We start from the raw sequence: 54,713 nt of genomic DNA on the forward strand, positions 1-54,713 counted from the left end.
GCAGCAGTTCCAGGGCGTCGGTCAGGAGCCGGACCTCACCGCCGACGGGGGCGGCACGCAGGGGCCGCACGACCAGGCCACCGTCGACGCGCTGCGTCCCGGCACGGCGCTGCTGGTGGTCCTGCGTGGACCCAACACCGGCGCCCGCTTCCTCCTCGACGCCGAGGAGGTCAGCGCCGGTCGTCACCCCGACAGCGACATCTTCCTCGACGACGTGACCGTCTCCCGTCGGCACGCAGTCTTCGTGCGGATGGGCGACACCTTCGAGGTGCGGGACGTGGGGTCGCTCAACGGCACCTACGTCAACCGTGAGCGCACGGACGCCGGCCGCCTCCAGGCCGGTGACGAGGTGCAGATCGGCAAGTTCCGCCTCGTGTTCTACGCCCCGTCGTCCAGCTGATGCCGGTGAGCGACGGCTCCTCCTCCCGCAGCACCTTCACGATCGGCGCCGTCGTCGCGGCGCTGGTCGACGACTTCCCCGACCTGTCCATCAGCAAGGTCAGGTTCCTGGAGTCCAAGGGGCTCCTCACCCCGGAGCGTCGCCCGTCGGGCTATCGCGTCTTCTCCCAGGAGGACGTCGAACGGCTGCGCTACATCCTCACCGCGCAGCGCGACCGGTTCTGGCCGCTCGAGGTGATCCGTGACGCGCTGGACGCCATCGACCGCGGGCTCACCCCGTCGGGGCCGGGGGAGTCCACGCTCCCGACCGTCCCCGAGACGGTCGCCGCCGACGCGGTCGACTCGTTGCTCACGGCTCCCGCCTCCTCGCTGCGGCTCACCGAGCGCGAGGTGCGTCGCTCCGCCGGCATCGACGAGGCCACGCTCACCGGGCTGCTGACCTACGGCCTGTTGCGCCCCGACCGTCACGGCCACTTCGACGAGGACGACCTGGCGGTGGCCCGGGCGGCCGGCCAGCTCGCGTCCCACGGGATCGAGCCGCGGCACCTGCGGCCGTTCCGCACGGCGGCCGACCGTGAGCTGGCCCTCGTCGAGCAGGTGCGTGGGCCTGCGGCCCGACGCCGTGACGACGACCCCGCGGTCGACATACTGCGGTCCTGCCTGTCCCTGCACGCCGCCCTGGTCCGAGGCGGTCTCGGGGACTGAGCACCACGAGCGCCATCGGCGACGGGTCGCCGATCGCGAGGTACGGTGGCGAGGTGAGGTCACTAGAGGTGCTCGGGGTCCGGGTCGAGATGCCGACCAACAAGCCGATCGTGCTGCTCAAGGAGACGGACGGCAGTCGCTTCCTGCCGATCTGGGTCGGGGCCGCCGAGGCCACCGCGATCGCCTACGCGCAGCAGGGGGTCGAGCCGCCGCGGCCGCTCACCCACGACCTGATCGCCAGCCTGATCCCCGCGCTCGGCCACCGGCTCACCGAGATCCGGATCAGCTCGCTGCAGGACAGCTACTTCCGGGCCACGCTCGTCTTCGACGGCACGATCGAGGTGGACTCCCGCGCGTCGGACGCCATCGCGATCGCGCTGCGCACCGGCACCGGCCTCGTGACCACCGAGGCCATCCTCGACGAGGCGGGCGTGACGATCTCCGGGGAGGCCGGCGAGGACGGGGAGGTGGCCGCCGAGGACGAGGTCGAGCGCTTCCGCGAGTTCCTCGACCACGTCACGCCCGAGGACTTCGAGGGACGCCAGGACGAGGGCCCTCACGAGGCCTGACGACCAGGTGCCCCGTCTGCGCCGGCCCGCGCCCCGGGGTCCGACGAGCCGGTCAGCCGGTCAGCCGGGTCGCAGAGAAGGTGGGCGACCCGGTAGGCCGTTCGGGTAACCCCGAGGCGCGCCACCCCCGACGCAGCCCGACACACGTGCCGGGTGGGGGCTGATGTGATTGACGACCCCCAGGCCGGGACGTACCGTCGAACTCGAGCCCGGCACCACGTCACGCTACTGCGCGCGACGCCCGACAGCCGAGACGAGCAGCGTGAAGGGGGAGGGGCCGTGGGACCGGAGCACACCGACCGCCCGGTCGTGCCGACCGCCTCGCAGGGGTTGCTCTTCACCGACGACCTGCCCGACCTGTCCGAGGACATCGGCTACCGCGGACCCACCGCCTGCAAGGCCGCGGGCATCACCTACCGCCAGCTCGACTACTGGGCCCGCACCGGCCTGGTGGAGCCGTCCGTGCGTGGCGCGACGGGGTCGGGCACGCAGCGGCTCTACGGCTTCCGCGACATCCTCGTGCTCAAGGTCGTCAAGCGGCTGCTCGACACCGGCGTGTCCCTCCAGCAGATCCGCGTGGCCATCTCGACGCTGCGCGAGCGCGGCGTCGAGGACCTCGCGCAGATCACCCTCATGAGTGACGGCGCCTCCGTCTACGAGTGCACGTCCGCCGACGAGGTCATCGACCTCGTCCAGGGCGGGCAGGGCGTCTTCGGCATCGCGGTCGGACGCGTGTGGCGCGAGATCGAGGGCGAGCTGTCCTCGCTGCCGAGCGAGCGCTTCGAGGACGAGGAGCAGCCCGACTTCCCGGGCGACGAGCTCACCGCCCGGCGCCGCACCCGCTCCGCCGGCTGACCACCCCTCGCGCCAGGGTCGTGACGACCCGGGTCGCGCCGGCCGGGGCGGCACCCTGCTGCTAGGGTTTGCAGCGCTGATCACCTCACGCGGGAGAGATCCTGCGCGGCGAAGGCCGATGATGCTCCGTCGCGACGAGGCGACGGAGTGCCGCAGGTCGACGTCGGCGGGGCGCCGAAGGGGCAACTACCCCGGAACCTCTCAGGCACCCGGACCGCGTGGGCAGGCACCCTGGATGCGTCGCCCCGGCGTCGCAGACTGGAGGGGACGGACCCGCCGCAGCGGCGAGCCCGACCTACGCCCGCCTGCCACGAGGAGCCTGCCGTGAGCACAGACAGCACCACCACCGTGCCGGAGTTCGTCTCCCGCCACATCGGCCCGCGCGAGGACGACGTCACGCGCATGCTGGAGGTCATCGGCCAGCCCAGCGTCGAGGAGCTCATCGCCCGCACCGCACCGGCCGCCATCCTCGGGGGCCCGTCCCTCGCGCTCGAGGGAGCCCCCACCGAGCAGGCCGTCACCGACGAGCTGCGCGCGATCGCCGACCGCAACCAGGTCAAGACCTCGCTGATCGGCCTCGGCTACTACGGCACCGTGACGCCGCCCGTCGTGCGGCGCAACGTGCTCGAGAACCCCGCGTGGTACACCGCCTACACGCCCTACCAGCCCGAGATCAGCCAGGGCCGGCTCGAGGCCCTGCTCAACTTCCAGACCATGGTCAACGACCTGACCGGGCTCGACATCGCCAACTCGTCCCTGCTCGACGAGGGCACGGCGGCTGCGGAGGCCATGACCCTGATGCGGCGGTCCAGCAAGGCGGCCAAGGACGCCGTGCTGCTGGTCGACGAGCAAGTGCTGCCGCAGTCCTACGCCGTGATCGCATCGCGCGCCCTGCCGCTCGGCATCCAGGTGGAGCGGCTGGACCTGTCGTCCGTGACCACGGCCGAGGGGCTGCTCGAGGCCTCCGGCGGCGAGGGCGTCTTCGGCGTCCTCGTGCAGTACCCCGGGGCCGACGGCGAGGTGCGCGACTGGCGCGCCCTGGCGGAGGCCGCCCACGAGGCCAAGGCCCTCGTGACCGCCGCCACCGACCTGCTCGCCCTGACGCTGCTGACGCCGCCCGGCGAGTGGGGCGCCGACATCGCGGTGGGCAACAGCCAGCGGTTCGGGGTCCCCATGGGCTTCGGTGGTCCCCACGCCGGCTTCATGTCGGTCCGCAAGGGCCTCGAGCGGTCCATGCCCGGCCGCCTCGTGGGGGTGTCCGTCGACGAGGTGGGCGCTCCGGCATACCGGCTCGCCCTGCAGACGCGAGAGCAGCACATCAGGCGGGAGAAGGCCACCTCCAACATCTGCACCGCCCAGGTGCTGCTGGCCGTCATGGCCAGCATGTATGCCGTCTGGCACGGTCCCGAGGGGCTGCGGCGCATCGCCGAGCGCGTCCAGCGGCACACCGCCGCCGCGCGCCAGGCCCTCGTCGCCGCGTCCGTCGACGTGCGCACCCAGCACCAGTTCGACACCCTCACGGTCTCGGTGCCCGGCCGCGCCGACGCCGTCATGGCGGCTGCGCTCGAGCGGGACCTCAACCTGTGGCGCGTGGACGCCGACACGGTGCAGCTGTCCTTCGACGAGACGACGGACCGGGCGCAGGTCGCGGCGGTCGTCGAGTCCTTCGGCGCGAGCTTCTCGGGTGCGGTGCCCGGCGACCTGGCTCCGTCCTGGCCCGAGGCGCTGACCCGCACGAGCGACTACCTCACGCACCCGGTCTTCAGCGCGCACCACTCCGAGACGGCGATGATGCGCTACCTGCGCCGCCTCGCCGACAAGGACTACGCGCTCGACCGCGGCATGATCCCGCTGGGCTCGTGCACTATGAAGCTCAACGCCACCACCGAGCTCGAGCCCATCACCTGGCCCGAGTTCTCGTCCCTGCACCCCTTCGTGCCGACCGACCAGTCGGCGGGCTCGCGCCAGATCGTCTCGGACCTGCAGCAGTGGCTGGTCGAGATCACCGGCTACGACGCCGTGTCCATGCAGCCCAACTCCGGCGCCTCCGGCGAGCTGGCCGGCCTCATGGCGATCCGCGCCTACCACCGCGCGAACGGGCAGGAGGAGCGCAATGTCTGCCTCATCCCGTCCAGCGCCCACGGCACCAACGCGGCGTCCGCGGTGATGGCGGGCTTCAAGGTCGTCGTGGTCAAGTCCACGGCCGGCGGCTCGGTCGACATGGAGGACCTACGCGGCAAGGTCAAGGAGCACTGCGAGGTGCTCGCGGCGATCATGGTGACCTATCCCTCGACCCACGGCGTCTACGAGGACACCATCGTCGAGCTGTGCGAGCTGGTCCACGAGGCCGGCGGCCAGGTCTACGTCGACGGCGCCAACATGAACGCCCTGGTCGGTGTCGCGCGTCCGGGCAAGTTCGGGGCGGACGTCTCGCACCTCAACCTGCACAAGACCTTCTGCATCCCCCACGGTGGCGGCGGCCCGGGCGTCGGCCCCATCGGCGTGCGGTCCCACCTGGCGCCATACCTGCCCAACCACCCGCTCGCGCCCGAGGCCGGGCCGGAGACGGCGACCGGACCTGCGGCGTCCGCGCCGTACGGCTCGGCGTCGATCCTGCCGATCTCGTGGGCGTACATCCGGCTCATGGGCGGCGAGGGGCTGCGCCGCGCGACGCTCGCGGCCGTGCTCAACGCCAACTACGTGGCGGCGCGGCTGCGCGACCACTACCCGGTGCTCTACAGCCAGGACGGGCTCGTGGCGCACGAGTGCATCCTGGACCTGCGGGGCATCACCCACGACACGGGTGTCACGGTGGACGACGTGGCCAAGCGGCTCATCGACTACGGCTTCCACGCGCCCACGATGTCCTTCCCGGTCGCCGGGACGCTGATGGTCGAGCCGACGGAGTCCGAGGACCTCGTGGAGCTGGACCGGTTCTGCGACGCCATGATCGCGATCAAGACCGAGATCGACCAGGTCGGGTCGGGCGAGGTGGCGGCGGACGCGTCGGTGCTCCGGCACGCGCCCTACACCGCGGAGTCGCTGGCGGGGGACTGGGACTACGGGTTCGACCGCCGCACGGCGGCGTTCCCGGCCGGTGTGGACCCGCGGTCGAAGTACTGGCCGTCGGTGCGGCGCATCGACGGCGCGTACGGCGACCGCAACCTGATCTGCACGTGCCCGCCCCCCGAGGCGTTCGCCGACAACGACTGACGCGCAGCGCACGAACCCGCGGCCGGTAGTCGCACCGGCCTGGGAGGCCAGGGCCGGTGGGTGTGACTACCGGCGGTGAGTCCGGTCGGTCCGGTCGGTCCGGTCAGTCACGGATGGGACGTCCGGCGCGGTAGGCGCTGGGCGCGATCCCCACGAAGCGCGTGAACTCCCGCGCCAGATGGGCCTGGTCGAAGAACCCGAGCCGGGCGGCCAGGTCGGCCAGGGACTCGTCGGTGCTCGCGTCCAGGGCGGCCACCGCGTCGTGCAGGCGGTAGCGCGTGATGACCCGCTTGGGGGCGACGCCGACGTACCGCGCGAACTGCCGCTGGAGGGTGCGCTCGCTGCTCCCGGTCTCGGCGACGAGACGTGAGACGGTGGTCAGCCTGGGGTCCGCCGCGATGCGGAGGACGGCCTCGTGGACCTCGGCCCACGCCGGGTCGACCCGGTCCAGGAGCGTCGCCAGGGCCGGCTCGACCGGATGCCGGAAGGCCTCGGGGTCACCGGGATCGTCGGCACCGGCATACGCGTCGACGACCGCGCGGGGCAGCACGGCGTCGGCGAGGACGGTTCGGTCGGTGAGGGCACGGGCGGGGACGTCGATGACGGCGGCGAGGGCACCGGGGTGGAACTTCGTGCCCAGCACGTGACCGCGACCGACGAGGTCGACGTCGAACCGGCGCGTCGGGACGCCGGTGACCACGACGGCGTCATACGGGATCCCTGGCCGGCCCGAGCCCACCTCGTGGGTGAGGTTGTGGGAGAGCTGGGGGACGAGCGAGCCGGGGAAGTGCTGCTGCGCGGGCAGGTCCCAGGAGAGCAGCCAGTGGCGCTCGACGAGCGGCGCGAGCTCGGGGCCGGGCTCGATGCTCCGCGGGGGACCAGCCCGGGCCTGGGCGCGGGGGTGCAGCACCACGCCCGGCGGGGGCGGCGGCGCCGACGGGTTCGTCCAAGCCGGCACCGCTCGATCGTAGGAGCCTGTCGGCATGACGACCAACGACTCGACCACCGACACCTCGCAACCCCCGGTGGCGCGCCTGGCGATGGTGACCCTGGACTGCGCCGACCCGGGCCCGGTCTCGGACTTCTGGACCGCCGTGCTGGGGTGGGACCAGGCGTACAGCGACGAGAGCTACGCCATGCTGACCGGCCCGACGCACGCGCTGGGATTCGGCCGGGTGGAGGGCTACGAGCCGCCCGCGTGGCCCGACGCCGGGGGCCGCAAGCAGTTCCACCTCGACCTGGCCGTCGAGGACATCGACGCGGCCGAGCGGCGCTGCGTCGAGCTGGGCGCGACGGTGCCCGACGAGCAGCCGGCCGACGACGCCGACGACCAGGAGGGGACCTGGCGGGTGCTGCGCGACCCGGCGGGACACCCGTTCTGCCTGACCGACGCGAAGAGCTGGGCTGACGCCCCTGCATGCTCTGACCTCCCCCAGACCGTCGCGCGGGGGAAACCGGCGTGACGCCCCGGTGCGGACGTCGTTAGCGTGGAGCGCATGCCCTCTCCCTGGCCGCGACGCAGCGGCGCCCTCGCCCTGCGGGACGCGACACCCGTCGACGTCGATCAGCTGCTGACCTTCCGCAACGACCCCGCCGTCAACCGCTGGATGATGCGGACCTCCGTGGAGCCGGAGGAGTTCCGTCGCGGGTGGGCCGCTGTGCCGGACAGCGGGACCGACCACTCGTGCGTCGCCGAGCGCGACGGCACGGTCGTGGCCATGGGCTTCCTGGAGCTCGTGGACCACGGCCTGCACGAGGAGACGCCCCGCGGGGGCGAGGCGCTGATCGGCTACATCGTCGACCCGCGCCACGCCGGCCAGGGGGTAGCGACCGACCTCACCCGAGGGCTGCTCGCGGTGGCCTTCGACACGCTGGGGCTGCGCCGCGTCAAGGCCTATTGCAACCGGGACAACCCCGCGTCCTCCCGCGTCATGGAGAAGGCCGGGATGCGGCGCGAGGAGCACGGTGTCGAAGACTCCTGGCACGCCGAGCACGGCTGGGTCGACGGCTACGGGTACGCGATCCTGGCGCAGGAGTGGCGGGGTGAGGTGCGTGGCCTTCGTGAGATCCGCGACGCGTCGGCGGCGGTCCCGCCACGACGGGCCCTCCCTGATCCTGTGCCGTGGGAGAGCGGGGCGCGGCATACGGCCAGGTTGTCCCTGGGCGACGCCTCACCGGACGACGTGGACCAGATGCTGCGCTATCGCAACCGGCCCGACGTCGGACGCTTGATGCTGCGAACGCAGGTGGAGCCGAGGGCCTTTCGTCGCGCGTGGCTGGAGCCCGGCGAGAACGACCGGTCGTTCGTCGCCCGCCTCGGGGACCGGGTGGTCGGCACCTGCTCGATCGCGGTGCGGGACGGCAGCGGCCAGCCGGGCGGACCCGTGCAGGGCTGCGAGGCGGAGCTCGGCTACGTGCTGGACCCGGCCTTCCACGGACAGGGCTACGGGCGGGAGATCGCCGCTGCCGGCCTGGACCGCTGCTTCCGCGAGCTCGGGGTGCGTCGGGTGACCGCCGGCCTGTATGCCGACAACGTGGCGTCGGCCCGGTTGCTGTCCGGGCTCGGGATGCGCCTGGAGCAGTACGGTGTCCGCGACTCGTGGCATCCCGACCACGGCTGGGTGGACGGCGCGGCATACGGCCTGCTCGCCCGCGAGTGGCGGGCCTGACCTCGACCGCAGCGCCAGCCACGCGACCACCCGGCCCGCCTGACCATCCGACCCCGTGCCCGAGGAGACCGCTGAACCTGCGATTCCCCGCCCCGCTGCGGCCCGGCGACACCGTCGGGGTGACGAGCCCTTCGTCAGGGGTGTCGGGGGCGCTGCAGGCGCGCCTCGACGTCGCCCTGGCGACGGTGCGTGACCGGGGCTACCAGGTCGTCGTCGGTGACTGCATGGACGGCTCGGGCCACCTCAGCGCGCCCGCCGCCGAACGGGCTGCCGAGCTGCAAGGCATGCTGCTGGACCCGTCGATCCGGGCCGTGGTGCCCCCGTGGGGCGGTGAGACGGCGATCGACCTGATCGGCCTGCTGGACTGGGAGCAGATCGGCCGGGCGGAGCCGACGTGGGTCGTGGGGTTCTCCGACATCGCCACGCTCATCACCCCGCTGACGCTGGTCGCGGGTTGGGCGACCATCCACGGCAACAACCTCATGGACACCCCCTACCTCACTCCCGAGGGCCTCGTGTCGTGGCTGGACATCGTCACCCTCGGCCAGGGGGCCACCGTCGTCCAGACGCCGCCGGGTCGGCACCGACGGGGATTCGTCGACTACGTCGAGCATCCGGGCGTCGACGAGTACCTGCTCGACGTCCCCGGATCGTGGACGCGGCTGGACTCCCTGGGCGGGGAGGTCGACGTCACCGGTCGGCTCGTCGGGGGCTGCATCGAGACGCTGGCCAACCTGGCCGGCACCAGATATCTCGACACGAGCCCGCTCGCGGAGCTGGGAGACGGCCTCCTCGTCTACGTGGAGGCGGCCGGAGACGACGCCCCGGCGATCTGCCGCAACCTGCACGGGATGCGGCTCAACGGGGTGTTCGACCACGCCCGCGCCGTCCTGGTCGGACGCACCTATGCGCCACCGGGGGAGACCCTCACGCAGCACGAGGCGGTGGTCGACGCCCTGGGATGCTCGAGATCCCCATCGTCGCGGACGTCGAGTGCGGACACTGGGCCCCCTACCTGCCGCTCGTCAACGGGGCCCTCGCCAGGGTGGAGCAGGGGCCGGGCATCGCGTGCATCACGCAGACGCTCGCCTGAGCCAGCCACCTCGCCGCGGCGAGACTCGGTGGGATCTCCACCGGCAGATGCCTGGGGCACCCGGCGTCGACCTAGGCCAGCGACTCCTGGAGGTACGTCAGCGCCTGGCGCGCGGTCCATCCCTGCGGGTGACGCGCGATGAGCTCGACGGCCCCGGTGAGGTCCTGGCCGAGGGTGACGAGCGGCACCTCGGCATACCCGTCGGTGCGGTGCTGCCCCAGGCCGATGTCGGCCATCAGCCCGTTGCACAGGCACTGCCGTCCGACGGTGTCCGCCAGGCTGCCGCCCTTGCGCAGGTGCATGTGCACCGGCTCCGCCGGGCACCGGTATCCGACCTTGCCGTCCGATCGCTCGTAGGGCTGGCGCAGGTAGGACAGGTCGCACAGGCGCGGGCGAGCGGCATAGACGTCGGCATCGCTGGCCGTGCCGGGGAGCACCGCCACCTTGAACGGGAACCCGGTGGGGCTGGCACGCGGGTCGTTGCGCACGGTCAGGTCGCCATCGCGCAGGCGCGCCAGCAGCTGGTTGCGATTGTCGTCGCTGAGGCCGGAGTCCAGGCTGAGCGCGAACAACGTCCCCACCTGGACGCCCACCGCTCCGGACCGGATCGCCGTGGCGAGGTGCGCCGGGGTCGCTGCTGCGCCGGCCACCCAGAAGGGCAGCCCGAACTGGGTCAGCTTGGCGAGGTCGGCCTCGTCCCGGGGGCCGTACACCGGGTCGCCCGTCTCGTCGAGCTGCAGCCTGCCGCGGGGAGGGGCGGAGTGGCCTCCGGCAGGGGGCCGCTCGACGACGAAGCCGTCGGGGCGGATCTCGGGGTCACGGTGCAGGTAGGACGCGAGCTGGTTGATCGAGATGATGGCGAGGAAGTCGGGTCGGGTGAGGGTGGGCATCTCGGGTCCGACCAGGTCCACCGGATCGACCTCGATCGACCGCGTGGTGCTGGCCCCCACGACATCAGCGGTGATCCGACCGACCTGCCCGGCAGCGAGCGCGCGCAGCAGCGCCGGGATCTCGCGGGGGATGCCGGCACCCATGAGGACGTAGTCCACCCCCGCGAGCATGGCTCCGAGCACCGCGGTCGGCGTGGCCATCTGGATCTTCTCCAGCAGGTTGACGCCCACGACCCCGTCGTGGCCCTCCTTGGCCAGCCAGACCTCCGCGAAGTTGGCGACGACGGCGAGCTCCTGCCCCTCGCGGCTGGTCGACAGCGTCAGCTTGGGGACCGGGCGATAGGGGGCGTCGTCGGGTCGCCCACCATCGATGAAGTAGGTGTCGAGCACGCGCTGGGCGACGGGGAGGTTGGGGAAGTGCGCCAGCGCCCGTCGGTAGTGCCCGCCCGGGTCACCGTCCTGCAGGATCCGAGCCAGGACCGCGTCCAGAGCCGTTCCGGAGACCACACCTAGGTGACCGTTGGTGGAGATCGTGCGAGCCAGCCGCCAGCCGGACACCGCCACGCCCATGCCGCCCTGGATGATCACCGGCCGGGGGCGGTGATCGCCTCGCGCCAGCGTCCCGGTGTCGGCCTGGGTGGTCAGGGACGGGGCTGCGGTCATGGAGGGACCCACTTTCGGTAGACCTCGGGTGCGGGCGGCGCGGGTGCCGTCATCAGCCACGCTAGACCCATCCGGGGGCCACCTCGTGCTACCCGCAGGTACCGCCCGTCGTGCTCACCGAGCCTGTCCCGGCCCGTCGCCGAGGGACGCCCAGTCAGCTGCGGTCATGGCCATGACGTGGGCGTCGACCCAGCCGTCGTCGAACCGGAGGGCGTCACGCAGGGTGCCCTCGTGCCGGAACCCCACCGTGTCGTAGACGTGACGGGCGCGCGGGTTGAACGCGTAGACCTCGAGGGCGACCCGGTGCAGGTGCTGCTCCTCGAAGGCGTGGCGCACCGTCAGCCACGTGGCCTCGGTCCCCAGGCCCCGGCCGGTCGCACCGGAGATCCAGATCCGGAAGCCGCACGACAGGTTCTCGACGTCGACGTCGTTGAGCACCGACTCGCCCACGACGCGTCCCGTCTCACGCTCCTCGATCACCCATACCGTGCGGTCGTCGGCCGTCGACCAGGCGTCATAGATGTCCTCGAGCCGGTCCCGGGTGAACCGGTGTGGCTGGTCGGGAGCGCCTGAGTGGACGGACCCGGTGAGCCGACCGACCTCGGGGTCGGCGAGCAGGGGCCACAGGTGATCGACGCTGTCGCGGGTCGCGGGGACGAACCGCACGAGTCGACCGTCCAGGACGGGCTTGCGGGTGAAGTCGGGGGCGGACACGAGCCCACTGTGCGTGGCGACGGACGCGCGTGACAAGCACATTGCCTCGGCAACCCAGGCACGCTCCCGGCTATCGTGGGGATCGTGATCACGGTCCAGGACAGCCTCGCCCGGCTGCGACGCGTCGCCGACGACGGCAGCCTGGCGAGCGCCTGCCTGGAGATCGGGGTGGCGCTCCTCGTGGTCCATGGATCCGTGCTGACGCGCCCTGACCGGGCCCGCGACGTCGACCTGGCCTACGCCGTGCTCGGTGAGCCGGCGTCGGACGAGCTCACCCTGGTTAACCGGTTCCACGAGCTCGTGCCGGGCGACCACCTGGACCTGATGGACCTGGGCCGAGCCGACCCGGTCGCGCGGCTGGCCGCCCTCCAGCGGGGGGAGCTGCTGCACGAGGCGGAGCCACACCTCTACGCCGAGCAGCACCTGGCGGCCGTCGGCGCCTATCGGGACACGCAGTGGATGCGCGATCGCGCCCTGGAGCGGCTCTGATGCCCCCTCGCGACCTCGACGACCAGGTGGTCGTACGACGGCTGACCGCCATCCGTGAGCTGGTGGACCTGCTGGCCCGCCAGGGGGAGGTCAGCGGGGCGCAGCTGCGGGACGACCTCGTGCTGCGCCTGGCCGTGGAGCGCGCTCTGTCTCAGCTGGTCGACCTGGCCAGCGACGTCAACTCGCACGTCGTGGCCGTCGCGGGGATCGCTGAGCCCACGGATTACCGCTCGTCCTTCCGCCAGGCTGCGCGCGCTGGACTGATCACTGACGAGCTGGCGAGACGTCTCGGCCCCAGCGTCGGCCTGCGCGACATCGTCATCCACGAGTACGTGCAGGTCGACCTGGACCTGGTGGCGAGGGCCGTTCCCCAGGCCGCGTCGCAGTTCGACGAGTACGTCGCGCAGGTCAAGGCCTGGCTGCAGGCCCGCGCCCAGGAACCGGCTGCCCCGGTGACGCCGGTGACGCCGGTGACGCCGGGTGAGCGGGCTGGCTAGGGTCGTCGTATGACGTCCCACGAGCGCGGTGCCCACGCGGAGCGAAGGCGGTGACGGAGGCAAGCCGCTGGGCGCGGTCCGCGGTGGCGCACGTGGACGGCCTGAGCAGAGGTGGGGCTCTGGACCGCTCGCTGCGCGTCACCGTGAACTTCCACCCGGACCGGGGACCCCGCGGCGACACGGTCATGGACCGCCTCGCTCGTGACGGCATCTATCGAAGCCAGTTCGAGACGGGCACCAGCAACGGCGGCCTCACCGCACATCCTGGTGGTGATCGGTTCCGTTGGGAGACAAGGATGTTCGGGGGTGCGTATGACGACGCGCCCTTCTCGGAGCGGCCTCGGTACGGCGCGCTGAACCACCGTCGCCGCGGGGTCGGGGGAGCGGTGCGCTTCGGGTCGTCCCACCTGCGCCTGGCCGAGCCTGTCCTGGACCGGACGACCTTCTGCTTCCCGGACTCGTTCCGCGAACCGGCGGACTTCGGGACGGCCCGTCGCTTCGACCTGCTGCGTCTGTCGGACGCTTTCGACCTCGCTGCGGCGGCGTGCACCTCCGAGCGGGAGGAGGCCGAGCAGGGCGGCTTGCTGGACGACTACGTGGAGGCCCACGTCCACGGCGTCGTCGCGATCCCGGACGACGTCGAGGCGGTGGTGCTGGATCCGTCATACCGGGGAACCGAGGCCGAGGAAGCAGCCGGCGCGCTGGGGGTGCCGGTCGAGTGGCACGAGGGCCGGGTGCTGATGGTCGAGGAGCTCGGGCGGCGTCGGCACTACCGCGACCCTGGCGCGTACGAGGTGGGAGTGGCGGTAGCGCGGGACGGGCTGCTCGATGCCGCCATCATCGGGGAGGCCGCGCGCACGGGACTGCACCATCCGCAGAGCCTCAAGCAGGTCTGGCACCTCACGGCGAGGTTCGGTCGTCCGGTCCATGACTGGCGGACGACGACGCACGACTGGGGCACCTCGGTCGACCACGGGCATCTCGCCGAGCTGCGTTCCCGTGCACGGGCGCTCGGGGGCGTCAGCCTGCGCCACCTGGTGCTGGAGGTGCTGGCCTACGCGAACGACGAGGCCGAGGAGCTGGTTCGCCAGGGACTGGCTGTCGTCACGCTGCACCCGGACGGGTCCGTGGAGATCCGTGACGACGGACGGGGGACGGACACCCGCCGCGACGACGCCGGGAGGATCGTGCGCAAGCCCGTGATGGCGACGCAGGATGTGCGCTTCGCCGATCCCGGGTCCGCGCCACGGTTCGCGGACGGTCGACCGAGGGCGGGGATGTCGTCCGTAGCCGCCGTCTCGCGCTGGCTCGTGCACACCAACCGCCGGGAGGAGGGCGCCTGGTCGCAGCGCTACGAGCACGGTGTGCCGACGACGATCTTGGAGGACGTCACGCCGTCCCCCGGTGAGGGGACGGGGACGAGCGTGCGGTTCCTGCCGGACCCTGCCTACGTCGCGGTGGGGGACCTGTCGTCGGACGACCTCGGCCGTCATCCGTGGATCGAGGTCAGGCTCCGTGGGTGAGGGCTCTGTTCCACCGATGGCCCGTCTGACGTCGGGTCTCGCCGCGGCGGAAGGCGTGATCCCAGGGGCACACGAGGCGAGTCACACGGCCTCCGGCAGGGCGCGGACCTCGAGGGAGGAGCCGTTCTGGGTCCGGATCAGCCTGACCTGGGCTGGAATTCGCTGCCTGAGCTCGGCGACGTGGCTGATGATGCCGACGCTGCGACCGCCTGCTCGGAGGCCGTCGAGGACCTCCATCACGTGCTCCAGAGCCGCCTCGTCGAGCGTGCCGAACCCCTCGTCGACGAACAGTGTGTCCAGGTCGACACCGCCGGCCTCGGCCCGTACTGCGTCGCCCAGCCCGAGCGCGAGCGCCAGGGAAGCCATGAAGGTCTCACCGCCGGACAGCGTCGTCGTGTCGCGTGCCTTGCCGCTCCAGGCGTCGACGACCTCCAGACCCAGCCCGCTGCGAGCACCGCGCGCCGCCAGCCGGTCGGAGTGGCGCAGCTCGTAGCGGCCGTCGGTCATCACGGCGAGCCGCTCGTTGGCCAGCACGACGACCTCCTCGAGACGGGCCGCCAGCACGTAGGTGGGCAGGCTCATCCGGCGCAGGTTGTTGGCACCGGTCCCGGCCACCGTGTCCGCGACCTCACGGATGGTGTCGGCACGACGCACGGCAGGAGCCAGCGACTCGAGGAGGCCGAGCACCTCGGCGGTGTGCCGGGCGAGGAGCGCGCCGGCGTCCTCCGCGACCCGCGCGGAGCCGGTCGCTTCGCGCGCAGCCGCCCTGGCGCGCTCCACCCTGATCGCCAGGGCCTCCAGGTCAGGGGTGTCGGTGGCCATCGCGTCGGCCACCTCGGGGTCGTCGAGGACGGCGCGTGCCTGCAGGAGGGCCTGGTCGTGGCGCGCCAGGGTGGTCTCGAGCCGGCGCCGCTGCTCGGTGGGCAGCGCGGCCGCTCGCACCTCCTGCGCGTCCTCGAAGTCTGAGCCCTGCAGGCTCTCGGCCAGGGTCTCCTCGGCTCGGAGCAGGTCGCGTCGAGCCCGTGCGTGGGCGGAGCGGGTCTCGTGCAGCACTCCCAGTGACTCGACCGCAGAGCGAACGCTCGTGAGGAGCTCACGGACCAGTGACGCACGCGGGACCGAGGACCGCTGCGGGGAGTCGGCCGGGGGGAGCACGAGCTGCAGGGTCTCCTCCTCACCGAGCTCGTCGAGCAGCCTCCAGGCCTCGGCGCGCTCGGCCTCGCTGCGGCTGCGGGCCAGCTCGACGCGTGAGCGGGCCGCCGCCAGCTGCTCGGAAGCGGCGCCGAGCGCGGTCCGCCGGCGCTCGATGTCGAGGTCCGCCTCGTGCAGGCGCGCCTCAGCCTTGACCAGAGCGGCAGCGGCCCGCTGCGCCGCGGTGTGATGCGCCTGGGCCGTGGCCAGGGCCGGCGCGACCTCCTCCGCCGGCAGGTCGTCGAGCGTGGCGAGCCGGTCGCGCAGCTCGTCGGCGTGCGCGGCCCGGGTGGCGCGAGCGGACTCGAGCGCGGACACCGCCTCGACCTCCGCGGACCGGGCCTGGGCGAGGACCGCCTCGGCGGCCTCCACGTCCTCGGACGTGACCAGGTCGCCGGCCTCGCCCGTGGCAGGGTCCGGATGCTCGGTCGCCCCGCACACCGGGCAGGGCTCGTCCGTCTCGAGGCCGAGCGCCAGCTCGGCCGCCAGGCCGTCGGCGCGTCGGCGGTGGAGCCGGGCGGCGTCCTCCTGCCGGGCACTGCGCTCCGCCGCAGCGGACGCGGCAGCGCGCGCGTGCGCGTCAACCCGTCCCTCGTCCGCGGTCAGCGTCTTGATGCGCGCCGCCGCGTCTCGAAGCCGCTCGACCTTGAGCCGGGCCGACTCCGCTCCCTCTGCCGTCGCGGTCAGCGCAGCCATGGCCTCGGCCTGCTCGGTCCGGGTGCCCTGGGCGCGCTCCAGGCGCGTCCGTGACTCCGCCACCGCGGCGGCGTGCCCGGTGACGGCTGCCGCGCTGGTCTCGGCCTCCTCCCGAGCGCTGTCCGCGTGGGACACCTGGACCGCGATGCGGGTGGCGAGGTCCGCCGCAGCGTCGACGCGGCGGGTGACGTCCCGCAGCACCTGCTCGTCGAGCTGGTCGAGCTGGTCGGGCTGGTCGAGCTGGTCGAGCTGGTCGGGCTGGTCGGGCTGTTCGGCGCCTCCCGGCTGTACGTCGAGACCCGCGTCGTCAGGTGCAGCCCGTGGCCGCAGGCCGAGGCCCGAGCCCAGTCCCGCGGGGAGGGCCTCGACCGCCTGACCATGAGCGGCCGCCGCCTCGACCGCGGCCGCAGACCGCTGGGAGGCGGTGGTGACGTAGGCGATGAGCTCGGCCGCCGCCGCCGCGCGACCAACCTGCTCCCGCACCGACCGGATGTCGTCGGCCTGCGCCTCGAGGCCGGCGAGCGTGGCTGTGGCCGTCGCCGCCTTGGCGCGCAGGGCGTGCACCCGGCGCCCGGTCTCGTCGGCGCTCGCGGCGCCTCGGCGGGCCGCGTCCGCGTCGGCGGCCGCAGCGCCGAGCGCGGCGACCACGCTCTCGACCCGGGCGCGGAGCGTCGTGAGTGCCTGCCTGATGGCGTCAGCGTCGGACGCCGTGGTGTCCACGAGCAGGTCCTCCACGGCATCCGTCGCCTCGGGCGTCGGGCTCGTCGCCTGCCCGTGCGCGAGGTCCGCGCCCACGGGCTGCCGCCGGTCGTCGTGGGGTGACTTCTCGGGCTGGGTGGGGTCGTGGACGGCGTTGCTCGATGCGGGCGCTGGTGCAACGGCCAGCGCCTGGCCCGCGGCGTCGTTGACGCGGGTGAGCGTGCTCGTGAGACGCGCACGCGCCTCCTTGACCTCGGCCTCCACCTCGCGGCGCCGGGCCTCCAGCCAACGCTGCACCTGCTCGAACCGCGTGGTGTCGAACAGTCGCTGCAGGATCGCGGCACGCTCGTCCGTCGAGGCCCGCAGGAAGCGGGCGAACTCGCCCTGGGGGAGCAGGACGACCGTGGCGAACTGCTCGAGGCCCAGGCCCACCACCTCGCGGACGATCCCGCCGACCTCGTCGGCGCGACCGGACCCACGGTCGATCCAGCTGCCCTCGACGCGCTCGACCATGACGACCTTGTGCTGCTGCCTCGTCGTTCCGGTGCCGCGCTTCTTGGGGCGTTCGTACTCCGGGGAGCGGGTGGTCCGGAACCGCCGGGAGCCCACCGACCACTCGAGCTCGACCTCGGGGACCGCCTCGGCAGCCGCATGGTCTGAGCGCAGGGACCCCTTCTGCCGGGCGCCCGGGACGTCGCCGTAGAGGGCGAAGCACACGGCGTCGAGCAGGCTGGTCTTGCCTGCGCCGGTCGGGCCGTTGATGAGGAACAGCCCGGCCGCGCCGAGCTCGTCGAGGTCGACCTCGACCGTGCCGGCGAAGGGGCCGAAGGCGGTGACCCGCAGGTGGTGCAGCTTCACGTCGATCCCTCCCCGCTGGAGGCGACGCGGACGGCCTCGAGAGCCTCGACGACCACGGCGTGCTCCTCGGCACTGGGGGTCGCCCCGCCGCGGACGTGCTCCAGGAAGCCGTCCACCAGCTCGGGGTCGGACGCGACGCGGATGCGGGCGGCATACGACCGGCTCTGCGACGGCTCGATCCCCTGGGGGTCGAGCTGCAGGGACAAGGTGTGGGGGAAGCGTCGGCGGACCTTGTCGATGGCATCGAGCGGACGGACCGCGTCGGTCAGCGTGACCTGGCAGTAGGCGGACTCGGCGGCCTGGTGCGCCGGGTCGCGCAGCAGGTCCTCGAGGTCGCCTCGCAGGACCGCCAGAGGCGTGTGGACGGGGGCCTCGATCCGCTCGGTCCGGACGTCGCCGGAGCGCGCGTCGCCGAGGTCCACCAGCCACGACGACTTGGTGTGCCGAGCCTCGGAGAAGCTCATGGCGACGGGGGACCCGGAGTAGCGCACCCGCTCGTCGAGCGTCTGGGCGCCGTGCAGGTGCCCGAGGCCCACGTAGTCGGCCTCGCGGAACAGGGAGAGGGGTACGTCGCCCACCCCGCCCACGCTGATGTCCCGCTCGCTGTCGCTCGCCTCGCCCCCGGTGACGAAGGCGTGCGCCAGCACCACCACCGGCCCTTGGTGCCGCTCGGCGTCGGCCGTCACCCGAGCCAGCGCCCGCTCGATGACCCCGTGGTGGGACCGCTCGGCGCCGTCGAGCTCGTCCGCCACCACCGACGGCTCGAGGTAGGGCAGGGCATAGATGCGGGTGGCGCCGATCGTGATGGGCCGCGACAGGTCGGCGACCGACGTGCGCAGGTGGACCCCCGCCCGCTCGAGCAGCGGGCCACCGAAGCCGAGCCGCACCGCGGAGTCGTGGTTGCCGCTCGCCAGCACCACCTGGGCCCCCGCGTCGGTGATGCGGCGCAGGGCCTCCGAGAGCAGCGACACGGTCTGCGGGGCCGGCAGCGCCCGGTCGTAGACGTCGCCCGCGATCGCCACGACGTCGACGCCCTCCGAGCGCACCACCTCCACAAGGTGGTCGAGGAACTGCTCCTGGGCAGGCAGCAGCCCGACCTGGTGGAAGGAACGGCCCAGGTGCCAGTCCGAGGTGTGGAGCATCCGCATGGTCGACACCCTAGGAGCGACCACCGACAGACCCTCGGGGACGCGCCCTCGAGCGGCAGATCGCAGACCGGACGCGCCGCGGACCGGTCATGGTGCGCGCCGCGGCCCCGCATGTGGTGCGCTAGTCCGCATGGGTCAAGAGATCTCCGCCGGGCTGAACGCCCGCGAGCTGCGTCAACGTTATCGAGAAAAGGTCCAGCAGTGCCTGGACGTGCTGGAGCGCATGCTCGGGCAGCAGGACTTCGAGACCAGCGAGCCGATGGCAGGACTGGAGATCGAGATGAACCTCGTCGACCAGGACCTGCGACCCAGCATGACCAACGAGGCGGTTCTCGAGGCCATCGACGACCCCTTCTTCCAGAGCGAGCTCGCGCGCTTCAACATCGAGCTCAACGTCGAGCCGGAGCCGCTCGCGGGCGATCGCCTCCACGCGCTGGAGCAGACGCTGCGCGAGCACCTGCGCGCGGCCCGGGACAAGACCGGTGACACGGACATCGTCACCATCGGCATCCTGCCCACGCTGACCAAGGAGCACCTGGGGCGTGACGCGCTGACGCCGACGCCGCGCTACCTCGGGCTCAACGACGCGATCATGGAGGCGCGGGGCGAGGACCTGCTCCTGGACATGGAGGGACGGGGCGGCGAGCGGGTGGCCACCTTCGTGGACACGATCGCTCCCGAGGCCGCCTGCACGTCGGTGCAGTGCCACCTGCAGGTCGCGCCCGCGGACTTCGCGAACTTCTGGAACGCCGCGCAGGCCATCGCGGGGGTGCAGATGGCGGTGGGGGCCAACTCGCCATACCTCTTCGGCTCCCAGCTCTGGGCAGAGACGCGGATCCAGCTGTTCCACCAGGCCACGGACACCCGCCCGATCGAGCTGCGCAACCAGGGGGTGCGGCCGAGAGTGTGGTTCGGTGAGCGGTGGGTGACCTCGATCTTCGACCTGTTCGAGGAGAACGTCCGCTACTTCCCCGCGCTCATCCCCGAGGTCAGCGAGGAGGACCCGGTGGGTGTGATGGAGTCGGGCACGGCTCCCGAGCTGTCCGAGCTCAAGCTGCACAACGGCACCGTCTATCGCTGGAACCGCCCCATCTACGACACCGTGAACGGCAAGCCGCACCTGCGGGTGGAGAACCGCGTCCTGCCGGCCGGCCCCACCGTGGCCGACACGATGGCCAACGCGGCCTTCTACTACGGCCTCGTCAACGCTCTCGTCAGCATGGAGCGGCCGCTGTGGTCCAAGATGAGCTTCGCCTCGGCCAAGGAGAACTTCTTCGCCGGTGCCCGCCGAGGCTTCAACGCCAACCTCTACTGGCCGGGTCGCGGTGACGTCCCCGTGGACGAGCTGGTCCTGCGCCAGCTGCTGCCGTTGGCCGACTCGGGACTGGAGTCGTGGGGGGTGGCGACAGCCGTGCGCGACCGCTACCTCGGCATCATCGAGGAGCGGTGCAAGGCCGAGATGAACGGCGCGGCCTGGCAGGTGCGCTGCGTGGACCGGCTGCAGGACCGGGGCGCCAACCGCGACGAGGCCCTGCGGCGGATGCTGCACCGCTACGTCGACAACATGCACGAGGGTGAGCCCGTGCACACGTGGTCGCTGCCGCGCTGATCAGCGCGGTGCGGGCTGGTTCCAGCGCTGGATCGAGGGGAAGGCCCGCTCGTAGCCCAGCACGCTGATCGACCCGGCGTGCAGCTCCAGCTGGGCTCCGAACCTCGGCTCGGTGCGCAGCCACACGCTGGTGAGGATCCGAGTGGTGTGGCCGTGCCCGACCAGCACGACGTCCTTGCCCTCCTTGAGGACGGGCATCACGCGGTCGATGACCGCGCGCGCCCGGGCGGCGACCTGCTCGATCGACTCGCCGGGGCTGTCGCCGGCGGCGACCCCGTCCTGCCAGACCGTCCAGTCGTAGCCGAGCTCCTCGCGGATCTCGGCCGTCGTGCGGCCCTCGTAGCCGCCGTAGTCCCACTCCACGAGGTTGGGGTCGATCGCGGGCTCGGGCAGACCCACGAGCTCGGCGGTGCGTCGCGCTCGCCGCATGGGTGACGACAGGACCAGTGCGAAGTCGAACTCCTCGAGCAGGGGAGCGGTGCGGCGCGCCGCCTCCTCGCCGTGCTCGGTGAGGTCCAGGTCGGTGGTGCCGGTGTGCTTCATGGCCTTGGACCACTCCGTCTCGCCGTGACGGATCAGGACGAGTCGGCCCTCGGGGACGGGGCGGACGGTGGGGCTACCGGTGTCGTTGCTCACGGTGGCAGGCTAGCGGTCATGACGACCTCCCAGCAGCCTGACCACCGCCGTTCCGTCCAGCTCGAGCGGACCAGCCTTGGGCGGTATGCCGCCACCAACGCTCGCGGCGGGACGCTCGAGCTAGGCACCGGCGAGGACGCGGCGTTCACCCCCGTCGAGGCCCTGCTGGCCGCGATCGGAGGCTGCTCGATGGTCGACGTCGACCACCTCACCTCGCGGCGTGCCGAGCCTGCGGGGTTCTCGGTGGAGGTGGGTGGCGACAAGGTCAAGGTCGACGGCGAGTCGCGCCTCGAGGGCCTGACGATCACCTGGCAGGTCACCTTCCCGGAGGGAGCGGAGGGCGACGCGGCCCGCCGGGTGCTCCCTGACGCGATCCGTATGTCGCACGACCGGCTCTGCACGGTGGGGCGCACCGTCGAGGTGGGGACCCCCATCGCTAACATCGAGTCAGGTGAGGAGCCTCGCCGGGCGCAGGTGCGACCGGACGCCGAGTGACCCCACGACGCGGGCTCCGCCGACGAGCGAAGGAGCCTGTCATGACCCACGACACCATCCCCACCGACCTCATCGTCGTCGGGGTCGACGGCTCAGCGCTCGCGCGCCCGGCCCTGGAGTGGGCGGCTCGCGAGGCTGAGGGACGCAAAGCGGGACTGCTGCTCGTGATGGCCCAAGAGGTCGCGCAGCCAGCGCCGCACGAGCTGGGGTGGTCCTACGGGCTCGAGGAGCTCGTCCAGCAGGGCACCGAGCGGGTCCTGGACGAGGCCCAGGCTGCCGTGCGCGTGGCCCACCCCGACCTCGAGGTGACGAGCCAGGCCGTCTGGGGCAGCCCCTCGGCGGCGCTGATCGAGGCGTCCCGGCACGCGCAGCTCGTGGTCACGGGAAGCCGTGGGGCGGGCGGATGGGAGGGGCTGCTGCTCGGCAGCGTCTCGGGCGCTGTCGCTGCGCACGCGCACTGTCCCGTGGTCGTCGTCCCCGACCGTGCGGCCGGAGCCCCGGCGGACGGGCCGGTGGTGCTCGGCGTCGACGACTCGGCCGAGGGGCACCGGGCCGCGGCGTTCGCCTTCGGTGAGGCCGACGGTCGAGGTGTGCCGCTGGTGGCCGTCCGGGCCTGGACGATGGAGTTCGAGGGCGGCGTCGTCCCGACGGAGCAGGGCTCCTCCGCGCACGACGAGATGACCCGGCGTCACACCGAGCTGGTGGAGCACGTGCTCCAGCACGGCCGCGAGCAGCACCCGGACGTGGTCGTCGAAGCCCGCATCCGCCGCGGCTCGTCGGTCAAGGCGCTCGCGGAGGAGTCCCGCAGCGCCTCTATGGTCGTCGTGGGCAGCCGCGGGCGGGGTGGCTTCGCGGGCATGCTGCTCGGGTCGACCAGCCGGCAGGTCCTGCAGGCCTCGCACGCACCGGTGGCCGTGGTCCGCGTCTGAACGACGACTTGTCCACAGGTCGTCTCGTCTCCGCGACCGTCGTCCACAGGCGGCCGCCGATCGTCCGACGGCCCGCCCCTCGCCCGCCAGACTGGGCCCGGCGAGGGAGGAGACCCCAGATGACGGTGGCGGACATCGACCCGACGGAGGTCGTGCGCGAGCTGATGGGCGCGCACCCGCACGAGTGCGTCGTGTGCTACGTGGGACGCATGGTGCAGCGGTTCGACTGCGACGGGTCGTGGCGGTGGGTCGAGACGTGGCGCGAGCAGCGGGCGCCGCGCGCCAGCCGTCTCGAGCGTCGGCTCGGTGCGCGCGGGGCGTCGTGCGACTGCGAGCTGCAGCTGCGGGCCTACGAGGTGGAGCCACGAGCGCTCGCCGTGTCCTGGGACGGCCCGATCGCGTCGGTCGGTCACTGCCTCGAGGTCCGGGCGGGATCGACGCAGCCGTGCCGCCTCTGGCGCCTGGCGCAGCGCAACTGGTGGGCGGGGGAATGCCATGCGCCGCAGACGTGTTAGGCCGACATCGTCCTGACCGAAGGAGCACCCGTGGAGGACCTGCGCTACCTGCAGCTGTCGATGGCCGAGCACCTGTTCGAGGAGAAGAAGTACACCTCGGCCGCCCACTCGCTGTCCGACCTGCTGGATTCCGAGCCCGACAACGTCGCCGTCCGACTCCTCCTCGTCCGCGCCTACTACCACTCGGCCCAGCTCGGTCGGGCCGAGGAGCAGCTCACCGAGCTCGTCGGCCGAGCCCCGACGGACGACTACGTCCGGCTGCTGCTCGCCCGCACGCTCGAGCGTCAGGGGCGAGGGGCCGAGGCGGCCACGCAACGGCGGATCCTGGCGGCGCTGACCGGCGACGACAGCCACCTGGCGTCGACCCCGGAGAACAACAGCCACCTAGCGCAGACCCGGGAGCCGGTGGCGGAGGCGCCCTACGAGGCGCCATCGGGGCACACCCGTGGCGAGGGCTCCCCGGAGGCGCCGGACGCCGGCCCCGGGACTGCCTCGTGACCATCGTGGGTATGCCGAGCCGCATGACACGCACCCCCAAGCGCATCCTGATCGTCGTCACGAGCACCCCCCGCTACACCTCTGCCGGCTACCGCACCGGGCTGTGGCTGGGGGAGCTGACCCACTTCTACGACGTCGTCACCGACGCCGGCCACGAGGTGACCATCGCGAGCATCGACGGAGGGGCCGTGCCGCTCGACCCCGAGAGCCTGTCCACGATGATGCTCAAGAGCGGGGGCACCGGTGTGCGCTACGCCGACCCGGCCTTCATGTCCCTGCTGGACGACACCGTCCGGGTCGAGGACCTCACGGCGGACGAGTTCGACGCCATCTACCTGACCGGCGGCCACGGCGTGATGTTCGACTTCCCGACCAGCGAAGCACTCGGCGCCCTGGTCGCCGATCTCGACGCCCAGGGCAAGGTCGTCTCTGCGGTGTGCCACGGCCCTGCCGGACTGCTCGGCGCCCGTCGCGAGGACGGCGCACCCGTCATCAAGGGACGCAAGGTGACGGGCTTCTCCTGGCCCGAGGAGAAGCTGGCCAAGCGCCAGGATGCCGTGCCCTTCCGCCTGGACGAGGAGCTCAAGGCGCTGGGAGCCAAGTACTCCAAGGCGCTGCTGCCCTTCAAGGACAACGTGGCGCGCGACAAGAACCTCATCACGGGGCAGAACCCCCAGAGCGCGGAGAGCGTCGCCAAGGCGGTGCTCAAGCGTCTGAAGTGACGCCCAGCCGCCCTGAGGCATGTACGGCGAGCGATCGAGAGGATCAGGCGCCCAATTCGCACCGAGGTTCAGCTGCACCGAGGTTCAGGTGCCCCTAGGTTCAGGTGCCCCTAGGTTCAGCTGCGCGGAGGTTCAGGCGCCCGCACGCCGCTGTGGTGGGCCTGCTAGGTGTGCCAGGGCGACGTCGACCAGCGAGACGTGGTCGAGGGCGTGCACCTCGGCCATGGGGAACCACCGGGCCTCGTCCGTGGTGCCCGCGACCTCGTTGGTGAGGATGCCACCGACGACCGTGGCCTCGTGCAGGACCCGCACCGCTCTGAGCGGGCGACCGGATCCGCTCCACCGCTGCTCGGCGGGGATGACGCGGGTGTCCACGGCCAGGAGGGGACCGAGCTCGACCTCGAGCCCGGTCTCTTCCGCGGCCTCGCGCACGGACGCCTCGGCCACCGTCTCGTGCAGCTCGACCCCGCCTCCGGGCAGCGTCCACATCGGGCGCGTCCCTTCGTTCCAGAGCGCGAGCAGGAGGCGGCCCTCATCGTCGACGATCACGCAGTAGGCCGCGAGCCGGGTGTCGTACTCGGTGTAATCCGGGTGGCCGGGGTGGCCGGGGTCCCCCGTGCGATCACCAGCACTCGATCCGTCCACCACGGCCGGACCTACCCGTCCGCGCGCAGGGCGTGGACCTGGCTGTAGCCACTGTCGAGGTCGGTGATGCGCACCTGCACGATCCCGTGCTCGTCCAGGGTGTAGCGCTCCTCGACCAGCGGGCCGTCGTCCCGACGCTGCACGGGGACGCGGGTCAGGTCACGGCCGTCGCGCAGGACGGGGTCGAAGGGGAAGAGAACCTCGGCGAAAGGGACGAGATCTCCGGTGGGGCCACCGTGCTCGTCGAGGTCGGTGTGCTCGACGTAGCGGTACCACCCGACGTCGTGGGCCGCGCGATATCGACGGGTGGCCGTGCGGCAGCCGCTCGGTTCGAGGACGTCGGTGCGCCCGAGGATGGGGTCGAAGCCGACGGCCTCCCCGTCGCGCAGCTCTCGGAAGACGCCGAAACCGCGCGACAGCCGGTCCCGGAGCGAGTAGCCCGCGTCGTCGTCGGTCGCGATGGCCAACCCGATGGCGGTGGACGCCGCGGGCAGCGGTGAGCGGTGAACTCGCCGACCGAACCTTTCCTTGAGCAGCCGCGGGACGAGAGGCAGGCCGCTCGCACCCCCGACGAGATAGATGCCGGCCACGTCGTGCAGCTCGTCGACGTGGTCGTCGGCGTCTCCCATCAGCGGGCCCATGGCGTCCACCGTCTGCTCAACGAGCGGTGTGGCACGGCCGTAGAACGCGGTGACAGGGACACCGACCTCGGTCCCGGCGACCTCGAGGGTCAGGCGCCGGGTCTGGGGTGACAGGTGCTCCTTGAGCTCTCTGGCCTGCTCCAGGAGGTCGTCGCGGTCGGGGGCCGAGAGGTCGTCCACCCGCTGGTGGATCGACTCGGCGGCCAGGTCGGCCAGGAGCAGGTCGAAGTCGTCGCCACCCACGTGGTTGAGACCCACCGTCCCGAGCACCTCGTGGTGGGTGCCCGCGACGTCGACCACCGAGGCGTCGAAGGTCCCGCCGCCGAGGTCGTAGACGACGACGCGGGTGCGGTTGCGGGTGATCTCCCGGCGTCTGCGGTGCGTGAACTCGAACCCCGCGGCCGAGGGCTCGTTGAGCATGGCGACCACGGTGAAGCCCGCCCGCCGGAAGGCCTCCAGCGTCAGGAAGCGCTGCGGTCCGTGAGCGTGGGCGGGGACCCCGACGGCCGCCTGCAGCTCGGAGTCAACGGTCAGCTCTTCGGACAGGCTCGACTGCTCGACCAGGGCCGTGCGCAGAGCAGCGGCGTATGCCGTCAGCAGCTCCAGCACGGGGACCTGCCTGGTGCCGACGGTGACGGGTGTCTCGGCTGTCACGTCCGGGGCTGCCAGCACCCGCTTGAAGGACCGCGTCAGCGGTGCCCCGGCTCGAGCGGCCGCCAGCGCCTCGAAGCCGAACACGAGCCGGTCATCGTCCAGCGCGACCACCGACGGCAGGTGCTCGTGCGCCTCGCCGTCTCCGTCGTAGAAGGTGACGACCGGATAGTTGCCGCGGTCGGCCGTGGCGACGATGGTGCGAGTGGTGCCGAGATCCACGCCGAGCTTCATGCGAACAGCCTAGTGAGCCCGGGCCGACGACGAGCGGGCCGTCTCAAGGCCCTGGAGAGCCAGCCGCCTCACCTCGCCGCACCCGACGTGTCAGCGCCCCGCGGGCGTGATCCTCAGCGGGATGCGGCGGGTGCCGAAGTCGCCGGGCTGGTCGGCATACCGGCCCGGGAGAGAGATGCCGCAGCGCTCGCACCGGCCCTGCTCGTCGAGCCGGTAGCCCGTGATGGTGTAGCCGGCGCGCTCGATCACCGCTGAGCCGCATCCGGGACATCGCGTCGTGTCGCCCTCAGGGTTGCGCGCGTTGCCGGTGTAGGCGAAGTGCTCGCCGGCGTCCGTCGCGATGCGTCTGGCGCGCTCCAGGGTGTCGACCGGAGTGCGCGGCACGTTTCGCATCCGGTTGTCGGGGTGGAAGGCCGTGAAGTGGTGCGGCAGGTCCGGGCCGAGCTCTGCCACGACCCACCGGCACATGCGCTCGATCTCGTCGTCGCTGTCGTTGTGCCCCGGGATGAGCAGCGTGGTCAGCTCGACCCACACGTCGGTCTCGTGGACCAGATAGGTGAGGGTCGCGAGCACCGTGTCGAGACGCGCGCCGGTGACCCCGCGGTAGAACTCGGGGGAGAAGCCCTTGAGGTCGACGTTCGCGGCGTCCATGGGCGCGAAGAAGTCGCGACGTGCCTCGCCCTGGACGTAGCCCGCGGTCACGGCGATCGTCCGGACCCCGCGCTCGTGGCAGGCGTGCGCGACGTCGATGGCGTACTCCGCGAAGATCACCGGGTCGTTGTAGGTGAAGGCCACCGAGGCGGCCTGCCAGTCGCGGGCCGCGTCGGCGATCTGTGCGGGGGAGGCGTCGTCCTGCAGGCGGTCCATCTCGCGGGACGTGGAGATGTCCCAGTTCTGGCAGAAGCGACAGCCGAGGTTGCACCCCGCGGTCCCGAAGGACAGGACGCTGGTGCCGGGGTAGAAGTGACGCAGCGGCTTCTTCTCGACGGGGTCGAGGCAGAACCCGCTGGAGCGCCCGTAGGTCGTCAGGTGCAGCTCGCCGCCCTCGTTGCGACGCACGAAGCAGTAGCCGCGTTGCCCCTCGCGCAGCGTGCACTCGCGGGGGCACAGGACGCAACGGACCCGCCCGTCGTCGGTGGCGTGCCAGTAGCGGGCGAGGCTGCTCACGGCTCCTCCTCGAAGGACGTGACGCTGTATCGGGAGAGGCGCACGCCATCGTCCCAGTGGTCCCGGGGCAGGCCCGCCTTGGCGCGCAGGCTGCGCAGGAAGTCCAGGGGGTCGGTGAGCTGGTCCCACACCTGTGGCAGGTAGGTCGCGCGACGACCAGCTGCCTCGAGGACCACCCCGTCCACCCGCGGCCGCAGGGCGAGCACCGCGTCGCGCTCCGACGTGACCTGGATCGGTTCGGGGACCGACAGGACCGACACCTCGATGGCGAGGTGCGGCGCCTCGTCGGGCCCGACCGGCGGGAAGCGCGGGTCCGTGCTGGCCGCCGCCACGGCGTTGGCGCGGACGTCGTCGAGGAGCGGTCGGTATGCCGTCAGCGTGCCGATGCAGCCGCGGAGGCGGCGGTCGAGGTGCAGGGTCACGAACGAGGCGCCGTCGTCGAGCAGCCACCTCTCCCGGGTGGGGCCGTCCAGCGGGTCGGGGAAGTCGGCGTCGGACTGCCGGGCGGCGATGCCGAGGCGGCCGTGGATCGCGCCGCGTGCGACGGCGAGGAGGACGGGGCCGGCGTCGGCCGGGACGGTGGAGGTCATGGCCCGGCCTCCACGAATGCCGTCTCCTCGAACGCCTTCTCCTCGAGCGCGAGGGCCGCGTAGCCGACGACCCGGTCGCGGTCGCCTGCCGTGTCGCCGGACGAGCACGACGCCAGCGCGCGGATCGTGCCCCCTCGGCGGCGGGCGTGCTCCATGAGGCCGTTGATGGGGGTCGCGCCGCAGGCCTGCTCGTGGTCGAGGTCGCCCCTCAGGGCGGTGACCTGGTCGATGGTGTCGCGATCGAGGCGACGGGCGGCGTCATACGGCAGGTAGTGGGACAGGTCGGAGCTGATGACGACGACTGTCGCCGGATCGTCCAGCAGCGCGTCGACGACGTCGGCGACCTCGGAGGGAGTGGCGCGACCGACCGCGAGCGGGACGAGGTCGGCCTGGGGGAGCAGCCGCTGCAGGAAGGGCACGTGGACCTCGATGGAGTGCTCCGGGGCGTGGGCCTCGTCACTGACGACGACCTGGGGCAGCGCTGCCACGGAGGGTGGCACGATCGCCCGGGCCTCCCCGAGAGGGGTGCTCCACGCCGAGGCGCTCGAGGTCGCGACACCACGGAGGGGCACGCGGTGCGTCGGGCCCAGCACCGCGACCCGCTCGATGCCGTCGCGACGGAGGTGGCGGTAGGCGACCGCGGCCGTCGACCCGGAGTGGACGTAGCCGGCGTGCGGGGCGATGACCGACCACGCGCCGAGCCGGATCGGTGCGGTGGCCGCAGGCGAGGCGGTGCGTGACGGGTTCGGGCCGGAGTATTCAGTGGGCGGCGAGTCAGCACGCAGCGGGTCCGTGTGCGGCACTCGTGACGTGCCCGACGTGCCGGCCTCGGCCAGCAGCTGGTCCACCAGCTGCTCGAGGACCGCGGGCTGGGCGGGGTAGAACGTGCCCGCGACGGCGGGTCGTCGCACTGCCATGCGTCCCAGCGTAGGCCGGGCTCGTGGCCGGCGGGGAGATGTGTCGTGCTCGGGACGCGCTCGCGGTCCGGGTCAGGTCGTGGGTTGCGGCAGCGGGTGCTGGCACTGGTCGTCGAGCGGGAGCGAGGTGTGCTCGTGCGTGATGCGCGGGCCGCCATCGCCGGGCTCCCACACCTGGGTGAACCGGGAGACGATCTCCGCGCGCCCGCCCTGGCGATCGTCGGCGGCGTAGAACGCCAGCCCGGAGATGACGACGAGGTCGTCGGAGCCGGCGACCCGTGGTTCGCGGATCTCGCAGATCCCGTTGCCGGACAGGTAGCCGAACCACTCGACGACGGCGGCCCGCCACTCGTCCTTGGAGGGATACTGCCAGGCCGACGTGCCGTCGAAGACCCGGACGTGGTCCGCGTAGAGCTCCAGCAGCCCGTCGACGTCGATCGAGGCGACCGCCTGCTCGTAGGAGGAGATCAGCTGGGTAGCATCCATGCTCATCATGTGAACACCGTATACATCCGTGACGATGCCGCACAAGACCCCTGCCCCCAGGGCCGACCGTGAACGACCGGCGGTGAGCTAGCGAAGGTCCGGCGAGAGCAGCTCGTAGAGCTGGTGGTCCTGGTAGGTGCCCGCGATCATGACGTACTTGCGCGCCAGGCCGTAGCGTTGAAATCCGTTGCGCTCCAAGACCTGCTGCGAGGCGAGGTTGTGCAGCAGGGTGCCGGCCTCGAGGCGGTGCAGCTGCCACTCGCCGAAGGCAAGGTCCGACAGCTCGGCCACGGCACGCGTCGCCAGCCCCCGTCCGGTGAATCCCGCGCCGAGCCAGTACCCCACGCTCGCGTACTGCCCGGCGCCCCGGACGATGTTGTTGAGGGTGATGCGTCCCGCGATCCGCCCGCGCTCGTCCGTGACGACATAGGGGCCCATGCGGCCACCATGGCGCTCGGCGAGGGCCAGGCGCACCATCTCGCGCTGGCCTTCCTCGGTGTAGAAGCGCTCCGGGCGCGCCGGCTCCCACGGCGCCAGGTGCTCTCGGCTCGTGAGGACCAGCTCGGTCAGAGCGGGCACGTCCGCCAGGTCGAGGGGCCGGATGACGGTCATGGGGCCATCATCTCAGCGAGGTCTGGGGCGTTGCAGGCGCACGAGGACCTCGGCGTGCGCGGTCTGGGGGAACATGTCGAACAGCCTTGCCGCGGTGACCTGCCAGCAGGGCATGTCCGCCAGGTCGCGCGCCAACGTGGCGGGGTTGCAGCTGGAGTAGATCACGGTGGAGGCGGGAGACTCCTCGAGCCAGCGGGCGAGCGGGCCACCGATCCCGCGTCGTGGGGGATTGACCACGACCAGATCCGGACGCGAGTCCGCTTCCAGGGCAAGGCTGGTCGCGTCGCCGTCGATGAATCGGGCTGTGCCGAGACCCAGCTCGTCGGCGCTGCGGCGGGCGCTGCTGATCGCCTCGGGTGAGACCTCGATGCCCAGCACCTGGATCGACCGACCGGACGCGCAGGCCCGGTCGGCCGCGTGGAGCGCGAATCCGCCCACGCCGCAGTAGAGGTCCCACAACGTGCCGACCTGCGCGTCGAGGACCCAGTCGCCCGCCTGGGCGTACAACGACTCCGCGACAGAGGTGTTGGTCTGGAAGAAGCTGCGGGTGCCGAGGTGGAGCGTCACGCCGGCGACAGGCATCGGCAGGGTATCGGCCTCGCTGAGCAGGACCTCCTCGTCACCCTCGAGCACGGCGGCGTGGCGGGGCTGGAGGTTGGCCGACAGGACCCGGATCTGCGGCAGGGCCTCGAGCAGCACCGGGACGCCGCGTCGCAGACGACCCAGCTGGTTGGTCGAGCGCAGCACGAAGCGCACCATGAGCTCGCCCGTGGGGGAGTGGGTGACGAGGAGATGCTTGAGCTCGCCCTGGCGTCCGCGCACGTCATACGGCTGGAGCCCGAGACGGGGGACGACCTCGGCGAGCGCCAGCGCCGCCTCGTGCAGCCCGGGTTCGTAGAGCCCGCATCCGCGCAGGTCGACCCCCGCCCCGCCGGCGTCCAGGATGCCGAAGGTCGGCGCTGCCGTGGTGCCCGCCACGACGAGCTTCGCCTTGTTGCGGAACTCGCTCTCGCGACTGGGTCGGGGGTCGAGCCACGCGTCCTCGGGGACGTGGCCCGCCAGGACGTCGGCGACGGTGCGCTGCTTGTCGGCGAGCTGCTCGGTGTAGGGAACGCCCATGAAGGTGCACGACCGGCACCGCCCCGCGTCGAAGTAGTCGCACTGCATGGCGGCAAGGCTACGGGCAGCTAGGCCAGGCCAGCTCGCGCTCGCTGTCGAACCTGCGCCGCGTCCCGTCCACGGGATCGACGAACGCCAGCGTCCGGGCCAGGAGGCGCAAGGGCTCGCTGACGTCGTCGACGGCGTCGGGCAGGACGGTGGGATACAGCGGGTCGCCGACGATGGGGATGCCGAGGGACGCCAGGTGCAGGCGCAGCTGATGCGTCCGTCCCGTGCGGGGCGACAACCGGTAGCGTCCGAATCCGCCACGCACCTCGACCAGCTCGACCGCGGTCTCGGCGTTGGGTGGCGCGTCCGGGACCTCGCGGGCCGTCAGGACACCCCGGTCCTTGACGATGTGGCTGTGCAGCGTGAGAGGCAGGGTCAGATCAGGGCGGAGCGGGGCGATGGCCTCGTAGGTCTTGACCGGGATCCGTTGCTCGAACATCCGTTGGTAGGGCGCCCGCCAGCGTCGCTCGGTCGTGAGGACGAGCACCCCGGCGGTCAGTCGGTCGAGCCGGTGAGCGGGTCCGAGCTCGGGTAGATCGAGCGTGCCGCGCGCACGGACGACCACCGACTGAGTGACGTGGCGCCCGCGCGGGATGGTCGAGAGGAAGTGCGGCTTGTCCACCACGACGATCCGCTCGTCCTGGTGCAGGACGGTGAGCTCGCCTGGCACGACAGGCTCCTCGCGCAGGTCACGGTGGAACCACACGAAGGTGTGCGGGCGGTAGGGCTCGTCTCCGGTCCAGGGGTGACCATCGTCGTCCATGAATCGCTTTGCGGCCAGCATCGATTCGACATCGACCTCGTCAGGGAGCTTGTGCCGTAACCAGTCTCGCATCGTCTCCCAGGGGGCGACCCGGCCCGGATCCCGGTCCGGAGTACGCACCCAGGCCGACTGCAGCCCGTGGCGGGGCGGGAGCGGGGAGCGGGGAGGCACCGGGTCATCATGCCTGTTCCGGCCCGTCATGCCCGTCTAGGGTGGCGTCATGACGCAGACCCAGGGTGCCGCGACGTTCATCATGCTCGAGGGAGGCGCCGAGGGCGCCCTCGACCTGTATGCCGAGGCCTTCGGGGGTGACTGGGTCGCGGGGCTGGTGGCTCGTCGTGAGGGTGATCTGGGGCAGGCGACCGGGCCGGTCCTGCACGCGTCCGCCGAGCTCAAGGGCCACCGCGTCATGGTGGTGGACTCGGGGGTCTCCCATGCGTTCGGCCTGACCCCGTCGATCTCGCTGTGGGTCGACTGCGCGGACCAGGCCGAGCTCGATCGGGTCTGGGACGTCCTGGTCGATGGCGGGCAGGTCTACATGCCGCGCGGTGATTACGGATTCGCGCCGTACTTCGGGTGGGTGGGGGACCGCTACGGCGTGACCTGGCAGCTGTGCGTGGGCATGGCCGCCTGACCCCGGCGCGGAGGCACCAGGGCACACGGCAACGGGTCAGGTCGCCAGGTCGTGGTCGCCGGGCGGATCGGTCTCCGGCCGGTTCACGCCCGGCGTCTCCCCGTGCGCCTCGACGGAGTCGCCTGCCGGTGGTGTCCGGTCAGGGGTGCCTGTGGCGTCCGCCGGGTCGGGCGGGCCAGTTGCGTCTGCAGGTCGGGGTGCGGGGCGCCACCCGCCCAGGACGTTGACCACGTCCCACTCGACCCGGCCGCCGTCGGGGGTGACGCGTCCGGTGATGTCGTGCCGGTGGACGAACCGGTGGTGCGGTCCGCACAGCAGGGCGAGGTTGTCGGCGTCGGTGGCGCCACCGTCGGCCCAGTGGACGATGTGGTGGACCCGTGACCAGGAGGCGGGGTTGTCGCAGCCGGGGAAGCTGCATCCGCCGTCGCGCACCTCGAGCGCGCTCCGCTGCCCCCTGCTGGCCAGACGCTCCGTCCGTCCAAGGGTCAGGGGCTGGCCACCCTCACCCAGCCAGACGGGCGTGACCTCGGCATCGCAGGAGAGCTCGCGGGCGTAGGCCGGAAGCAGGTGGGTGCCGAGGTCGTCGACGGCGGCCACGGGCGTGGTGCAGTCGCACGGCTCCCCGGTGGGCCGCCAGAGCCCGAACATGTCCTTGGCCCGATGCTCGCACGGCCGGGCGAGCGCATCCAGCGGGAGCGTGAGGTTGACCCTGGTGCCGGCACCCATGGGTCCGGTCACCGTGGAGGCGCCGACGAGCTCCGCCATCCGCATGAGAGCGTCCAAGCGGCGCTCGCGGGGGAGCCGGGTGTCGATCTGGCCGGGCTCGGGGTTGGGGACCGGCGCCGACAGAGCCGTGAGGGCGGCGTCCAAGGTGGCCTTGTCGGTCGGGGAGAGCAGGCCCTCGAGGCGATAGAGCCCGTCCGGCATCTCGGTGAATCCGGACAGGCCGCGCTGGGCGGCGTGGTGGCTGCGGGTGCGTTCCTCGCTGTCGAGGGTGCCGTAGCGGGCGAGCATGTCGGTCTTGAACCGGGCCAGCGAGCGCCGGCTGGTGCACTGGCGGGCGAGGGTCGTGGCGGCCTCGGCGATCTCGTCGTGCATGGCCGGGTCGGTGGCGGTGCGCAGCTCGTCGAAGACAGAGGCGGCGCGGCCCGCGTCGCTCGGAGTCACGTCACCCGTCCTGAGCGCGTCGCGGAGCCCGGACAGTACCGGCCGGGTCGTCGTGTCGATCGCCCGTCGGATGGCGTGCGCGTCGGTCTCGGTGAGCGCGGCGCCGGCATCGGTCAGCCAGGCGGCCGCGCCAGTCGACCCCGACTCGCGGATCACACCCCGCTCGCCGGCCTCGATGGTGACGGCGCACGCCAGGCCCCGCGCCGCCGCAGCGACCTGCGTCGCGGTCACCGCCAACCCGGCCAGATCCATGGACTGGACCGAGCTCACCCCAGCACCGAGCACGCGCAACGCCTCCAGGGCCCCGTCGAGGGTGCCCCTTGCCGCGAGAACGTCGGTGTACGTCATACGACCACCGTATCGAACGATACATCGAAAATATAGAGCGTTTGACCCTGATAGCCATCATTTGACCGTATGCCGATCAGCCGCCACGACCTGTGAGGTCGACGTCATCTCGCACCCGCGAGGCGAGGGCCCCAGCGCCAGAGGCTCACGGCCGCCGCCAGACGTACGGCGTCGTCGTGGTGACCTTCACGAAGCCGGAGCGCTCGAGGATGGGGCGGGAGTGCTCGGTCGAGTCGCTGTGCAGCAAGGTCGCGCCGCGCCGCAGCGCCGAGCGTGCCCGCGCCGCCGTCAGGGCTCGATAGATCCCTCGCCCACGCCACTGGGCGAGCGTCGCCCCGCCCCAGAGGCCGGCGAACTCGGTGCCCACGACAGGCTCGATCCGCCCGGTGCACACGACCAGCCCGTCGATCTCGGCGACCCACAGCTCCAGGTCGTCGCGCCCGAGCGCCAGGCGGTCGAGCAGCTCATCGGCCATCCCCGGGACGGCTTCGCCGAAGGCCTCGTCCGCGGCCTCGCACAGACGCCGCACGTCGGCCTCCGACTCGACCCGCCGCAGCTCGACGGCCGCCCCGTCAGGCAGGGGCACGTCCACCGCGAGCTTCGCAGCCTCGCCGATCATCACGGACTCCGGTGCGCCCGGGACGAACCCCTGGGTGACCAGGGCGTCGTGCAGTCCTGGCGCCACGTCGTGGCCGCGAGTCTTCCACTCCACCCTGGTGATTCGTTCGTCCGAGCGATAGTGCTCGAGCGTCTCCTGCACCAGCTGCTCGATCCTGGCCGCGTCGAGCCCGCCCAGGTCCCGGTAGGTGACGAAGCCGCGCACCCCGCGATACACCCCCCAGAGGACGGGCCCGTGCCGTTCCTTGGTGCCGGCCGAGACGAGCTCGGCCTCGTCGCGGAGCTGGGCGTCGTACCGGGCGAGCAGGTCCGCGGGGGAGGGGTCCGTCATGGGGGCCAGCCTGGCCCACAATGGGGCGACGACAAACCCGATTTGCGAGGAGCGCCCGATGATCACGATCACCGTCAAGTGGGACGTCAAGCCGGAGTACGCCGACGACTTCCTCGAGCTGACCCGGGAGTTCACCGAGGCGTGCCGCGCCGAGCCGGGCTGCCTGTGGTTCGAGTGGTCGCGCTCGTGCGACAACCCCAACGAGTACGTCCTCATCGAGGCCTACAAGGACGCGCAGGCCGGCAAGGAGCACGTCGAGTCCGGCCACTTCGCCGAGGCCATGAAGACGCAGGGGAAGTACGCCGCCACGCGCCCCAAGGTCATCTCGTTCGAGAAGCCCGGCACCGGCTGGGACGAGCTCGGTGAGATCCAGATGCCCTGAGGCTCAGCAGGACCCAGGCTCAGCCCGTATGACGGAGCTGGTCACCGCTGCCCGTCCGGCCCGACGTCACGATCGGTGACGCGAGCCGCCCGAGCTGCGTGGAGCCGGCGCGTCAGTCATGCGTGCCGCGCCCGCCTCGCGCTCGGTCCGTGATCGCGTCGGCGACGTCGTCGGGGTTGCACTCGGGGAGCCAGTGCCCGGCGTCGAGCTCAGCAAACCGGTAGTCCGCGTCGACGAACGCGGCAGTGGCCTCCGCAGCGGCGCGGCCGAGGGCGACGTCGCGGCGTCCCCACACGTAGGTCGTCGGGACCTGGACCTGCGAGGACCGTTGCGCGGCAGCACCGTTCGTCGAGCCGGCACTCCTCGCCGCGGCCCCACGCCCGCCAGCAGCCTTCCTCGAGCCGAGACCGCCGGACGTCAGCGACCGCCAGGGGGCGCTCGCGCGGTACCAGCCGATCGGGCCGCGCAGGCTCGCCGGGGTGGCGAAGCGGGCGGCATACCGCTGGGCGTGGTCGGCGGGCAGGCCGGCGCTGGTCAGGAAGCGCAGCATCGACCGGGACAGCACCCGCTCGGGCAGGCCGGGCACCTGGAACGCCAGCATGTACCAGCTGCGACGCGCCTGGTCCGGCGTCCGCATGGCTCGCTCCATCGCCGCGGGGTGGGGCGTGGACAGGACGGTCAGGGACAGCAGGCGGTCGGGTGCCGACAGCGCGGTGGCCCAGGCGACGGCACCTCCCCAGTCGTGCCCGACCAGGTGGACGCGCCCGGCGCCCGACGCGTCGACGAGGGCCAGCACGTCGCGCACGAGCTCGCTGACGCGGTAGGCGTCGTTGCCGGCCGGCGACGCGGCGGGGGAGTACCCCCGCTGGTTGGGCGCGAGGGTCCGGAAACCCTTGGCGTGCAGGCGTTCCGAGACCGCCGTCCAGGCCGTCGCGTCCTCGGGGAAGCCGTGCAGCAGCACGACCACCTCGCCGTCGCGCGGCCCGCCGTCGACGACCTCGAAGGTCAGCCCGGCGCGGGTGAAGGAGTGCAGGGGAGGGGTGTCGACGTGATCCGTCATGGTGGGCGCCGTTCGTCGTCGCGAGTCTGGCCAAGGCCACCCTAGTCCGGCAGACTCGTGCCGGTCCGACGTCGACGACGACGTCATCGACGCCCACCGACGAACCAGCGAGGCCACCATGTCCCGTCCTGTGCACTTCGAGATCCACGTCGACGACCTCGACCGCGCGATGGCGTTCTACGCCGCGGCGTTCGGCTGGAGCTACGAGGACTGGAGCGAGTTCGCCGGCCTGCCCTACGCCGGCGTCACGACCGGCGAGGAGGGCACGCTCGGCATCAACGGCGCCCTCATGCAGCGACAGGGACCGTCCCCGGCGGCCGACGGCGCGGTCAAGGGCGCCGTGCTGACCATGGGCGTCGAGGACTACGGCGAGTCCGAGCAGCGCATCCTCGAGGCGGGCGGGACGCTGGCCCTGCCCAAGTACGCCCTCCCCGGGATGGCGTGGCAGGGCTACTACCTCGACACCGAGGGCAACGTCTTCGGCATCCACCAGCCCGACGAGGACGCCCGCTGACACGGGCGCCCTCGCGCTGGGTGGTTCGGGTGGGTCGCGGTGCGGCTGATCAGCTGCCGTCGCCGAGGGGCGTGACGTCGGGCTGACCGGCGCCGGGCTCGTCCGAGCCGGTCGCGGCAGCCTCGCCGGGCGTGCCCTCGCGCACTACCTCGAGCTGCACCTTGGTCACCAGGGCCGCGACGGCTCCGATGGCGGCGAGCATCGGGGCGGCCAGCGTCAGGACGCCACCCGCGGCGACGCCCATGGTCAGCGGCACGGTCAGCAGCTCCTTGCCGTCCTGGTCCTTGATGACGACGCGCTTGGCGTTGCCGTCCTGGACCAGCTCGCGGACCTTGCCGACCAGCTGGTGGCTGGCCACGTCCATCCGCTCGGTGAAGGTCTGCTTGTCCTGCGGTGCGTCGCTCATGATCTGCTCCCCCTGGAGGTTGTCGGTGGTGATGCCTCCAACCTAGGCAGGGGGCCTGGGGGCTCGCACTCGGGGACGACCCTGGCCGGACCCCCGGTCAGCCCGTATGCCGGGCCCCGGCCGCCACGGGGGTGCTGCACGTCGGCAGGGTCCAGTCCTGCTCGGGTCCGTACCGGTGGCCGTGGCCGTCCCCGGGCGCGAGGGAGGACAGGGTGTCGACGGCGGCCCCGCCGTAGCTCACCCACGGCAGCCACACCGCACCGGCCCAGCGCAGCGGTCGGTGGGTGGCCGTGCCGGGGACGAGGTGCACGATGGGGTCGTCCGCGTTGGCGAGGGCGCGCTCGCGGGCGATGCCGAGCCTGCCCCCGCCCGGCACCCCGCTCCACAGGGATCCGCACACGTGTGCGGCCCGCGCGTGATCGGCGAGGGCCGCCTGACCCGCCAGGGCGCCGAGCGACTCGCCGTAGACGTAGAGGGCGGGGCGCTCCCCGGCCGGCAGCTCGTCGATCCGCGCGGCGACGGCGTCGACGACCGCCCGCGCCGACGCCTCGCTCACGTCTCGCTCGGCGAGCAGGCTCAGCCAGCTCGGTGAGCGGTCGTAGTGCACGGCCACCGTCGCCACGCCCGAGCCGAGCTGGCGCTCGAAGCCCTCGATCGCGTTGCGGTTGACCCAGCCGCTCCCCGTCGGGACCACGACCACCACCGCGCGGCGTCCCCGGACGCCGGCCTCCACGAGGCGGGACGCGGCGAGCCGGGCTGCCTGCTCGGGCGCGGCTGCCTCGCCGACGTCCGACACCCGCACGAAGACGCGACCCGCCCCCACCGAGGACCGGTGCAGCATCACGTGATGGGCGTCGAGGTCCTTGTCCAGCAGGCCGAGCACCGGACCCTGCACCGCCCCCGACCCCGCCGCCAGCCCCAGCACGAGCATGATGACGCCGCACCCCCCCGTCACGAGCAGCCGCACCCGAGGCCGCAGGGCGCGCAACTGGGAGACGCCGACCCTGACCCCGAGCCCGACCCCACGAGCCAGCCCCGTCAGCAGGAGCGCCACGACGACGGCCAGGGTCACGACCGCCGGCCAGTAGGTCCCGTCAGGACCCGCCATGTCCAGGCGCAGCGCGAGGCTCTCCTGGTAGCGGTGGCTTGACCCGACGCCCACCGCCGCTAGACCGCTGCCGACCGCCAGGGCGCGGCCCCGGCCGATCGGCAGCGGCCGGCGAGGGGGCAGGCGGCGAGGGGGCAGGCGGCGCCATACGAGCCGCACCACCCCACCAACCCCGAGGGCAACGGCCACCAGCACCCCCGTCAGCGGCCCCTGCACGACGGCGGGGCGAGGGAGCAGCGAGGGGGCCAGGGACACCAGGACCGCCACCGCGACCAGCGCGGAGGTGAGGGCGCCCGGCAGGCGGGCCCGCAGCGCAGCCGCCACCGCGCGACGGCGCCGACCCGGCAGCGTCAGCGTCCCCACACCCAGCACGCCGGCGGTCGACGCCGCCAGGGACGCCTGGACGGCCGGCGTCTCCTGGGGCACGCCTCCGAGCTGCCGCCAGGAGTTCAGGGCGACCACCGACGAGGCGACCTGCGCGCTCACGTCGCACGCAGGGTTCCCCGTGGCCGCGCAGGCCCGCTGGAGGCGGACGCGGAGCAGCTCGTCGATCGAGGTGCGGGCCCAGCCGCCGAGAGGGCGCCCGGTCAGCGCGGCGTGCCGCAGCAGGTCGTAGCCGAGGTCGTGCTGGCGGCAGGCCGGCTCGAACGTGCGGGGGAGCGGGACCGGGGACGAGCAGTCGCCGTCGGGACGCACCAGCTCGCCGTCCTGCAGGACCGGTTGGTAGCCGAGGGTGGCCTCGAAGTCGTCCGGGACCGCCCGCAGCGCCTGGGTGCCGGTGCTGGTCGTGAGGGCCGTCACGGCTCGGCCGGCGGGCGACGACGGCGGGGCGACGTCGGAGCCTCCCCGCACGAGGTTGACGAGCGTCAGGGCCAGCGCGGCGGCGATGACGACCAGCAGGACGGCGAGGACACGGGGCGGAGGACGAGTCATGGCTGTGACGCTAGGAATTCGCGACCGAGCGGCGGATCGCCCGCGAGTGCCGTGAGCGGCCCGCCGCTGCGGCGGGGTGGGCGAGCCCTCTCACCGTGGAGGGTCGGTTCTGTCTCACCCGCCGGTATGACGACGCGGCCGCCGTCCGTGCGTACTGTCGAAGCGTGACCAGGACGCGTGAACGGCCGTGGAGGCGCCCAGCGCCGCCGCGCGCCCCGGCGAGGCTGGCCCGCGGCGGGATCCGTCGGATCTCGGCGGTCAGCGTGCGGGCCCTGTCCTACTGGCTGTGGGCCCTCACCCTGCTGCTGTTCACGATCGCGTGGCCGACCCTGTCGCTCACGCACGACGTGCCGACGAGCCTGCGTCCGGTCGTCGCCGCTGCCGGGGTCGCACCGCTCCTGCTGCTGCGACGCCATCCCTTCCTGGGGTGGGCGCTGTGGTGCGCGGGCGGCATGGTGGTGCCGGTGCTGTTCCGCCGCCAGCCCGGCTACGACTTCCCGTGGCAGGTCACGGCGTTCCTGGTGCTGCTGGCCCTGCTCGTGGCCGTCGGGGTCCGGGAGAGCCGGCGTGCCCTGGTCACGACCTGGGTCGCCACCACCGCCCTGTGCATCGCCTTCCTGCCGGGAGAGCTCGCCCCCGGCTGGGTCTTCGGCCTGACGGCGGTCCTCGGCGTGGGCCTGCTCGCCCGCTGGCTGCTGCGGTCCCAGCGCGAGCTGGCCCAGCAGACCGAGCTCGGCGAGCTCGAGCGCGCTCGCCGCACGATCGCCGAGGAGCGCACCCGCATCGCCCGCGACCTGCACGACGTGGTCGCCCACCGCATGTCGATGGTCGTCGTGCAGGCCCAGAGCGCGCCATACCGGCTCGGCGGGGTGGATCCGCAGGTGTCCGTCGAGTTCACCGCCATCGCCGACCAGGCCCGGGAGGCCCTCAACGAGGTCCGTGGGCTGCTGGGCGTGCTGCGCAGCGACGGGCAGCTGGCCGAGGACGTCCCGCAGCCCGGCATCGCCGACGCCCTCGAGCTGCTGCGGGAGGCGCGCGAGGCGGGGCTGGACCTGCGCTGGGACGTCGAGGGCGATCCGGACGGGTGCGGGACGGCCACCGCGATGGTGACCTATCGCATCCTGCAGGAGTCTCTGGCCAACGCCTCGCGGCACGCACCGGGCGCCGAGGTGCAGGTGGACCTGGACCTCGGTCCGACCGTCGTCGTGCGCGTCCGCAACGGGCTCTCGTCCCGCACGCCGGAGCCGGGGACGCACGCGGGCAACGGCATCTTGGGCATGCAGTTCCGGGCCGCCTCGGTCGGGGGCTCCCTGAGCGCCGGGCCGTCGGAGGACGGCGGGTTCGAGGTGCGGGCCACGCTGCCGGCCCGGGCCACCGTCCGGGACGAGGCCTAGGCTGTGACCGTGCCAGTCACCGTGCTGATCGCCGACGACCAGGCCATGGTCCGCGAGGGCTTCGGCGCGCTGCTCGCCGCCCAGCGGGACCTCACGGTCGTCGGCCACGCCGCGGACGGCCGGGAGGCGGTCTCCGAGGTCGTGCGGCTGCGGCCCGACGTCGTCCTCATGGACGTCCGCATGCCCGTGCTCAACGGCCTCGAGGCCACCGCCGAGATCGTCTCGCGACGACTTGACCCGCCGTCGAGGATCCTCATGCTCACGACCTTCGACATCGACGACTACGTCTACGAGGCGCTGCGGCTGGGCGCCAGCGGCTTCCTGCTCAAGGACGCCCCCGCCGACGAGCTGGTCCGCGCCGTGCGGGTCGTCGCGGCGGGGGAGTCGCTGCTCGCGCCCTCGATCACCCGCCGGCTGATCGAGGAGGTGACCCGGCGCCGACCCCCGCGACGGGCCGCCACGGGCTCCCTCGCGCGGCTGACCGGCCGCGAGCGCGAGATCCTCGAGCTGGTCGCCACCGGCATGTCCAACGCCGAGATCGCCGCCCGCCTCTACCTCTCGGACCAGACGGTCAAGACGCACGTCAGCAAGGTCCTGACCAAGCTCGCGCTGCGCGACCGCGCCCAGGCCGTCGTGTTCGCCTACGAGAACGGCGTGGTGACCCCCGGGTGACGACGGCCGGGAGGGGCGCGGCCGACGGGATGGCCCGTGGGATGACCGGGGGAGCGGTCGTCGACCTGGGCGTGCACGAGCCGTATGACGCGCCCGGCGTCTTCGCCTTCCTGGCCGCTCGCGCCGTGCCGGGCGTGGAGGTCGCCCACCTGGCGGGCGACCGGCTGACCTATGCCCGGACGCTCCGGACACGTTCTGGCACAGGCACTCTCGGCGTCTCGGCCCGTGCCGCCGGCGCGGGCTGGCGACTCGAGGTGCAGGTCGATACGTCCGGCGGAGCGCAGGAGTCCGAGCTCGTGGACGCGGCACGGCGACTGCTCGACCTCGACCACGACGCGATCGCCGCCGACGCTGCGCTGGCGCGAGACCCGTTGCTGTCGTTGGCGGTTCGAGACGTGCCGGGCATCCGGGTCCCGGTTCGGTCGACGCCGCCGAGCTGCTGGTGCGTGCCGTCGTGGGCCAGCAGATCTCCGTCGCCGCGGCCCGGACGCACCTGAGTCGCCTTGTCCAGGCGGGCGGTTCGGCATACGACGCGCGAGTCCCGGGTCTGGACAGGCTGTTTCCCACCCCGACCCAGATCGCCGAGGTCGTCCCCGATCCGGTGCCCGGGACGGCTCCGGACCCGCAGCGTCCGCTCCGGCTGCCGGGACGCAGCACGGCAGCTGTCCTGACGGCCGCTCGTGACCTGGCCTCCGGTGCACTCGTGATCGACCGCGCGACGGACCCGGTCCTGTTGCGGGAGAGCCTGGTCCAGCGACCGTCGATCGGTCCGTGGACCGCTGCGTACGTCGCGATGCGCGTGCTGGGCGACCCCGACGCCTGGCTCTCCACCGACGTGGCCCTGGTGGCCGGCGCCCGTTCGCTGGGCATGCTCCCGGCCCCCGTGCCCACACGCGAGGCGCACCGGGTCCTGGCCCGGCGGGCGGAGTCCTGGGCGCCATGGCGGTCCTACGCCGTCATGCACCTGTGGCAGGCCGCCGCGCGAGCGTCATCGGACGCAGCAGGGTCACGCCTCCGACGCTAGCAACAGCTGCGGCGCAGGGCTCAGCCCTCGGGAAGCGCGGCGAAGGCCTTCTTGGCGTCGCGGTACCACCCCATGCCCTTGACGGGGTTCTTCCAGCGTCCCCGCATCTCGCGGGCGGCCTCCTCGTGGGCGGTGTCGCCGCCGGCGACGGCGTCCTTGAGGTGCTGGTCCTGGGCGTGGATGACGTCGTCGGCGGTCGCGCCCGTGTGGGTGGTGTCGCAGGGTCCGCCGAGCTGGCGGCAGGTCATGTTCTTCACGGTCTTCACGATCGTGCTCCTTGTTGGTCGCTGTGATGGTGCGGTGATGCTCTGGTGACGACAGGCGGCGGCCGAGTGTGACCGCCGGGCGTCAACGACGGGTCAGGGCTGCCAGGACGGCCGGGTCGGCCCGGAAGTCGATGCGGTGCACCAGCCCGTCGACGATCGTGAAGTCGAAGGCGACCCGCGCCTCGCCGCGGTGGTACCACGCCGCGCCGGGGCGGCCCTCGAGGAGGGTGGGCAGCGCGGCCCTGGCGGCCCCGTCGAACATCTCCGCCACGGCCCGGCGGCCCTCCAGCCGGGTGGGGGTGCCCGCGGTGATGGCGGCCGCGTCGGCGGCCACGACCGCGTCGGGCGCGAGCAGCTCGAGGAGCCGGGCGTACTCACCCTCGCGGGCCGCGGCGAGGAAGGCGTCCACGACCTCCCACTCGGCGCGTCGCTCCTCGGCCCGGGGCTGCGTGACCTTGCGTCGCGCACGGGAGGCCAGCTTGCGAGCGGCCGCGTGGGTCGTGCCGAGGATCGCCGCGATCGTGGGGAAGTCGATCGCGAGGGTGTCGTGCAGCACGAACGCCACCCGCTCTGCCGGGGTCAGCCGGTCGAGGACGACCTGCAGCGCCACACCGACGGTGTCGGCGAGGGCGACCTCGTCGGCCGGGTCGGGCGCGGTGGCGGTGAGCTCGAGGTCGTCGACGGGCAGGGGGGTGCGGGCCCGCAGCCGGTCCAGGCACAGTCGCGTGGTCACGGTGGTGAGCCAGGCGGTCAGGCTGTCGATGTCGGCGTCGGTGCCCTGCAGTCGGATCCACGCCTGCTGCACCACGTCCTCGGCCTCGGCGCGGTCCCCGAGCACCCCGCCCGCGATCCGCAGCAGCCGCGGCCGCACCGCCTCGAAGGCGTCCGTCTGGTCCATGGTCGTCACACTCCCATCACGTGGTCCGTCATGGGTAGTGACTCCGGGATCAGCCCAGGTGTGACCGCCTGCCGGTGCGGGGAGGGGCAGGCGCGTCAGGCCTGCCGCGCCGTCGCGTCGAGGAAGGCCCGCCAGTGGCTCTGCCCCTGCGTGAGCCGGCCGCCGACGCCCACGCGCTCGAGGACGTCCTGCGTCGCCGACCGCGTGTCGTCGTCCCAGGACCCGGTCGGTTGTATGTCGAGGCCCCAGACGTGACGACACATGGCCTGCACGGCCTGGACCTGCACGCGCGAGCCGGGGGAGAAGGTGCTGCCGGCGGGACCGGAGCGGCCGTCGTCGACGTGGATGTGGTTGTGGTGCGCCTGGTCGTAGAGATAGGTCAGGACCGAGGCGAAGTCGTGGTGCAGGCTGGCGGCCAGGCGCCAGTACGAGCGCTCGCGCGCGGCCCGTTCCCCGCCGGTGGCGCTCTGCCACAGGTCGTAGCGGCAGCTGACCAGCTCCTGACCTGCACCGGTGCGGACCCGGGCCAGGTCGAAGGCGCGTCCGGCGTGGTGCCACGAGAGGCGAGGGCGGTCCTCGGCCCTGACCCAGGCGCCATACGACCAGAGCTGGGCCGGTGGCGGTGCGGGCAGGTAGGTCCAGTGCCGGGCCAGGGTGTCGGACAGCCGCTGGGCGAACGCAGGCTCGATCCGGAACCCCGTCGGTGTCCCGGAGACCTCGTAGTAGAGGCGGGCACCAGCCAGCCGGTCGAGGCGCGGCAGCTGCTCGGACGCGACGCCTGTGGGATCGCCCGACGGCGTCGACGGGTCGCTCTCTGACAGCTGGTCCACGGTCTCCTGCAAGGGATCTCGTGCTGCCCACAGGGCCGCGGCCGTCGCGAGCGTCGCGGCGCCGCCGACGAGGACGGCGCGCCGCCGTGGCCTGTGCTCGGGGGAGCTGGTGTCGTCGGGCACGGTGCCTCTGCCTCCTGGGTGTCTGGTCCAGGATGCCCTGCGCGGAGCCGGACGGTGATGACGACGGCGTCAGGCCCGCTCGATTCGCAGCATCGTCCCAGCGGGCCCACCGGGGGTGGCCAGCATGAGATAGAGGTGCTCGCCGTCGGTGGTGAGGTCCCACAGCTTGCCACCCGTCGTGATCGGCAGGCTGATCGTGGTCCAGGTCCAGGGCGGCGAGCCCGGGTCGGCGGCCACCAGCGCGCCGTCCCAGTCAGCGGCGATCACCTTGCCGGTGAGCTGGGGGATCGCGGTGCCGCGATAGATGACCGCCCCGCTCACGATCTGGCCGACCTCCGGCCCGAGCTCGGCAGCGGGGAGGGTGAGCCTCGCCCCCTCCAGCGCGAGGCACCGGGGCTCGGGGCGCCCGCCCGGCCAGCACTGCGAGACGCGGGCGCGGGGGAGCAGCGGGTAGCCCGCGTTGTCGCCAGGCCTGGGCAGGAGCACCTGCTGGTGCATCTCGGTCCACATGGCGTGCGCCACGAGCAGGCCGCGCTGCGGGTCCGCGTGGATGCGGAACGGGTTGCGGTAGCCCCCGGAGTAGATCTCGGGGTGCCCGCCGCCCTTGGCGTACGGATTGTCCTGCGGCACGGTGTAGCTCGCACCCTTGCCCGGCGTGATCCGCAGGATCTTGCCCTCGTAGGACCGGGGGTCCTGCGCCTCCTCGCCGGCCGCCCCTCGGGCGACGAGGAGGTTGCCCCGGTCGTCCAGGGCGAGGCCGCCACCGAGGTGGTCCAGCCCCGCCGACGGGAAGCGCATGATCACCTGCTCGGACCGGGGGTCGGCCACCAGGGTCCGGGGATCGGCCCGCCACCGGGAGAGCACGTCGACCCGCAGCGCGCCCGGGTGCTGGGCCGTGGGCTTGGTCGAACGAATCGTGTAGAAGGTCCCGGACGTCGCGAAGTCGGGTGCCGGCTGGAACCCCGCCAGGCCCAGCTCCAGCGAGCTCGAGCTGGGGCCGAGCGTGCTGGCCCGCACGTCCAGGAACGGCTGGGCGCGCAGCACGTCGCCCTGCAGCACGCGGATCGTGCCGACCTGGTCCTGGACGAGGCGGCGGGTCCGGTCGAGGCGCACGACCCGGCGGGGCACGGCCAGCTGGTCCGTCACGATCGCCGTCCGGAGGCCGGGGACGGGCAGCGTGGGGAGGGCCGAGGGGCCTTGCGCGGCAGTCGTGCTCGTCGAGCCTCCGACCGCCCCGCCGGAGGACGGGCCCGTTCCGCGACCGGCCGAGCCTGCGCCGTCCGCGCACGCGGCCACGAGGGCCAGGGCGAGGACGAGGTGAGCGGTGGCGTCCGGATCGATGTCGCGGCCGATCTCGCCCTCCGCCGTGGCGCGGCTGACGAGGGAGGCGAGCAGCCCACGGATCTCGTCGTCGCCGGCGGCGATGGTGGCACCGATGGAGCTGTCGTGTGCCGCACGCTCGGCGAAGGCAGCGCCCTGCAGCGTCAGGGCTCGTCGCCGCTCGTCCAGGGGGAGGGTCGAGACGACGAGCTCCACGAGCCAGGTCTGCAGCGTCGGCCGGCCGGGCTCCCCCGGAGGCGTGCCGACCCCGGCGCGGAGCCGCTCGAGCATGGCGGCCTCGATCTCGCCCTTGCTGGCGAAGGCTCGCTGCACCGCCCCGAGGGACCAGCCGGACTCCGCGGCGATCGTGCGGAAGCTGACCCCCGCGCTGCCGTCCCGCGCGACGATCGCGAGGGCGGCATCGGCGAGCTCCGCCTGGCGCTGCGTGAGGGGCATGACGTCCAGGGTAGTCACGAGGGGACGCCGGCCAGGGGGGGGGGCGGTGGCGGGGGAGGGGATCGTGGGGGAGCTGGTGGGTGAGCTCGTGACGGTGCGGCGACACAGCAGCACGGCGTAGGCCAGGAGCAGCAGCGTGCCGAGTCCCAGCACCACGAGGGTTGCGGTGCCCATCGAGTCGCCTCCGGCATACGCGCACCAGTCGTAGGCGAGATGCCAGCCGGTTCGCGCTGGGGCGAGGCGGGTGCGCCGCGCGTCGGAGGTACCGCTTGACCCATGCCAGGCGTACGGTCAGGGGAAGGAGCCGCTGGCTCCGCTAGGGAGTGGCCATGTCCGACAAGTCCCCGCGGCACTCGTTGTCGCAGAAGAGCACCAAGTCCCTCAAGGAGAAGCGGCGCGAGAAGAAGGCCGCTGAGAACCCGGCGAGCCAGGTCGACAAGGCGATCCACCCCAAGCGCGGCTGACCCGCGGGGTTAGTCTCAGCCTGCGACTTAAGCTGGCGCCTATCCGGCCGAAACAGGATCCCTCGAGTCGGATTGATATCATCACCCGGTGCCTGTTGAGGTGGTCCCGTACTCGCCCTCGTGGCGGGCCCAGTTCGAGCTGGTCGCGGGCGACCTGCGCCAGGCTCTCTCTGGAGTGACCTCCGCACGAGTCGAGCACGTGGGATCGACCTCCGTGCCAGGGCTCGCGGCGAAGCCCATCATGGATATCGACGTCATCGTGTCTGCCGAGGAGATGCAGATGGCGATGGCCGCCATGAGCTCCGCTGGGTACGTCCACCGTGGGGACCTGGGAGTCGCCGATCGGGAGGCATTCCGCCCTCCCGATGATTGCCCGAGGCGGAACGTCTATGTCTGTCGGGAGGGCACACTGAACGTTCGCAACCACCTCGCAGTTCGCGATGTACTTCGTACGCGGGAAGACCTACGTGACGAGTACGGGGCCGTGAAGCGGGCGCTTGCAGCAGAGCCCGACATGGACATCGATACCTACATCGCCCGCAAGTCTGCGGTGCTCCAGAAGGTCCTCGCGGAGTCCAGCTTGACGGCCGACGAATGCCTTCAGATCTTGCGCCTCAACGATCCACGCAATGGTGGGCCTGGCCTTTAGCGCATGCTGATCAGACCCGCCGCCGTCCGTGATGCCGAGGCTTTCGTCATCGACTCGGGCATCGGGCGCATCGCCGCACAGCTCGTCGAAGAGCTGCACCAGTTGCGGTGGGGGATCAGGTCATGGTGCTGGAGGGGGCTGGTGCACCGCTGTCGCTGTAATGACATAATGTGGATTATCGGCGTTTTTGAGTGTGAGGCTGGAAGGGGCGCCATCACCGCTGGCGCCCAAGGGCTGATCATCACGACGTCCTGGTCCTGTGCATCGAGCACCGACGTGGCGCCGTCACCATCGGTGTGGGGCCGGCCGCACAGCCCGGTGATCCGGTCAAGCCTTGATCTTTGTTGCGCCATCGCTAGCGTCTGCTCATGGACATGATGCGCGGCGAGCAGATCGCCCAGGCCGACCTCACCCACGGGCGCAAGCTCGCCCAGGGCCTCCACGCCCGTTATCTGGTCAGCGAATTCTCCACCGGCGCAAGCTTTGTCGTGGCCGCTGGCCGGGCCGGCGATGAGCTTGGGCATCACCCGATCGTGTCGATCGGCCCCGGCTACGTCGACCTCAGGCTGGTCAGCGACGACGCCATCTATCGGGACGACGAAGGCACCGAGCACGTCGTCCAATGGGTGACCAAGCAGGACGTCGACGAGGGCAAGGAGCCGCAGCAGCGCTTCCATGTCGAGGTCTACGTGGCGCCCGAGGTGGTCGAGAGACGGGTCGCCGCCGCCATCGCTGCAGGGGGAACCGTCGTCGACGACACCGATGCGCCTGGTCTCACCGTGATCGCCGACCAGGACGGCAACCCGGGCGTCGTCTGCGCCGACATGTCCGCTGTGCGGCGCATCTGAACCGCTTGCCCGTATGACGCGGTCGGCGGGGTTCGCAAGCCCTAGGTCTTGTCGAGGTCCTCCAGGAGCGTCATGCCGGCTCGTGCTGCCGCCTTGCGATCGAAGGTCAGGGTCTCTCGACACCCGTGCGTGCGGGCGACGGCGGCGATGAGCGCGTCCGCGAAGTCCGCGCCTTCGGCGACGGCCGCCAACGCGGAGGCCAGTGCCTTCCGGTCCTGCAGGACCAGAGCGTCATCGATGGACAGGCGGCGGATGGCGTCGAGCATCTGGTCCGCGGACGCTCGGTAGACCTGCCGCATGACCCACCACGTCTCCACCAGCGCGACGGAGCCCACGAAGAGCGGATCCTGCGGTGACGCGTCTGCGATCACCCTTCGGGCGAGCTGACTCTGGTGCGGATCGTCGCCGGCGAGGAACCGGACGAGGATGTTGGTGTCAACGGCGATCACGGCATGGACTCCCCCGCTGCGGCGGCTATCGCCTCGTCCATGTCGTCCAGGGTGGCCGGCGGTCCGTCACCCCTCAACGTCCCGAACAGATCAAGGACGCTGTGCCGTCGCGTCGTCAGGACGTAGTCCCCACTCTCGTTGCGGGTGAACGTCACCGTGGTGCCGGGCGTCAGGCCCATCTCCTCCCGGACGTCCTTGGGGATGGTGATCTGACCCTTGCTCGTCATCGTGGCAGTCGACATGTGCACCTCCTTACACAAGAGTAAGGAGGTGCAGGGGGAGACGCCAGCCCTGACGCCGGTCGCGCTCACAAGGGGACGGCGACGATCGATCCGAGGTGGCGGCGCAGCATCGCGACCATGTCGACCGACTCCCGGTCCAGGAGCCACTGGACCTGCAGCCCGTCGGTCACGGCGATCAGGATGCGCGCGGCGTGCTCGCAGTCCACGTCGGGCAGCAGCTCCCCGCGCGACTCGGCCAGCTCCAGGGCCTGCCGCAACCCGACCACGAGCCGGTCGTAGCGCCGGACGAAGTACTCGTGCAGCGGGTGGTCGACGGAGGTCCCCTCCGCCGACAGGGTCACGTGCAGGTCGACGAGCTCGGGCGTGTCCCGGCTTCGTCCCACCTCGGCCAGCCAGGCCCGTATGACGTCCACCCCGTCCACGTGCAGCGCGTCGAGGCGCTGCAGGGCGTCCTGGTCCCGCCACGTGAGCACGGCCTGCAGCAGGTCCAGCTTCGTCGGGAAGTGATGCCGCAGCCCCGCGTGCGTCATACCGGCTCGCTCCGCGACGTCTCGGACCGAGCCGTCGCGGACTCCCGCGGCCGAGAACACGGAGACGGCGAGGCCTGCCCCCGCGCTCAGCGTCGACGCACGACCCCGCAGGCCTGGCGGGTGCCGGCGTCACCGGTCGACCGGGTGGCCTGGTCCGGACCGTTCGGCGCGTAGCGCGTCGGGATGTTGGCGTAGTTGTCGGGGCTGGAGTGGACGATGAAGGCCGAGCCGTCCTGGTCCAGCAGCCACGCGGCCGTGAACCGGTCGGTGGCGAACGAGAGCGTGGCCCGGCCGTCCTGGCGCACCAGCATCTGCGGCAGGTCGCCTGCGTGGTCGGGGTGCTGCGCCCCGTCGGGGTTGAGGTGGCTCCCGGCGGAGGTGAAGTCGCCCTCGCACCGGCCAACCGAGTGCAGGTGGAAGCCGTGCCAGCCAGGGGTGAGGTGGCTGGCGCGCAGCTCGACCTGGGCGACGCCACGCCTCGAGCTGACCGTCACGCGGCCGACGGCCGCTCCGGTCCGATCGACCAGCTGCGCGTGGACGGTGCGGCCCCTCCCGTGGTCGCGGGAGTCTGCGTGGGAATCGGTGTCGGCGCCGGCAGCGGCGGGGCCGATCCCACCGAGCGCGACGGCGGCCAGACCGGCCAAGGACGCTGAGAGTCGGGTGGACAACATCGTGGTCTCCTTCAGCGGGGCGATGCGGACCCCCTCAAGGCTGACCGATGTCGACCCGCGCGACAAGGGCTCAGGGCCGGCGTTCCCGCGTCGTGCGGATCACCCAGATCACCGCAACGGCGATCGCGCCAGCCACGATCGTGTCGACCCCGCGGGCCGTCGCGAGCTCCCCCGGGCCCTCGTTCGGGGAGAGCGGCACCGAGATCGCCAGCGCGAGCAGCGTGATCACGACGCTCCCCACCAGGTAGTTGTGGGCCGTGACCCTGGCGACGCACCAGAGCAGGACGCACAGCAGCGCGACGTAGCCCGCCGTCCCGAGATGGACTCTCGCCAGGGGCGTGAACAGCGCGATCCCGACGAGGGCGCCGACGATGCGGGAGACCGCTCGCACCGTCAGTCGCCCCTCGTCGCCGGGATAGGACAGCACCAGCACGACGACGAGGACGCCCCAGAACGGGTGGGTGTCACCACGGGCCACGCTCACCATGACCGAGGCAGTGACAGCCACCAGCACGCGGACGAGCACCACCCAGGTCGGCGGGCCGGTCGGGCCGGCTGGCACAGGCGCGGAGGCCGGCCGGGACCTCCCCCGCTCGAGCAGCAAGGCGTCCAGGGATCCGGCCGCGATCGCGAGCGCCGACCCCAGGGCGAGGTAGGCCGCAGTCATCGGGATCCCCAGCCCGGTGCCGGTCAGCAGGGTCCCCCCACCCAGCATGAGCACGAAGAAGTACGGCCCTGGCGGTCCCGGGTCGACGAGCCGCGTGACCAGCACCGCCACCACCGACACCACGAGGTATGCCGCCAGCGTCCACCAGGTCGAGCCACCGACCACCATGCCCGAGGCCACCGCCAGCACGAGACCGATGGCAGAGATCAGGTAGGCACGCACCCGCTCCCCCACCGGACGCCCGCCCCCGAACAGGACGACGTAGCTGCCCAGCGCCACCAGGAGTCCCTCGACCGGCCGTCCGATCGCGCTGCGACGACCAGGCCCGCCCAGGCAGGTGCGACGAGCAGCGCCGTGCTGCGCCGCCTCATCGCCGCGGGCCGGAAGGTCAGCAGCGTCTGCCAGGCACCGGGCCTGTGGCCGTTCCTCATGCCGGGATCGTCTCAAGAAGCTAGCGACATCGTCAGCCCCATCACACGTGGGAGGTGGGCCCATGGAATCAATCGTCATACGCGGTCTTGACCAATCAGTGCAGGAGCAGCTCGCTGCCCAGGCCGCGGAGCATGGACGCTCCCTGGAGGCCGAGATCCGCGACATCGTGACCAAAGCGGTACGCAGACCCAACATCGCGCTCGCGCTCCTGCAGGCGGCTCGGGCTGCAGGAGGCGTCGACGACCTGCCGATCCCGGAGCGCACCGACCTCGCGCAGGCGGTGGACTTCGCGTGATCGTGCTCGGCCCGAATCCGCTCAGCTAGAGGTGGCTCGGCCGAAGGCCGCGCGGTAGTCGCGGGGGCGCACGCCGGTGCTGCGGGCGAACACCGAAGCGAAGCTCCCCGGGTCGCGGTAGCCCACCGTCCTGGCCACCTCCGCCACCGTGCGGTCGGTCGTCTCCAGGAGGTGGCGCGCTCGCTGCACGCGCGCCGTCTGCAGGTGCTGCAGGGGACTCTGCCCGGTCTCGGCCGCGACGCGTCGCAGCAGGGTGCGGGTGCTGACGTGCAGGGCGTCGGCCAGCCTCGCCAGGTCGTACGGCTCCGCCAGCGTCTGCTCGAGGTGGCGAATCACCCTGTCGGAGAAGGTCTCTCCAGGTCGTGGCAGCAGCGCGGTGTCGACATACGGCGCCTGCGAGGTCCTGGCCCCGTCGAGCAGGGCGATGCGGGCCGCGGCTCGGGCGACGCGCGGGCCGTCGTGCTCGGCGATCAGGGCGAGGGCGAAGTCGTACATCGCGCTGAAGGCGCCCGTGGTCGTGACCCCGGCGTCCGTCACGACCAGCTCGGCGGGCACCACGTCGGCGTCCGGGCAGCGCCGGGCGAGCTCGTCGGCGAACAACCAGGACGTCGTGGCCCGACGACCGGCCAGCACGCCGGCCTCGGCCAGCACGAAGGCACCGACGCAGATCGACACGACGGCCCGCCCGGCCGCCGCGTGCGCGGACACGACGTCGGCCTCCGGACCGAGCGTCGTGACGTGCTCCCGGAGCCCGGCGACGTCGGGCGCCTCGAAGCCCGGCACGACCAGCACGTCCACGTCCAGGTCGCCCGACACCGCGATCGGTGTCCCGCCGGAGGCCACCACCCTGCGGCGCGGCGAGACCACCGACACGGCATACCCGGCCTCGCCGCTCCCCCGCGCCACACGGCTCGCCATCGTCAGCAGGTCGGGCACGCCATACACCTCGGACGCGAAGCAGCCCGGATGCGCGAGCACCCCGATGCGCAGTGCGGCCATGGCCCCTCCTCGGCGTCGTGGCGAGATCACCCCAGCGTATGGCGATCCCGCCGCTGTCCTTGCGGTGCCCGCTCGTTCAGGCTGGAGGCATGACGACGTCGGACACTCGTGACAGCACGCCCGGCCGGGACGATCGGGACGACCCGCACGAGGACTTCGCCCGCCGGGAGGTCGCGGTGGACGGCGTCGTCAAGCGCGTCCTCGTCGCGGGTCGCGGGCCGGCGGTCGTGCTGATGCCGGAGATGCCGGGCATCAGCCCCGACGTGCTGCGGCTGGCGCGGTGGATCCGGGACGCGGGGTTCACCGTCTACGTCCCGTCGCTGTTCGGGCGGGACGGCGCCTACCCCACGGCGGAGGGCTACGAGGTGGCCCAGCGGGCCTGCGTCAGCAAGGAGTTCCGGGCGTTCGCCGGGGGTGGCACGAGCCCGGTGACCGTCTGGCTGCGGGGCCTGGCCCGGGTCGCGCGCACGCCGAGTGCGGCGGACCGGGTGTCGGGGCGGTGGGCCTGTGCTTCACCGGGAACTTCGCCCTCACCATGACCCTGGAGCCGGCGGTGGTCGCGCCGGTGGTCAACCACCCGTCCCTGCCGCTGGACGACCCCGGCGGGGTGGAGCTGGACGAGGCGGACCAGGCCGCCGTCCGCGAGCGGGTGGACCGGGACGGACTGACCGTCCTGGCCTACCGCTTCGACGACGACCGGTGGTGCACCGGACAGCGGTTCGCGGCCTACCGCCGGCTGCTGGGGGACGCCTTCGACGGGCGCGTGCTGCCTGGCGCCGCCGCCAACCCTGCTCCCCCACCGTTCTTCGAGCACGTGGTGCAGACGCCCCACAGCGTGGTCACCGCCCACCTCGTCGACGAGGCCGGCCACCCCACGGTGGTCGCGCAGGACGAGATCCTCGCGTTCCTGAGCGACCGGCTGCGCGTGGGTATGCCGCAACCGCCCGCCGAGGCGGGGAGCCGCTGAGCCGCCGGGCATCGGCGTACGACGTCCGGGCAGCAAGAGGCCCCCGACACCAGTGGTGGCGGGGGCCTCTCGTCAGGCTGGTGAGCCTAGGTGCGTGGTGATCAGCCGATCACGGTGATGTTCGACGCCTGCAGACCCTTGGGGCCCTGCTCGGTGTCGAACTCGACCTTGGCGCCCTCGTCGAGCGAGCGGTAGCCGGTCGAGTTGATCGCGGAGAAGTGCGCGAAGACGTCAGCAGAGCCGTCCTCGGGGGCGATGAAGCCGAAGCCCTTCTCGCCGTTGAACCACTTCACGGTACCAGTTGCCATGTCAGAACCTCTTTCTGAGGGCGGTCACCCGGACCTCGGGGACGCGCGATGTCGATGATGCTTGTCACGGACAGGCTCAGAAATACGGTTCGATCCCGTGTGGATCAGCACCGCCTTGCTGTGCACATCAACTTCAACAACGCGGCCAGCCTAACCCACTCGGGCGCCGTGGACGAATGCAACCGCCCGACGGGCCGGGTCAGTCGACCGAGGTGATGGTCTGGTCCTGCCCGCCGAAGGTGAAGGTGTCGCCGGCCCGCAACCCGTGGATCAGGTCATAGATCGGGGCGTCGGTCGCCATGCCCTCGTAGGTGATCCCGCCGGACTCGAAGGCGTCCGTGGGCACACCGATGACGTAGTGCTGCCCGTCCAGCTCGACGATCGCGCCCGGCCCCACCACGTCCCGCTCGGACACGTCCAGGGAGCGGGCCTCCTTGAGGTCGAGCCGCTCCTGGGCGTCCGCCCGGCCGAAGATGTCGTGCAGGTCGCCCGCCTCGTCCCGCTGGGAGTCGTCGTCGACCCGTCGCTCGTCGGGCGCACCCGCACCGGCGGCCGCCTGC

At 72.4% G+C, this 54,713-nt stretch carries 62 protein-coding genes and 1 riboswitch (2 of these 63 cut by a window edge); of the genes, 30 read left to right on the plus strand and 32 right to left on the minus strand.

The genetic code is table 11. The features are described from left to right. The 5 genes from K313_RS0104310 to gcvP all read left to right on the plus strand — a co-directional run. Positions 1-400, plus strand: the 3' portion of a protein-coding gene (locus tag K313_RS0104310; RefSeq protein WP_019285788.1) for an FHA domain-containing protein. Its footprint begins 53 nt before the window's first position; 400 of the gene's 453 nt are visible here — the last part of the coding sequence; the start codon falls outside the window, past its left edge; the stop codon is at positions 398-400. After that, positions 400-1,104, plus strand: coding sequence for a transcriptional regulator FtsR (ftsR, locus tag K313_RS0104315; RefSeq protein ID WP_019285789.1), 705 nt, complete (start codon positions 400-402; stop codon positions 1,102-1,104). Before K313_RS0104310 ends, ftsR begins: the two co-directional genes overlap by 1 nt. Before the next feature lie 53 nt (positions 1,105-1,157). Continuing rightward, the gene (locus K313_RS0104320) at positions 1,158-1,673 is read left to right on the plus strand and encodes a bifunctional nuclease family protein (RefSeq protein ID WP_029210579.1); all 516 of its coding nucleotides are present in this window, start codon (positions 1,158-1,160) and stop codon (positions 1,671-1,673) included. A 279-nt stretch (positions 1,674-1,952) separates the two neighbouring features. Further along, entirely contained in the window at positions 1,953-2,528 is a 576-nt protein-coding gene (locus K313_RS0104325) for a MerR family transcriptional regulator (protein ID WP_019285791.1), read from the plus strand. An 80-nt stretch (positions 2,529-2,608) separates the two neighbouring features. Beyond that, positions 2,609-2,755, plus strand: a riboswitch (glycine riboswitch). Positions 2,756-2,786: 31 nt separating this feature from the next. After that, entirely contained in the window at positions 2,787-5,741 is a 2,955-nt protein-coding gene (gcvP, locus tag K313_RS0104330; protein WP_169516820.1) for an aminomethyl-transferring glycine dehydrogenase, read from the plus strand. Between the two features lie 103 nt (positions 5,742-5,844). On the opposite strand, the gene K313_RS0104335 is transcribed toward gcvP, so the two are convergent. Then, positions 5,845-6,699, minus strand: a complete 855-nt coding sequence (locus K313_RS0104335) for an AraC family transcriptional regulator (protein ID WP_156911134.1) — start codon at positions 6,697-6,699, stop codon at positions 5,845-5,847. Positions 6,700-6,724: 25 nt separating this feature from the next. On the opposite strand from K313_RS0104335, the gene K313_RS19985 reads away from it, so the two are divergent. From K313_RS19985 to K313_RS20000, 3 genes are all read left to right on the plus strand, one after another. Continuing rightward, positions 6,725-7,204, plus strand: a complete 480-nt coding sequence (locus tag K313_RS19985) for a VOC family protein (RefSeq protein WP_029210581.1) — start codon at positions 6,725-6,727, stop codon at positions 7,202-7,204. A gap of 33 nt (positions 7,205-7,237) precedes the next feature. Continuing rightward, the gene (locus K313_RS24130; RefSeq protein WP_205621813.1) at positions 7,238-8,410 is read left to right on the plus strand and encodes a GNAT family N-acetyltransferase; all 1,173 of its coding nucleotides are present in this window, start codon (positions 7,238-7,240) and stop codon (positions 8,408-8,410) included. A 119-nt stretch (positions 8,411-8,529) separates the two neighbouring features. Then, a complete protein-coding gene (locus K313_RS20000) occupies positions 8,530-9,645 on the plus strand; it encodes a S66 family peptidase (RefSeq protein WP_338021323.1) in 1,116 nt (371 codons plus the stop codon). Here the strand turns inward: K313_RS20000 and K313_RS0104360 are convergent. Together K313_RS0104360 and K313_RS0104365 are read right to left on the minus strand one after the other, a co-directional pair. Further along, complete coding sequence (locus tag K313_RS0104360; protein WP_029210582.1) at positions 9,575-11,056, minus strand: beta/alpha barrel domain-containing protein; 1,482 nt, start codon at positions 11,054-11,056, stop codon at positions 9,575-9,577. The genes K313_RS20000 and K313_RS0104360 overlap by 71 nt on opposite strands. Positions 11,057-11,170: 114 nt before the next feature. Beyond that, positions 11,171-11,770 carry a GNAT family N-acetyltransferase gene (locus K313_RS0104365; protein WP_034251730.1) on the minus strand — a complete coding sequence of 200 codons (600 nt, stop codon included), beginning with the start codon at positions 11,768-11,770 and terminating at the stop codon, positions 11,171-11,173. A gap of 84 nt (positions 11,771-11,854) precedes the next feature. Between K313_RS0104365 and K313_RS0104370 the strand changes: the two genes are divergently transcribed. From K313_RS0104370 to K313_RS24135, 3 genes are read left to right on the plus strand one after another with little or no spacing between them, the layout of a single operon-like run. Continuing rightward, on the plus strand, positions 11,855-12,259 hold the full coding sequence (locus K313_RS0104370; protein ID WP_019285800.1) for a nucleotidyltransferase domain-containing protein: 405 nt from the start codon (positions 11,855-11,857) through the stop codon (positions 12,257-12,259). Beyond that, a complete protein-coding gene (hepT, locus tag K313_RS0104375; RefSeq protein ID WP_029210584.1) occupies positions 12,259-12,756 on the plus strand; it encodes a type VII toxin-antitoxin system HepT family RNase toxin in 498 nt (165 codons plus the stop codon). Before K313_RS0104370 ends, hepT begins: the two co-directional genes overlap by 1 nt. Positions 12,757-12,806: 50 nt before the next feature. Next, the gene (locus K313_RS24135) at positions 12,807-14,279 is read left to right on the plus strand and encodes a DUF3626 domain-containing protein (RefSeq protein WP_029210585.1); all 1,473 of its coding nucleotides are present in this window, start codon (positions 12,807-12,809) and stop codon (positions 14,277-14,279) included. A gap of 81 nt (positions 14,280-14,360) precedes the next feature. Here K313_RS24135 and K313_RS0104385 read toward each other — a convergent pair whose 3' ends face one another. Beyond that, entirely contained in the window at positions 14,361-17,723 is a 3,363-nt protein-coding gene (locus tag K313_RS0104385; RefSeq protein WP_029210586.1) for an AAA family ATPase, read from the minus strand. Next, positions 17,720-18,871: an exonuclease SbcCD subunit D gene (locus tag K313_RS0104390; RefSeq protein WP_029210587.1), complete on the minus strand. Its 1,152-nt coding sequence runs from the start codon at positions 18,869-18,871 to the stop codon at positions 17,720-17,722. The genes K313_RS0104385 and K313_RS0104390 overlap by 4 nt, the downstream gene beginning before the upstream one ends. A 130-nt stretch (positions 18,872-19,001) precedes the next feature. Here K313_RS0104390 and K313_RS0104395 point away from each other — a divergent pair, with 130 nt between their 5' ends. After that, on the plus strand, positions 19,002-20,480 hold the full coding sequence (locus K313_RS0104395) for a glutamate-cysteine ligase family protein (RefSeq protein WP_019285807.1): 1,479 nt from the start codon (positions 19,002-19,004) through the stop codon (positions 20,478-20,480). Here the strand turns inward: K313_RS0104395 and K313_RS0104400 are convergent, their stop codons facing one another. Further along, positions 20,481-21,116: a histidine phosphatase family protein gene (locus K313_RS0104400; RefSeq protein WP_019285808.1), complete on the minus strand. Its 636-nt coding sequence runs from the start codon at positions 21,114-21,116 to the stop codon at positions 20,481-20,483. 18 nt (positions 21,117-21,134) lie between these two features. On the opposite strand from K313_RS0104400, the gene K313_RS0104405 reads away from it, so the two are divergent. From K313_RS0104405 to K313_RS0104425, 5 genes are all read left to right on the plus strand, one after another. Further along, positions 21,135-21,611 carry an OsmC family protein gene (locus tag K313_RS0104405; RefSeq protein ID WP_019285809.1) on the plus strand — a complete coding sequence of 159 codons (477 nt, stop codon included), beginning with the start codon at positions 21,135-21,137 and terminating at the stop codon, positions 21,609-21,611. 41 nt (positions 21,612-21,652) lie between these two features. Continuing rightward, entirely contained in the window at positions 21,653-22,540 is an 888-nt protein-coding gene (locus K313_RS0104410) for a universal stress protein (RefSeq protein WP_019285810.1), read from the plus strand. A gap of 119 nt (positions 22,541-22,659) precedes the next feature. After that, on the plus strand, positions 22,660-23,055 hold the full coding sequence (locus K313_RS22075; RefSeq protein WP_029210588.1) for a DUF2695 domain-containing protein: 396 nt from the start codon (positions 22,660-22,662) through the stop codon (positions 23,053-23,055). Positions 23,056-23,085: 30 nt separating this feature from the next. After that, on the plus strand, positions 23,086-23,553 hold the full coding sequence (locus K313_RS20015; RefSeq protein WP_019285812.1) for a tetratricopeptide repeat protein: 468 nt from the start codon (positions 23,086-23,088) through the stop codon (positions 23,551-23,553). Positions 23,554-23,576: 23 nt separating this feature from the next. Continuing rightward, the gene (locus tag K313_RS0104425) at positions 23,577-24,275 is read left to right on the plus strand and encodes a type 1 glutamine amidotransferase domain-containing protein (protein WP_029210589.1); all 699 of its coding nucleotides are present in this window, start codon (positions 23,577-23,579) and stop codon (positions 24,273-24,275) included. A 132-nt stretch (positions 24,276-24,407) separates the two neighbouring features. Here K313_RS0104425 and K313_RS0104430 read toward each other — a convergent pair whose 3' ends face one another. The 9 genes from K313_RS0104430 to K313_RS0104470 all read right to left on the minus strand — a co-directional run bounded on the left by K313_RS0104430 (position 24,408) and on the right by K313_RS0104470 (position 32,169). Then, positions 24,408-24,923, minus strand: a complete 516-nt coding sequence (locus K313_RS0104430; RefSeq protein ID WP_019285814.1) for an NUDIX hydrolase — start codon at positions 24,921-24,923, stop codon at positions 24,408-24,410. An 8-nt stretch (positions 24,924-24,931) separates the two neighbouring features. Beyond that, positions 24,932-26,446 carry an Hsp70 family protein gene (locus K313_RS0104435; RefSeq protein WP_029210590.1) on the minus strand — a complete coding sequence of 505 codons (1,515 nt, stop codon included), beginning with the start codon at positions 26,444-26,446 and terminating at the stop codon, positions 24,932-24,934. Positions 26,447-26,536: 90 nt separating this feature from the next. Continuing rightward, positions 26,537-27,613 carry an AmmeMemoRadiSam system radical SAM enzyme gene (gene amrS / locus K313_RS0104440; RefSeq protein WP_029210591.1) on the minus strand — a complete coding sequence of 359 codons (1,077 nt, stop codon included), beginning with the start codon at positions 27,611-27,613 and terminating at the stop codon, positions 26,537-26,539. After that, a complete protein-coding gene (gene amrA / locus K313_RS0104445; RefSeq protein WP_019285817.1) occupies positions 27,610-28,203 on the minus strand; it encodes an AmmeMemoRadiSam system protein A in 594 nt (197 codons plus the stop codon). The genes amrS and amrA overlap by 4 nt, the downstream gene beginning before the upstream one ends. Continuing rightward, on the minus strand, positions 28,200-29,120 hold the full coding sequence (amrB, locus tag K313_RS0104450; protein WP_156911135.1) for an AmmeMemoRadiSam system protein B: 921 nt from the start codon (positions 29,118-29,120) through the stop codon (positions 28,200-28,202). Before amrB ends, amrA begins: the two co-directional genes overlap by 4 nt. A 72-nt stretch (positions 29,121-29,192) precedes the next feature. Continuing rightward, positions 29,193-29,615 (minus strand): YybH family protein, encoded by a 423-nt coding sequence (locus K313_RS0104455; protein WP_084412465.1) that lies wholly within the window; start codon positions 29,613-29,615, stop codon positions 29,193-29,195. Between the two features lie 78 nt (positions 29,616-29,693). Continuing rightward, the gene (locus tag K313_RS0104460) at positions 29,694-30,218 is read right to left on the minus strand and encodes a GNAT family N-acetyltransferase (RefSeq protein WP_029210594.1); all 525 of its coding nucleotides are present in this window, start codon (positions 30,216-30,218) and stop codon (positions 29,694-29,696) included. Positions 30,219-30,230: 12 nt separating this feature from the next. Then, on the minus strand, positions 30,231-31,385 hold the full coding sequence (locus K313_RS0104465; protein ID WP_029210595.1) for a methyltransferase domain-containing protein: 1,155 nt from the start codon (positions 31,383-31,385) through the stop codon (positions 30,231-30,233). Between the two features lie 10 nt (positions 31,386-31,395). Continuing rightward, positions 31,396-32,169, minus strand: a complete 774-nt coding sequence (locus K313_RS0104470) for a pseudouridine synthase (RefSeq protein WP_240483932.1) — start codon at positions 32,167-32,169, stop codon at positions 31,396-31,398. Positions 32,170-32,368: 199 nt separating this feature from the next. Here K313_RS0104470 and K313_RS0104475 point away from each other — a divergent pair, with 199 nt between their 5' ends. After that, positions 32,369-32,782, plus strand: coding sequence for a VOC family protein (locus tag K313_RS0104475; protein ID WP_019285823.1), 414 nt, complete (start codon positions 32,369-32,371; stop codon positions 32,780-32,782). Between the two features lie 36 nt (positions 32,783-32,818). Here the strand turns inward: K313_RS0104475 and K313_RS22080 are convergent, their stop codons facing one another. Next, positions 32,819-34,297 carry an HNH endonuclease signature motif containing protein gene (locus tag K313_RS22080; protein ID WP_029210597.1) on the minus strand — a complete coding sequence of 493 codons (1,479 nt, stop codon included), beginning with the start codon at positions 34,295-34,297 and terminating at the stop codon, positions 32,819-32,821. 145 nt (positions 34,298-34,442) lie between these two features. Further along, positions 34,443-35,246 carry a GNAT family N-acetyltransferase gene (locus tag K313_RS0104485; RefSeq protein WP_029210598.1) on the minus strand — a complete coding sequence of 268 codons (804 nt, stop codon included), beginning with the start codon at positions 35,244-35,246 and terminating at the stop codon, positions 34,443-34,445. Between the two features lie 58 nt (positions 35,247-35,304). On the opposite strand from K313_RS0104485, the gene K313_RS0104490 reads away from it, so the two are divergent. After that, positions 35,305-35,628: a putative quinol monooxygenase gene (locus tag K313_RS0104490; RefSeq protein ID WP_029210599.1), complete on the plus strand. Its 324-nt coding sequence runs from the start codon at positions 35,305-35,307 to the stop codon at positions 35,626-35,628. Positions 35,629-35,740: 112 nt separating this feature from the next. Here K313_RS0104490 and K313_RS0104495 read toward each other — a convergent pair whose 3' ends face one another. Beyond that, positions 35,741-36,688 (minus strand): alpha/beta fold hydrolase, encoded by a 948-nt coding sequence (locus K313_RS0104495; RefSeq protein ID WP_029210600.1) that lies wholly within the window; start codon positions 36,686-36,688, stop codon positions 35,741-35,743. Between the two features lie 118 nt (positions 36,689-36,806). On the opposite strand from K313_RS0104495, the gene K313_RS0104500 reads away from it, so the two are divergent. Further along, positions 36,807-37,202: a VOC family protein gene (locus K313_RS0104500; protein WP_029210601.1), complete on the plus strand. Its 396-nt coding sequence runs from the start codon at positions 36,807-36,809 to the stop codon at positions 37,200-37,202. Between the two features lie 49 nt (positions 37,203-37,251). On the opposite strand, the gene K313_RS0104505 is transcribed toward K313_RS0104500, so the two are convergent. Both K313_RS0104505 and K313_RS0104510 read right to left on the minus strand, forming a co-directional pair. Beyond that, positions 37,252-37,608: a DUF4342 domain-containing protein gene (locus K313_RS0104505; protein WP_029210602.1), complete on the minus strand. Its 357-nt coding sequence runs from the start codon at positions 37,606-37,608 to the stop codon at positions 37,252-37,254. A 97-nt stretch (positions 37,609-37,705) separates the two neighbouring features. Continuing rightward, the gene (locus K313_RS0104510; protein ID WP_029210603.1) at positions 37,706-39,649 is read right to left on the minus strand and encodes an alpha/beta-hydrolase family protein; all 1,944 of its coding nucleotides are present in this window, start codon (positions 39,647-39,649) and stop codon (positions 37,706-37,708) included. Between the two features lie 164 nt (positions 39,650-39,813). On the opposite strand from K313_RS0104510, the gene K313_RS0104515 reads away from it, so the two are divergent. Genes K313_RS0104515 through K313_RS22090 form a run of 4 tightly spaced genes read left to right on the plus strand, consistent with a single transcriptional unit; the run spans position 39,814 to position 42,739 of the window. Continuing rightward, entirely contained in the window at positions 39,814-41,043 is a 1,230-nt protein-coding gene (locus tag K313_RS0104515; protein WP_084412469.1) for a sensor histidine kinase, read from the plus strand. A 9-nt stretch (positions 41,044-41,052) separates the two neighbouring features. Next, positions 41,053-41,715 (plus strand): response regulator, encoded by a 663-nt coding sequence (locus tag K313_RS0104520; RefSeq protein ID WP_029210605.1) that lies wholly within the window; start codon positions 41,053-41,055, stop codon positions 41,713-41,715. Between the two features lie 41 nt (positions 41,716-41,756). After that, a complete protein-coding gene (locus K313_RS22085) occupies positions 41,757-42,212 on the plus strand; it encodes an AlkA N-terminal domain-containing protein (RefSeq protein ID WP_169516818.1) in 456 nt (151 codons plus the stop codon). Next, positions 42,158-42,739, plus strand: a complete 582-nt coding sequence (locus K313_RS22090; protein ID WP_029210607.1) for a DNA-3-methyladenine glycosylase family protein — start codon at positions 42,158-42,160, stop codon at positions 42,737-42,739. The genes K313_RS22085 and K313_RS22090 overlap by 55 nt, the downstream gene beginning before the upstream one ends. Positions 42,740-42,759: 20 nt before the next feature. Here K313_RS22090 and K313_RS20030 read toward each other — a convergent pair whose 3' ends face one another. The 4 genes from K313_RS20030 to K313_RS0104545 all read right to left on the minus strand — a co-directional run bounded on the left by K313_RS20030 (position 42,760) and on the right by K313_RS0104545 (position 46,806). Then, positions 42,760-43,005, minus strand: coding sequence for a hypothetical protein (locus tag K313_RS20030; RefSeq protein WP_019285835.1), 246 nt, complete (start codon positions 43,003-43,005; stop codon positions 42,760-42,762). An 82-nt stretch (positions 43,006-43,087) separates the two neighbouring features. Beyond that, on the minus strand, positions 43,088-43,903 hold the full coding sequence (locus K313_RS20035; protein ID WP_034251655.1) for a sigma-70 family RNA polymerase sigma factor: 816 nt from the start codon (positions 43,901-43,903) through the stop codon (positions 43,088-43,090). A 95-nt stretch (positions 43,904-43,998) separates the two neighbouring features. Next, complete coding sequence (locus K313_RS20040) at positions 43,999-44,856, minus strand: hypothetical protein (RefSeq protein WP_029210608.1); 858 nt, start codon at positions 44,854-44,856, stop codon at positions 43,999-44,001. Positions 44,857-44,925: 69 nt separating this feature from the next. Then, complete coding sequence (locus K313_RS0104545) at positions 44,926-46,806, minus strand: PQQ-dependent sugar dehydrogenase (RefSeq protein ID WP_029210609.1); 1,881 nt, start codon at positions 46,804-46,806, stop codon at positions 44,926-44,928. A 155-nt stretch (positions 46,807-46,961) separates the two neighbouring features. Here K313_RS0104545 and K313_RS24690 point away from each other — a divergent pair, with 155 nt between their 5' ends. The 3 genes from K313_RS24690 to K313_RS0104560 all read left to right on the plus strand — a co-directional run bounded on the left by K313_RS24690 (position 46,962) and on the right by K313_RS0104560 (position 48,593). Next, positions 46,962-47,096 carry a hypothetical protein gene (locus K313_RS24690; protein WP_019285838.1) on the plus strand — a complete coding sequence of 45 codons (135 nt, stop codon included), beginning with the start codon at positions 46,962-46,964 and terminating at the stop codon, positions 47,094-47,096. Positions 47,097-47,184: 88 nt separating this feature from the next. Next, on the plus strand, positions 47,185-47,745 hold the full coding sequence (locus K313_RS0104555) for a GrpB family protein (RefSeq protein ID WP_029210610.1): 561 nt from the start codon (positions 47,185-47,187) through the stop codon (positions 47,743-47,745). A gap of 368 nt (positions 47,746-48,113) precedes the next feature. Beyond that, entirely contained in the window at positions 48,114-48,593 is a 480-nt protein-coding gene (locus tag K313_RS0104560; RefSeq protein ID WP_029210611.1) for a VOC family protein, read from the plus strand. A 41-nt stretch (positions 48,594-48,634) separates the two neighbouring features. On the opposite strand, the gene K313_RS0104565 is transcribed toward K313_RS0104560, so the two are convergent. The 5 genes from K313_RS0104565 to K313_RS0104585 form a co-directional block, all read right to left on the minus strand. Then, positions 48,635-49,042: a PIN domain-containing protein gene (locus tag K313_RS0104565; protein ID WP_019285841.1), complete on the minus strand. Its 408-nt coding sequence runs from the start codon at positions 49,040-49,042 to the stop codon at positions 48,635-48,637. Continuing rightward, positions 49,039-49,284 carry an AbrB/MazE/SpoVT family DNA-binding domain-containing protein gene (locus tag K313_RS0104570; RefSeq protein WP_029210612.1) on the minus strand — a complete coding sequence of 82 codons (246 nt, stop codon included), beginning with the start codon at positions 49,282-49,284 and terminating at the stop codon, positions 49,039-49,041. The genes K313_RS0104565 and K313_RS0104570 overlap by 4 nt, the downstream gene beginning before the upstream one ends. 65 nt (positions 49,285-49,349) lie before the next feature. Next, on the minus strand, positions 49,350-49,874 hold the full coding sequence (locus tag K313_RS0104575; RefSeq protein ID WP_029210613.1) for a TetR/AcrR family transcriptional regulator: 525 nt from the start codon (positions 49,872-49,874) through the stop codon (positions 49,350-49,352). A gap of 26 nt (positions 49,875-49,900) precedes the next feature. Further along, the gene (locus K313_RS0104580; protein ID WP_034251661.1) at positions 49,901-50,485 is read right to left on the minus strand and encodes a superoxide dismutase family protein; all 585 of its coding nucleotides are present in this window, start codon (positions 50,483-50,485) and stop codon (positions 49,901-49,903) included. 70 nt (positions 50,486-50,555) lie between these two features. After that, positions 50,556-51,431, minus strand: a complete 876-nt coding sequence (locus tag K313_RS0104585) for an FUSC family protein (RefSeq protein WP_029210615.1) — start codon at positions 51,429-51,431, stop codon at positions 50,556-50,558. A 214-nt stretch (positions 51,432-51,645) separates the two neighbouring features. Here K313_RS0104585 and K313_RS0104590 point away from each other — a divergent pair, with 214 nt between their 5' ends. Then, positions 51,646-51,879, plus strand: a complete 234-nt coding sequence (locus K313_RS0104590; RefSeq protein WP_029210616.1) for a FitA-like ribbon-helix-helix domain-containing protein — start codon at positions 51,646-51,648, stop codon at positions 51,877-51,879. A 21-nt stretch (positions 51,880-51,900) separates the two neighbouring features. Here the strand turns inward: K313_RS0104590 and K313_RS0104595 are convergent, their stop codons facing one another. After that, a complete protein-coding gene (locus tag K313_RS0104595; protein ID WP_029210617.1) occupies positions 51,901-52,878 on the minus strand; it encodes a GlxA family transcriptional regulator in 978 nt (325 codons plus the stop codon). 89 nt (positions 52,879-52,967) lie between these two features. Here K313_RS0104595 and K313_RS24140 point away from each other — a divergent pair, with 89 nt between their 5' ends. After that, positions 52,968-53,417 carry a dienelactone hydrolase family protein gene (locus K313_RS24140; protein ID WP_205621815.1) on the plus strand — a complete coding sequence of 150 codons (450 nt, stop codon included), beginning with the start codon at positions 52,968-52,970 and terminating at the stop codon, positions 53,415-53,417. Further along, complete coding sequence (locus K313_RS24145) at positions 53,414-53,845, plus strand: hypothetical protein (RefSeq protein WP_205621816.1); 432 nt, start codon at positions 53,414-53,416, stop codon at positions 53,843-53,845. The genes K313_RS24140 and K313_RS24145 overlap by 4 nt, the downstream gene beginning before the upstream one ends. Before the next feature lie 101 nt (positions 53,846-53,946). Here K313_RS24145 and K313_RS0104605 read toward each other — a convergent pair whose 3' ends face one another. Together K313_RS0104605 and K313_RS22095 are read right to left on the minus strand one after the other, a co-directional pair. Beyond that, positions 53,947-54,153 (minus strand): cold-shock protein, encoded by a 207-nt coding sequence (locus K313_RS0104605; RefSeq protein WP_019285853.1) that lies wholly within the window; start codon positions 54,151-54,153, stop codon positions 53,947-53,949. Between the two features lie 199 nt (positions 54,154-54,352). Continuing rightward, positions 54,353-54,713, minus strand: the 3' portion of a protein-coding gene (locus K313_RS22095) for a hypothetical protein (protein WP_029210618.1). Its footprint extends 89 nt past the window's final position; the window shows 361 of its 450 coding nt (coding positions 90-450); its start codon lies off the right edge, out of view; it ends in the stop codon at positions 54,353-54,355.

It is taken from the genome of Arsenicicoccus bolidensis DSM 15745, from assembly GCF_000426385.1.
Taxonomy (GTDB): Bacteria; Actinomycetota; Actinomycetes; order Actinomycetales; family Dermatophilaceae; genus Arsenicicoccus; species Arsenicicoccus bolidensis.

Bases quoted from the DNA above. Each gene is read 5' to 3' on its own strand.
- ftsR (WP_019285789.1), top strand. From the start codon at position 400: ATGCCGGTGAGCGACGGCTCCTCCTCCCGCAGCACCTTCACGATCGGC.
- K313_RS19985 (WP_029210581.1), top strand. From the start codon at position 6,725: ATGACGACCAACGACTCGACCACCGACACCTCGCAACCCCCGGTGGCG.
- K313_RS24130 (WP_205621813.1), top strand. From the start codon at position 7,238: ATGCCCTCTCCCTGGCCGCGACGCAGCGGCGCCCTCGCCCTGCGGGAC.
- K313_RS0104360 (WP_029210582.1), bottom strand. From the start codon at position 11,056: ATGACCGCAGCCCCGTCCCTGACCACCCAGGCCGACACCGGGACGCTG.
- hepT (WP_029210584.1), top strand. From the start codon at position 12,259: ATGCCCCCTCGCGACCTCGACGACCAGGTGGTCGTACGACGGCTGACC.
- K313_RS0104390 (WP_029210587.1), bottom strand. From the start codon at position 18,871: ATGCGGATGCTCCACACCTCGGACTGGCACCTGGGCCGTTCCTTCCAC.
- K313_RS0104395 (WP_019285807.1), top strand. From the start codon at position 19,002: ATGGGTCAAGAGATCTCCGCCGGGCTGAACGCCCGCGAGCTGCGTCAA.
- K313_RS0104405 (WP_019285809.1), top strand. From the start codon at position 21,135: ATGACGACCTCCCAGCAGCCTGACCACCGCCGTTCCGTCCAGCTCGAG.
- K313_RS0104410 (WP_019285810.1), top strand. From the start codon at position 21,653: ATGACCCACGACACCATCCCCACCGACCTCATCGTCGTCGGGGTCGAC.
- K313_RS22075 (WP_029210588.1), top strand. From the start codon at position 22,660: ATGACGGTGGCGGACATCGACCCGACGGAGGTCGTGCGCGAGCTGATG.
- K313_RS0104425 (WP_029210589.1), top strand. From the start codon at position 23,577: ATGACACGCACCCCCAAGCGCATCCTGATCGTCGTCACGAGCACCCCC.
- K313_RS0104435 (WP_029210590.1), bottom strand. From the start codon at position 26,446: ATGAAGCTCGGCGTGGATCTCGGCACCACTCGCACCATCGTCGCCACG.
- amrA (WP_019285817.1), bottom strand. From the start codon at position 28,203: ATGACCTCCACCGTCCCGGCCGACGCCGGCCCCGTCCTCCTCGCCGTC.
- amrB (WP_156911135.1), bottom strand. From the start codon at position 29,120: ATGGCAGTGCGACGACCCGCCGTCGCGGGCACGTTCTACCCCGCCCAG.
- K313_RS0104455 (WP_084412465.1), bottom strand. From the start codon at position 29,615: ATGATGAGCATGGATGCTACCCAGCTGATCTCCTCCTACGAGCAGGCG.
- K313_RS0104460 (WP_029210594.1), bottom strand. From the start codon at position 30,218: ATGACCGTCATCCGGCCCCTCGACCTGGCGGACGTGCCCGCTCTGACC.
- K313_RS0104465 (WP_029210595.1), bottom strand. From the start codon at position 31,385: ATGCAGTGCGACTACTTCGACGCGGGGCGGTGCCGGTCGTGCACCTTC.
- K313_RS0104470 (WP_240483932.1), bottom strand. From the start codon at position 32,169: ATGCTGGCCGCAAAGCGATTCATGGACGACGATGGTCACCCCTGGACC.
- K313_RS0104475 (WP_019285823.1), top strand. From the start codon at position 32,369: ATGACGCAGACCCAGGGTGCCGCGACGTTCATCATGCTCGAGGGAGGC.
- K313_RS22080 (WP_029210597.1), bottom strand. From the start codon at position 34,297: ATGACGTACACCGACGTTCTCGCGGCAAGGGGCACCCTCGACGGGGCC.
- K313_RS0104485 (WP_029210598.1), bottom strand. From the start codon at position 35,246: ATGACGGACCCCTCCCCCGCGGACCTGCTCGCCCGGTACGACGCCCAG.
- K313_RS0104490 (WP_029210599.1), top strand. From the start codon at position 35,305: ATGATCACGATCACCGTCAAGTGGGACGTCAAGCCGGAGTACGCCGAC.
- K313_RS0104495 (WP_029210600.1), bottom strand. From the start codon at position 36,688: ATGACGGATCACGTCGACACCCCTCCCCTGCACTCCTTCACCCGCGCC.
- K313_RS0104500 (WP_029210601.1), top strand. From the start codon at position 36,807: ATGTCCCGTCCTGTGCACTTCGAGATCCACGTCGACGACCTCGACCGC.
- K313_RS0104505 (WP_029210602.1), bottom strand. From the start codon at position 37,608: ATGAGCGACGCACCGCAGGACAAGCAGACCTTCACCGAGCGGATGGAC.
- K313_RS0104510 (WP_029210603.1), bottom strand. From the start codon at position 39,649: ATGACTCGTCCTCCGCCCCGTGTCCTCGCCGTCCTGCTGGTCGTCATC.
- K313_RS22085 (WP_169516818.1), top strand. From the start codon at position 41,757: ATGACCGGGGGAGCGGTCGTCGACCTGGGCGTGCACGAGCCGTATGAC.
- K313_RS20035 (WP_034251655.1), bottom strand. From the start codon at position 43,903: ATGGACCAGACGGACGCCTTCGAGGCGGTGCGGCCGCGGCTGCTGCGG.
- K313_RS0104545 (WP_029210609.1), bottom strand. From the start codon at position 46,806: ATGGGCACCGCAACCCTCGTGGTGCTGGGACTCGGCACGCTGCTGCTC.
- K313_RS24690 (WP_019285838.1), top strand. From the start codon at position 46,962: ATGTCCGACAAGTCCCCGCGGCACTCGTTGTCGCAGAAGAGCACCAAG.
- K313_RS0104560 (WP_029210611.1), top strand. From the start codon at position 48,114: ATGGACATGATGCGCGGCGAGCAGATCGCCCAGGCCGACCTCACCCAC.
- K313_RS0104570 (WP_029210612.1), bottom strand. From the start codon at position 49,284: ATGTCGACTGCCACGATGACGAGCAAGGGTCAGATCACCATCCCCAAG.
- K313_RS0104580 (WP_034251661.1), bottom strand. From the start codon at position 50,485: ATGTTGTCCACCCGACTCTCAGCGTCCTTGGCCGGTCTGGCCGCCGTC.
- K313_RS0104590 (WP_029210616.1), top strand. From the start codon at position 51,646: ATGGAATCAATCGTCATACGCGGTCTTGACCAATCAGTGCAGGAGCAG.
- K313_RS0104595 (WP_029210617.1), bottom strand. From the start codon at position 52,878: ATGGCCGCACTGCGCATCGGGGTGCTCGCGCATCCGGGCTGCTTCGCG.
- K313_RS24140 (WP_205621815.1), top strand. From the start codon at position 52,968: ATGACGACGTCGGACACTCGTGACAGCACGCCCGGCCGGGACGATCGG.
- K313_RS24145 (WP_205621816.1), top strand. From the start codon at position 53,414: ATGACCCTGGAGCCGGCGGTGGTCGCGCCGGTGGTCAACCACCCGTCC.
- K313_RS0104605 (WP_019285853.1), bottom strand. From the start codon at position 54,153: ATGGCAACTGGTACCGTGAAGTGGTTCAACGGCGAGAAGGGCTTCGGC.